Origin of the sequence: Empedobacter sp. UBA7611 (genome assembly GCF_002484365.1) — a bacterium.
Taxonomy (GTDB): Bacteria; Bacteroidota; Bacteroidia; order Flavobacteriales; family Weeksellaceae; genus Empedobacter; species Empedobacter falsenii_B.
In genome coordinates this window covers 1,309-58,979 of record NZ_DLJR01000025.1, presented here as the reverse complement: position 1 = coordinate 58,979, position 57,671 = coordinate 1,309, and the positions used below count along the sequence as shown (strand labels likewise).

54 protein-coding genes and 1 tRNA gene (1 of these 55 running past the window's edge) are annotated in these 57,671 nt (G+C 31.4%); 43 read left to right on the top strand and 12 right to left on the bottom strand.

Annotated features, from left to right (window positions below):
• The 10 genes from eno to B3R94_RS03730 form a co-directional block, all read left to right on the top strand.
• Positions 1–497, top strand: the final stretch of a protein-coding gene (gene eno / locus B3R94_RS03775; RefSeq protein WP_038333789.1) for a phosphopyruvate hydratase. 796 nt of this gene lie to the left of the window's left edge; only the last 497 of its 1,293 coding nucleotides appear in the window; its start codon lies beyond the left edge, outside the window; its stop codon occupies positions 495–497.
• Between the two features lie 80 nt (positions 498–577).
• The gene (locus B3R94_RS03770; protein WP_291098796.1) at positions 578–1,861 is read left to right on the top strand and encodes a citrate synthase; all 1,284 of its coding nucleotides are present in this window, start codon (positions 578–580) and stop codon (positions 1,859–1,861) included.
• Between the two features lie 133 nt (positions 1,862–1,994).
• Positions 1,995–2,663 carry a sterol desaturase family protein gene (locus B3R94_RS03765; RefSeq protein WP_291098793.1) on the top strand — a complete coding sequence of 223 codons (669 nt, stop codon included), beginning with the start codon at positions 1,995–1,997 and terminating at the stop codon, positions 2,661–2,663.
• Position 2,664: 1 nt separating this feature from the next.
• Positions 2,665–3,129, top strand: a complete 465-nt coding sequence (locus B3R94_RS03760) for a hypothetical protein (RefSeq protein WP_280050277.1) — start codon at positions 2,665–2,667, stop codon at positions 3,127–3,129.
• 59 nt (positions 3,130–3,188) lie between these two features.
• A complete protein-coding gene (locus B3R94_RS03755) occupies positions 3,189–4,097 on the top strand; it encodes a M28 family metallopeptidase (RefSeq protein WP_125350645.1) in 909 nt (302 codons plus the stop codon).
• Positions 4,097–4,279, top strand: a complete 183-nt coding sequence (locus B3R94_RS03750) for a hypothetical protein (protein WP_125350646.1) — start codon at positions 4,097–4,099, stop codon at positions 4,277–4,279. The genes B3R94_RS03755 and B3R94_RS03750 overlap by 1 nt, the downstream gene beginning before the upstream one ends.
• 66 nt (positions 4,280–4,345) lie before the next feature.
• Positions 4,346–4,864, top strand: coding sequence for a DUF421 domain-containing protein (locus tag B3R94_RS03745; protein WP_280050280.1), 519 nt, complete (start codon positions 4,346–4,348; stop codon positions 4,862–4,864).
• Between the two features lie 6 nt (positions 4,865–4,870).
• Positions 4,871–5,434: a DUF1572 family protein gene (locus B3R94_RS03740; RefSeq protein ID WP_280037524.1), complete on the top strand. Its 564-nt coding sequence runs from the start codon at positions 4,871–4,873 to the stop codon at positions 5,432–5,434.
• A gap of 62 nt (positions 5,435–5,496) precedes the next feature.
• Positions 5,497–5,829, top strand: a complete 333-nt coding sequence (locus B3R94_RS03735) for a PadR family transcriptional regulator (RefSeq protein WP_125350649.1) — start codon at positions 5,497–5,499, stop codon at positions 5,827–5,829.
• Between the two features lie 83 nt (positions 5,830–5,912).
• Positions 5,913–6,530 (top strand): hypothetical protein, encoded by a 618-nt coding sequence (locus B3R94_RS03730; protein ID WP_291046996.1) that lies wholly within the window; start codon positions 5,913–5,915, stop codon positions 6,528–6,530.
• Positions 6,531–6,555: 25 nt separating this feature from the next.
• Here the strand turns inward: B3R94_RS03730 and aqpZ are convergent, their stop codons facing one another.
• The gene (gene aqpZ / locus B3R94_RS03725; protein WP_125350651.1) at positions 6,556–7,266 is read right to left on the bottom strand and encodes an aquaporin Z; all 711 of its coding nucleotides are present in this window, start codon (positions 7,264–7,266) and stop codon (positions 6,556–6,558) included.
• A gap of 152 nt (positions 7,267–7,418) precedes the next feature.
• Positions 7,419–10,274 carry an aminomethyl-transferring glycine dehydrogenase gene (gene gcvP / locus B3R94_RS03720; RefSeq protein ID WP_291098786.1) on the bottom strand — a complete coding sequence of 952 codons (2,856 nt, stop codon included), beginning with the start codon at positions 10,272–10,274 and terminating at the stop codon, positions 7,419–7,421.
• Between the two features lie 230 nt (positions 10,275–10,504).
• Here gcvP and hisE point away from each other — a divergent pair, with 230 nt between their 5' ends.
• The 4 genes from hisE to B3R94_RS03700 are packed head-to-tail and all read left to right on the top strand — an operon-like array spanning position 10,505 to position 12,626.
• Positions 10,505–10,849, top strand: a complete 345-nt coding sequence (hisE, locus tag B3R94_RS03715; protein ID WP_291098783.1) for a phosphoribosyl-ATP diphosphatase — start codon at positions 10,505–10,507, stop codon at positions 10,847–10,849.
• Positions 10,850–10,864: 15 nt separating this feature from the next.
• Positions 10,865–11,641: a M48 family metalloprotease gene (locus B3R94_RS03710; RefSeq protein ID WP_291098780.1), complete on the top strand. Its 777-nt coding sequence runs from the start codon at positions 10,865–10,867 to the stop codon at positions 11,639–11,641.
• Between the two features lie 16 nt (positions 11,642–11,657).
• Positions 11,658–12,329 carry a TPM domain-containing protein gene (locus tag B3R94_RS03705; protein ID WP_038333832.1) on the top strand — a complete coding sequence of 224 codons (672 nt, stop codon included), beginning with the start codon at positions 11,658–11,660 and terminating at the stop codon, positions 12,327–12,329.
• 24 nt (positions 12,330–12,353) lie between these two features.
• A complete protein-coding gene (locus tag B3R94_RS03700) occupies positions 12,354–12,626 on the top strand; it encodes a hypothetical protein (protein WP_038333836.1) in 273 nt (90 codons plus the stop codon).
• A gap of 146 nt (positions 12,627–12,772) precedes the next feature.
• On the opposite strand, the gene B3R94_RS03695 is transcribed toward B3R94_RS03700, so the two are convergent.
• On the bottom strand, positions 12,773–13,174 hold the full coding sequence (locus tag B3R94_RS03695) for a thiol-disulfide oxidoreductase DCC family protein (protein WP_114999244.1): 402 nt from the start codon (positions 13,172–13,174) through the stop codon (positions 12,773–12,775).
• 72 nt (positions 13,175–13,246) lie between these two features.
• Here B3R94_RS03695 and B3R94_RS03690 point away from each other — a divergent pair, with 72 nt between their 5' ends.
• Together B3R94_RS03690 and B3R94_RS03685 are read left to right on the top strand one after the other, a co-directional pair.
• Positions 13,247–14,635 carry an HTTM domain-containing protein gene (locus B3R94_RS03690; protein ID WP_291098778.1) on the top strand — a complete coding sequence of 463 codons (1,389 nt, stop codon included), beginning with the start codon at positions 13,247–13,249 and terminating at the stop codon, positions 14,633–14,635.
• A 42-nt stretch (positions 14,636–14,677) separates the two neighbouring features.
• Positions 14,678–15,181 carry a DUF2314 domain-containing protein gene (locus B3R94_RS03685; protein ID WP_291059334.1) on the top strand — a complete coding sequence of 168 codons (504 nt, stop codon included), beginning with the start codon at positions 14,678–14,680 and terminating at the stop codon, positions 15,179–15,181.
• A 75-nt stretch (positions 15,182–15,256) separates the two neighbouring features.
• On the opposite strand, the gene B3R94_RS03680 is transcribed toward B3R94_RS03685, so the two are convergent.
• Complete coding sequence (locus B3R94_RS03680; protein ID WP_291098776.1) at positions 15,257–17,389, bottom strand: Tex family protein; 2,133 nt, start codon at positions 17,387–17,389, stop codon at positions 15,257–15,259.
• 364 nt (positions 17,390–17,753) lie between these two features.
• Between B3R94_RS03680 and B3R94_RS03675 the strand changes: the two genes are divergently transcribed.
• Both B3R94_RS03675 and B3R94_RS03670 read left to right on the top strand, forming a co-directional pair.
• Positions 17,754–18,176 (top strand): acyl-CoA thioesterase, encoded by a 423-nt coding sequence (locus B3R94_RS03675; RefSeq protein WP_038333857.1) that lies wholly within the window; start codon positions 17,754–17,756, stop codon positions 18,174–18,176.
• Positions 18,177–18,230: 54 nt separating this feature from the next.
• The gene (locus B3R94_RS03670) at positions 18,231–19,436 is read left to right on the top strand and encodes an RsmB/NOP family class I SAM-dependent RNA methyltransferase (RefSeq protein WP_038333863.1); all 1,206 of its coding nucleotides are present in this window, start codon (positions 18,231–18,233) and stop codon (positions 19,434–19,436) included.
• A 63-nt stretch (positions 19,437–19,499) separates the two neighbouring features.
• Here the strand turns inward: B3R94_RS03670 and B3R94_RS03665 are convergent, their stop codons facing one another.
• Complete coding sequence (locus B3R94_RS03665; RefSeq protein ID WP_291098771.1) at positions 19,500–21,653, bottom strand: OmpA family protein; 2,154 nt, start codon at positions 21,651–21,653, stop codon at positions 19,500–19,502.
• Between the two features lie 289 nt (positions 21,654–21,942).
• Here B3R94_RS03665 and B3R94_RS03660 point away from each other — a divergent pair, with 289 nt between their 5' ends.
• The 3 genes from B3R94_RS03660 to mnmA all read left to right on the top strand — a co-directional run bounded on the left by B3R94_RS03660 (position 21,943) and on the right by mnmA (position 25,549).
• The gene (locus B3R94_RS03660) at positions 21,943–22,809 is read left to right on the top strand and encodes a cupin-like domain-containing protein (protein WP_125350158.1); all 867 of its coding nucleotides are present in this window, start codon (positions 21,943–21,945) and stop codon (positions 22,807–22,809) included.
• 165 nt (positions 22,810–22,974) lie between these two features.
• Complete coding sequence (locus B3R94_RS03655; protein ID WP_125350159.1) at positions 22,975–24,291, top strand: Na+/H+ antiporter NhaC family protein; 1,317 nt, start codon at positions 22,975–22,977, stop codon at positions 24,289–24,291.
• A 64-nt stretch (positions 24,292–24,355) separates the two neighbouring features.
• A complete protein-coding gene (gene mnmA, locus B3R94_RS03650; protein WP_038333879.1) occupies positions 24,356–25,549 on the top strand; it encodes a tRNA 2-thiouridine(34) synthase MnmA in 1,194 nt (397 codons plus the stop codon).
• A gap of 152 nt (positions 25,550–25,701) precedes the next feature.
• On the opposite strand, the gene B3R94_RS03645 is transcribed toward mnmA, so the two are convergent.
• Entirely contained in the window at positions 25,702–25,932 is a 231-nt protein-coding gene (locus tag B3R94_RS03645) for a CDGSH iron-sulfur domain-containing protein (protein WP_280037543.1), read from the bottom strand.
• A 161-nt stretch (positions 25,933–26,093) separates the two neighbouring features.
• Between B3R94_RS03645 and B3R94_RS03640 the strand changes: the two genes are divergently transcribed.
• Positions 26,094–26,573 carry a GNAT family N-acetyltransferase gene (locus B3R94_RS03640; protein ID WP_219034554.1) on the top strand — a complete coding sequence of 160 codons (480 nt, stop codon included), beginning with the start codon at positions 26,094–26,096 and terminating at the stop codon, positions 26,571–26,573.
• A 55-nt stretch (positions 26,574–26,628) separates the two neighbouring features.
• Here the strand turns inward: B3R94_RS03640 and B3R94_RS03635 are convergent, their stop codons facing one another.
• Entirely contained in the window at positions 26,629–26,841 is a 213-nt protein-coding gene (locus B3R94_RS03635; RefSeq protein WP_260392011.1) for a DUF2071 domain-containing protein, read from the bottom strand.
• A gap of 223 nt (positions 26,842–27,064) precedes the next feature.
• On the opposite strand from B3R94_RS03635, the gene B3R94_RS03630 reads away from it, so the two are divergent.
• Entirely contained in the window at positions 27,065–28,099 is a 1,035-nt protein-coding gene (locus B3R94_RS03630; RefSeq protein WP_291098769.1) for an alpha/beta hydrolase, read from the top strand.
• Positions 28,100–28,170: 71 nt separating this feature from the next.
• Here the strand turns inward: B3R94_RS03630 and B3R94_RS03625 are convergent, their stop codons facing one another.
• Entirely contained in the window at positions 28,171–28,662 is a 492-nt protein-coding gene (locus B3R94_RS03625) for a metallophosphoesterase family protein (RefSeq protein ID WP_291059349.1), read from the bottom strand.
• A gap of 34 nt (positions 28,663–28,696) precedes the next feature.
• Here B3R94_RS03625 and truA point away from each other — a divergent pair, with 34 nt between their 5' ends.
• From truA to B3R94_RS03605, 4 genes are all read left to right on the top strand, one after another.
• Positions 28,697–29,452: a tRNA pseudouridine(38-40) synthase TruA gene (gene truA, locus B3R94_RS03620; RefSeq protein WP_219034551.1), complete on the top strand. Its 756-nt coding sequence runs from the start codon at positions 28,697–28,699 to the stop codon at positions 29,450–29,452.
• Complete coding sequence (locus B3R94_RS03615; RefSeq protein ID WP_291098766.1) at positions 29,439–31,199, top strand: ABC transporter ATP-binding protein; 1,761 nt, start codon at positions 29,439–29,441, stop codon at positions 31,197–31,199. The genes truA and B3R94_RS03615 overlap by 14 nt, the downstream gene beginning before the upstream one ends.
• A 77-nt stretch (positions 31,200–31,276) precedes the next feature.
• A complete protein-coding gene (locus tag B3R94_RS03610; RefSeq protein WP_280062513.1) occupies positions 31,277–31,693 on the top strand; it encodes a hypothetical protein in 417 nt (138 codons plus the stop codon).
• A 134-nt stretch (positions 31,694–31,827) separates the two neighbouring features.
• Complete coding sequence (locus B3R94_RS03605) at positions 31,828–32,778, top strand: LysR substrate-binding domain-containing protein (RefSeq protein WP_291069400.1); 951 nt, start codon at positions 31,828–31,830, stop codon at positions 32,776–32,778.
• A gap of 60 nt (positions 32,779–32,838) precedes the next feature.
• Here B3R94_RS03605 and B3R94_RS03600 read toward each other — a convergent pair whose 3' ends face one another.
• Complete coding sequence (locus tag B3R94_RS03600; protein ID WP_291098763.1) at positions 32,839–33,957, bottom strand: calcium:proton antiporter; 1,119 nt, start codon at positions 33,955–33,957, stop codon at positions 32,839–32,841.
• 196 nt (positions 33,958–34,153) lie between these two features.
• Between B3R94_RS03600 and B3R94_RS03595 the strand changes: the two genes are divergently transcribed.
• From B3R94_RS03595 to B3R94_RS03545, 12 genes are all read left to right on the top strand, one after another.
• Positions 34,154–34,465 (top strand): DUF3817 domain-containing protein, encoded by a 312-nt coding sequence (locus B3R94_RS03595; protein ID WP_286479686.1) that lies wholly within the window; start codon positions 34,154–34,156, stop codon positions 34,463–34,465.
• Between the two features lie 617 nt (positions 34,466–35,082).
• Entirely contained in the window at positions 35,083–36,285 is a 1,203-nt protein-coding gene (gene fabV / locus B3R94_RS03590) for an enoyl-ACP reductase FabV (RefSeq protein WP_291073259.1), read from the top strand.
• Positions 36,286–36,597: 312 nt separating this feature from the next.
• The gene (locus B3R94_RS03585) at positions 36,598–38,007 is read left to right on the top strand and encodes an amino acid permease (protein WP_221856732.1); all 1,410 of its coding nucleotides are present in this window, start codon (positions 36,598–36,600) and stop codon (positions 38,005–38,007) included.
• 206 nt (positions 38,008–38,213) lie between these two features.
• The gene (locus B3R94_RS03580) at positions 38,214–39,548 is read left to right on the top strand and encodes a sigma-54-dependent transcriptional regulator (RefSeq protein ID WP_114999272.1); all 1,335 of its coding nucleotides are present in this window, start codon (positions 38,214–38,216) and stop codon (positions 39,546–39,548) included.
• Positions 39,549–39,715: 167 nt separating this feature from the next.
• The gene (locus tag B3R94_RS03575) at positions 39,716–40,006 is read left to right on the top strand and encodes a DUF7674 family protein (protein WP_114999274.1); all 291 of its coding nucleotides are present in this window, start codon (positions 39,716–39,718) and stop codon (positions 40,004–40,006) included.
• Between the two features lie 90 nt (positions 40,007–40,096).
• On the top strand, positions 40,097–40,174 hold the full coding sequence (kdpF, locus tag B3R94_RS14250; protein WP_369012327.1) for a K(+)-transporting ATPase subunit F: 78 nt from the start codon (positions 40,097–40,099) through the stop codon (positions 40,172–40,174).
• 18 nt (positions 40,175–40,192) lie between these two features.
• Positions 40,193–41,887: a potassium-transporting ATPase subunit KdpA gene (gene kdpA / locus B3R94_RS03570; protein ID WP_114999277.1), complete on the top strand. Its 1,695-nt coding sequence runs from the start codon at positions 40,193–40,195 to the stop codon at positions 41,885–41,887.
• Between the two features lie 3 nt (positions 41,888–41,890).
• Positions 41,891–43,906: a potassium-transporting ATPase subunit KdpB gene (gene kdpB / locus B3R94_RS03565; protein ID WP_291098759.1), complete on the top strand. Its 2,016-nt coding sequence runs from the start codon at positions 41,891–41,893 to the stop codon at positions 43,904–43,906.
• 79 nt (positions 43,907–43,985) lie between these two features.
• Positions 43,986–44,552 carry a potassium-transporting ATPase subunit C gene (locus B3R94_RS03560; RefSeq protein WP_280035958.1) on the top strand — a complete coding sequence of 189 codons (567 nt, stop codon included), beginning with the start codon at positions 43,986–43,988 and terminating at the stop codon, positions 44,550–44,552.
• The gene (locus tag B3R94_RS03555) at positions 44,552–45,625 is read left to right on the top strand and encodes a porin (protein WP_291098756.1); all 1,074 of its coding nucleotides are present in this window, start codon (positions 44,552–44,554) and stop codon (positions 45,623–45,625) included. Before B3R94_RS03560 ends, B3R94_RS03555 begins: the two co-directional genes overlap by 1 nt.
• Positions 45,626–46,756 (top strand): sensor protein KdpD, encoded by a 1,131-nt coding sequence (locus tag B3R94_RS03550; RefSeq protein WP_291098753.1) that lies wholly within the window; start codon positions 45,626–45,628, stop codon positions 46,754–46,756.
• Positions 46,753–48,477 (top strand): HAMP domain-containing sensor histidine kinase, encoded by a 1,725-nt coding sequence (locus tag B3R94_RS03545; protein ID WP_291098749.1) that lies wholly within the window; start codon positions 46,753–46,755, stop codon positions 48,475–48,477. Before B3R94_RS03550 ends, B3R94_RS03545 begins: the two co-directional genes overlap by 4 nt.
• Positions 48,478–48,535: 58 nt before the next feature.
• Here the strand turns inward: B3R94_RS03545 and B3R94_RS03540 are convergent.
• Positions 48,536–48,620 (bottom strand) — tRNA-Ser (locus tag B3R94_RS03540).
• Positions 48,621–48,959: 339 nt separating this feature from the next.
• Here B3R94_RS03540 and B3R94_RS03535 point away from each other — a divergent pair.
• From B3R94_RS03535 to B3R94_RS03525, 3 genes are all read left to right on the top strand, one after another.
• Complete coding sequence (locus B3R94_RS03535; protein WP_286502266.1) at positions 48,960–50,399, top strand: glyceraldehyde-3-phosphate dehydrogenase; 1,440 nt, start codon at positions 48,960–48,962, stop codon at positions 50,397–50,399.
• A 181-nt stretch (positions 50,400–50,580) separates the two neighbouring features.
• Positions 50,581–52,815 carry a hypothetical protein gene (locus tag B3R94_RS03530; RefSeq protein WP_291098746.1) on the top strand — a complete coding sequence of 745 codons (2,235 nt, stop codon included), beginning with the start codon at positions 50,581–50,583 and terminating at the stop codon, positions 52,813–52,815.
• A gap of 7 nt (positions 52,816–52,822) precedes the next feature.
• Entirely contained in the window at positions 52,823–53,077 is a 255-nt protein-coding gene (locus tag B3R94_RS03525; RefSeq protein ID WP_291098743.1) for a hypothetical protein, read from the top strand.
• 51 nt (positions 53,078–53,128) lie between these two features.
• On the opposite strand, the gene B3R94_RS03520 is transcribed toward B3R94_RS03525, so the two are convergent.
• Positions 53,129–54,166, bottom strand: a complete 1,038-nt coding sequence (locus tag B3R94_RS03520) for a hypothetical protein (protein WP_291098741.1) — start codon at positions 54,164–54,166, stop codon at positions 53,129–53,131.
• Positions 54,167–54,270: 104 nt separating this feature from the next.
• On the opposite strand from B3R94_RS03520, the gene B3R94_RS03515 reads away from it, so the two are divergent.
• The gene (locus tag B3R94_RS03515; protein WP_291098738.1) at positions 54,271–55,782 is read left to right on the top strand and encodes a carbon-nitrogen hydrolase family protein; all 1,512 of its coding nucleotides are present in this window, start codon (positions 54,271–54,273) and stop codon (positions 55,780–55,782) included.
• 151 nt (positions 55,783–55,933) lie between these two features.
• On the opposite strand, the gene B3R94_RS03510 is transcribed toward B3R94_RS03515, so the two are convergent.
• Positions 55,934–57,211, bottom strand: coding sequence for a DUF3748 domain-containing protein (locus B3R94_RS03510; protein WP_291098735.1), 1,278 nt, complete (start codon positions 57,209–57,211; stop codon positions 55,934–55,936).
• Positions 57,212–57,671: the final 460 nt, after the last annotated feature.

Sequence of the window (57,671 nt, the reverse complement as noted above, 5' to 3'; positions counted from 1 at the left end):
GTACTTCTGCAGAGCAAGCAGCTTATTTAGCAGAATTGACAGAGAAATATCCAATTATTTCTATTGAAGATGGTATGGATGAAAACGATTGGGAAGGTTGGAAAATCTTAACAGATAAAATCGGTAAACGTGTTCAAATTGTTGGAGACGATTTATTGGTAACGAATGTAACTAAATTAGAAAAAGCAATTGATGCTGAAACAGCAAATTCTATCTTAGTAAAATTCAATCAAATTGGTACGTTAACAGAAACGATCAAAGCAGTACAAATGGCGCAAAATGCACGTTATACAGCAGTTATGTCTCATCGTTCTGGAGAAACAGAAGATGCTACAATTGCAGATTTAGCTGTTGCTTTGAACACAGGACAAATCAAAACTGGTTCTGCTTCTCGCTCTGATCGTATGGCGAAATACAACCAATTATTACGTATTGAAGAGATTCTAGGAGAAACTGCAATTTTTCCAGGGCTTAAGGCTTTTAAAGTTAAGCGATAAAATAATTTGAGACTGATATTTATCAGTCTCAAATTAATAAAAAAAGTGTAAATTACGCAATAAATAATATAAACTATAAAATGTCAGATAAGGTAATATTAAATTACAACGGAAATGAGTTGGAGCTACCTGTTACAACTGGTACAATGGATGAAAAATCTATTGATATTTCCAAGTTAAGAAGTGCTACTGGATTAATCACAATGGATCCAGGTTACAAAAATACAGGGGCATGCGAATCTAAAATTACATTTTTAGATGGTGAAGAAGGTAAGTTGATGTACCGTGGATATCCTATTGAACAATTAGCAGAGAAATCTTCTTTCGTAGAAGTAATGTATTTGTTAATCAAAGGAGAATTACCTACACAAGCTGAATTAGATAAATTTATTGCTGATATTAATGAGTATAACTATGTGTCAGAAGATTTAATCAAAATCTTAGATGCATTCCCAAGTTCTGCTCACCCAATGGGAGTATTAACATCTTTAACAGCTGCTTTATCAGCATTCAACCCAAAAGTTGTTGATGTTACTTCTCCAGATGATATGTACAAAGCGGCAGTTACTTTATTAGGTAAATTCCCAGTATTAGCGTCTTGGACACAAAGAAAAATTAAAGGATTACCAGTTAACTACTCTAACGATAAATTATCTTATGTAGAAAACTTTTATCAATTATTATTCAAAAAACCAGGTCAAGAATTAGACTTAGATCCAGTTATTATTGATGCAATTGACAAATTATTAATCTTACACGCAGATCACGAGCAAAACTGTTCTACATCAAGTGTACGTTTAGTAGGTTCTTCTCACGCAGGTTTATTTGCTTCTATCTCTGGTGGTATCTCTGCATTATGGGGACCATTACATGGAGGTGCTAACCAAGCAGTATTAGAAATGTTAGAAGCGATCAAAAATGATGGTGGAGATGTTGATAAATACTTAGCAAAAGCAAAAGATAAAAACGATCCATTCCGTTTAATGGGATTCGGACACCGTGTTTATAAAAACTTTGACCCTCGTGCGAAAATCATCAAAGTTGCAGCGGATAACGTTTTAGAGAAATTAGGAATCAATGATCCTATTTTAGATATTGCGAAAAAATTAGAGCAAGCTGCTTTAGAAGACGAGTATTTCAAATCAAGAAACTTATATCCAAACGTAGATTTCTATTCAGGAATTATTTACAAAGCGTTAGATATCCCAACTGAAATGTTTACAGTTATGTTTGCTGTTGGACGTTTACCAGGATGGATTGCACAATGGATGGAAATGCGCGAAACAAATCAACCAATTGGTCGCCCTCGTCAATTATACACAGGAGCACCATTACGTGATTACGTTGAAATTGAAAACAGATAAGAATTTTCTTATTTATCATATAATCCGAAAATCAAACTTTGATTTTCGGATTTTTTTTAACAATTAATTTTTAGAGATTGTTTGTTTAAAATATGTTAAAACCTTATTTTTAAGTAAATTAAATTTTGTAACCATGAAATTTGAGAAAATACATAATAAAGGTCAAGCGCAAATCTTCGAAAACAAATACCTCGAAATGTTGACAAAAGGTCATCCCGCAGTTATTTGGGGAATGTACATTCCTCTACTTTCCTATTGTATTTATTATGGAATTTCTAGCTACGATTTATCTACAATAACAGTTATTTCAATTTTTTTTGGAGCGATGTTATTTTGGACCTTGTTCGAATATTTTGCGCATCGTTATCTTTTTCATTGGACAGCCGAACAACCAAGTCTAAAACGAATTGTTTACATTTTTCATGGAAATCATCATCATTATCCACGCGATAAACAACGTTTGTTTATGCCTCCAGTTCCAAGTATTCTTTTGGCGTCAATCATTTTCTTGATTCAATATTTAATTTTAGGGAAATATGCTTTTGCTTTCTTTCCTGGTTTTATGATTGGCTATTTATTGTATGCGTCTATGCATTATTTGATTCACGCTGTTGCGCCGCCTTTCAAGTTTATGAAACCACTTTGGCGCAATCATCATTTGCATCATTATAAAGACGAAGAATTAGGTTTTGGCGTTTCCAATACGTTTTGGGATCGTATTTTCGGAACAATGTTCGACTTAAAGAATGAAAAAGAAGACAAAGAAAAAGTAAAAGAATTGATGTTTGAGAAGAAAAGTTAATATGAATAGTATCAAAACTATAATACTTTTATTGTTATTTTCTAATTTGCTTTTTGCTCAAGAAATAAAAGAAAATTTTTCTGCTGAATTAGTGGTTTTAAATGATGAAAATTTAAAAGAAATAATTACGAATATAAATCTTAATGATTATTGTATTAATAAAGGCTATGTTTGGTATTTAAATTATAAAAAAGATTATTTACAATTATCAAGTATTTCTAGATACAAACTTTATGGAATAAAGACTAATTATTATGCAACTATGATTAATAATAACCTTATTTTCATAAGATTAAATAAAGAAAATGATTCGATTTTTAAGAAGTTAGGATTCAGGATTAATTTAAATGATTTCAAATCAAATATAATCTCAACTGGACCTCATACTACTTCTTGGTATTTTAAAAAGGTAAATGAAAAAACAGAATTGGTAAAAGAAAATATCTTTCCATGTGTTTATAATTAGATGTTTGAGAAGAAAAGTTAATTTTTCGTATCTTCCGTCAAATTAAGTTTACACAAAAAATGAAAAAATATACTTTACTTGCGATTGGACTGCTTGCATTCAATCAAGCAAACGCGCAATATTCTAAAGAAAATCAAAAGAAATATGTCGAAGAATTAGCTTCTGATGCTATGCAAGGTCGAAAATTTGGAACACCCGAAAATCGATTGGCTGCTGAATTGATTGCTGAAAAATTCAAACAAAATAAATTAAAACCTTGTGTTGGTGATTCATATTTAATCGAATTTGAATATAAAGGGAAAACGGGACAAAATGTTTGTGGAATCAAAGAAGGGAAATCGTCTGATATTTATGCTGTTGGTGCGCATTTTGATCATGTTGGAACAGATGACAAAGGTGAGGATAAAATTTATAATGGAGCGGATGATAATGCGAGTGGAACTTCGGCTGTAATGGCTTTGTCTGATTATTTCAAAAATAAAAAAGTTAAGCAAACCATGATGTTTATGGCTTTTGATGCTGAAGAAATTGGATTAATTGGTTCTAAAATGTTGGTAGAAAATACAGATTTTCAATCATATTTACCAAATATGAAAGTGATGTTGAATCTTGAAATGATTGGAACTGTTTCTGCTTTTGGTGAAGGAAAAGTGTATATGACAGGTAGCGATCGTTCGGATTTGATGAATTTGATGAATAATAATTCTACTAAAACATTCAAAGTTGAAAACGACCCTTATTTGCAGCAACAATTATTTTATCGTTCGGATAATGTAAATTTTGTGAATCATAAAGTGGTATCGCATGCGCTTTCTTCTGTAAACATGGAGAATCAACATCATTATCATCAAAAAAACGATGAAGTTTCGGTGATTAATTTCGAAAATCTGTCAGAGATTACACAAGGAATTGGACATTCTTTATACGAAATGATGAAGAAAAATATTCAACCAAAATATAACAACTAATGGATAAAGCAATTAATATTGTTAGTATTGCGGTTATTGTAATTTTATTGTTAGCGTTTTTATCAGAAAAATTTTTCCCAATAAGAGGTCTTGAATTGTTTTATGAGAAAAAGTTTTATCTCGCAATTATCTATTTAATTTTAAGAGTTTCCAGAATTTATATTCTTAGAAAATCAAAATAAATTTTTAAATCCGTTCCAATTTCAGAACGGATTTTTTAGTACCTTTTATTTACTTAAAATAAATGTATGGAAGGTTATTTAGAAATTGTTTTGCGCTGTATTTCGGTGTATTTTTTTATGTTAATTGCACTTAGAATTTTTGGTAAACAGCAATTATCCCAATTAAATACGGCCGATGTAATCTTAATTTTATTAATTAGTAACGCTGTACAAAATGCAATGGTTGGTTCAGATTCGAGTTTGCAAGGAGGATTGATAGCAGCTTTTGTATTGTTTCTTTTAAATTTTATTGTCAAAAGAATAATGTTGAAAAATAAATTTTTAGGAAACTTAATTGAACAAAAATCTGAAATTTTAATTCGTAATGGAAAAGCTGATTTTACGATGTTGAGCAAATTGGGAATTAATTCGGAAGAATTGAACGAAGCAATGCGCGAACATGGTGTGGAGCATATCAAAGATGTAAAATTGGCAATGATGGAGATTGACGGAAATATTTCAATCGTCACAACAGATAAAAATCAGTTTAAGGAAACACATTATAAACGCAAACATAATCACAAAAATTTGCAAGGAACTAATTAACAGAATATGGAAAATAATTTAGTAAACGGGATTATCAAACAATTCCAGTATTATAAACATTTGGGTGAAAAAACATTTTCACAATTAACGGATGAAGAATTGTTTTGGCAATACAATGAAAACTCAAATAGCATTGCGATTATCGTGAATCATCTTTCAGGAAATATGTTGTCGCGTTGGACTGATTTTTTGACAACAGATGGTGAAAAAGAGTGGCGAAATCGTGATGAAGAATTTGAAGATACAATCAAAACTAAAGAACAACTTTTAGATAAATGGGAGAAAGGTTGGAAGTATTTGTTTGATGCTTTAGCACAAATCAAAACCGACGAAGATTTACAGCAAATTATTTATATCCGAAATGAAGGACATACAATAATAGAAGCGATTAATCGTCAATTGGCGCATTATCCGTATCATGTTGGTCAAATTGTTTTTATAGGAAAATTAATAAAGGACAATGAATGGAATTCACTTTCGATTCCGAAGAATAAATCAGCAGATTATAATCAAACGAAATTCTCTTCCGATAAAAAAACTCAACATTTTACAGATGAGTTTTTGAAATAAATTTTAGTTAAAGTGTTTTTAATTGAATTATTTATCTTAACTTACATAAGAAACTTAGGTATATGAAAGATGTTCAATTTTATAAAGGAACTCTGCAACCGATTATTTTAAAACTATTACAAGATCATAAAAGAATGTATGGTTATGAAATCATTCAAAAAATTAGAATTTTAACGCAAGATGAATTTGAGTTAAAAGAGGGTGCATTGTATCCTATTTTACATAAGCTGGAAGCTGAGAATATAATTGAAGTGGAAGCTGAGCGAGTAGAAGGTCGAATAAGAAAATATTATAAGTTGACTGAGTTTGGAACTAAAGAATCTGTAAAAAGAATTCAATTGTTAACAGAAACAATGCTACAAATCCAAAAATTATTGAACCCTAAATTGATTTAATCATGAGAAAAATTTCTGCTTTTGAAGTTCAAAAATTAATCGATTTTACGCGTCAGCATTATGTTGAGTATTATGATTTGCAATTGGAATTAGCCGATCATTTGGCTTGTGGAATTGAAGAACAATGGGAAACAAATGAAACTATAACTTTTGAAGATGCTTTACAAAATGAATTTAAGAAGTTTGGAATATTTGGTTTTTCTGAAATTGTAGATAAAAGAAGGTTTGCGCTTCAAAAAAAATACAATAATTTAATTTGGAAAGTGATGAAAAGTCATTTACTTACTTTTCAGTATTTTATTTTTGTTATGAGTGGAATATTATTGTTTAATTTGATAGCTTTTAAATATAGTAAAATTGCTATTTTAAGTACGATTGTTTTATTTTTTGGATTATTTATTTATCGATATATAAGGTTACAAAAAAAATATCGTCAAAAATTAAGTGTGAAAAATAGAAAACTGATTTTACAAGAGCTTATTTTTAAAAATCTTTATATCATCTCGTTTGCATTTTCTTTGTTTAATCTAAGTTTGCAGGTTTTGATTCATCTTGATAATAACCAAATTATTTTAAATATTGTATTTTCGATTATATTTAGTTTTATCTTTTTACTTTTTTATGTAACCTGTTATTTTTTACCGAATAAAGAAGAAGAAATACTTAATGAATTTTATCCTGAATATCAGTTAATAAAATAAAAAAGCTCCATTCGGAGCTTTTAGTTTATGCTTGACTTTCGTCTTTTTGTAATAATAATTTATAAATTAATCCACCTACAATTGCTCCAGCGATTGGTGCTACCCAGAATAACCATAATTGCGTTAAAGGTTCGCCGCCTACAAAAATAGCTTGTGATGTAGAACGGGCAGGATTTACAGATGTGTTAGTGATTGGAATAGAAATTAAATGAATTAATGTTAAAGCCAAACCAATTGCAATTCCAGCAAATTTTCCGTTTGCAAATTTATCTGTAGCACCTAAAATAACAATTAAGAAGAAGGCTGTTAAGACAAATTCAATTAGAAAAGCAGATAACATGCTATAACCATGTGGAGAAAAGGCTCCATATCCATTGGAAGCGAATGCACCAGCTTTGGTATTGTCAATTGCAAAATCTGAGTTTCCAGATGAGATTAAGTATAATACACCAGCTGCAGCAATTGCTCCGAGTACTTGTGAAATAATATAAGGAATAAGTTGTTTTCCATCAAATCGTCCTCCAGCAAATAATCCGAAAGAGACAGCAGGGTTGAAATGTCCTCCAGAAATATGACCAACTGCATAAGCCATTGTTAATACAGTAAGACCAAATGCTAATGCAACACCAGCGTAACCAATTCCTAATTCGGGAATACCAGCTGCAAAGATTGCACTACCACAACCTCCGAAAACTAACCAAAAAGTACCGAAAAACTCGGCAGCATAATTTTTCATAAATGTTTTAATATTAAAAGTTTAGTTAGAATGAATTTAAAAAAAAAATTAAGAAATACAAACATTTTAAACATTTAAATTATTTCAATAAAAAAAATCGCTCCGATTTCTCAGAGCGATTTGTATTTAAAAATATATTCTTTCTAGAATAATTAATCCATATAGGCTTCGATAGGAGCACACGTACAGATTAAGTTACGATCTCCGAAAGCATCATCTATACGAGATACTGTTGCAAAGAATTTACGTTCGCGAACCCATTCTAATGGGAAAGCAGCTTTTGAACGTGTATAAGGATATTCCCACTCATCAGCAGTTAATAAGTGCTGTGGGTGAGGTGCATTGTGTAAAACATTGTTGTCAGCTGGATAATCTCCGTTTGCAACTTCATCAATTTCTTGACGGATAGCAATTAAAGCATCACAAAAACGATCTAATTCTGCTTTATATTCAGATTCTGTTGGCTCAACCATTAAAGTTCCAGCAACTGGGAAAGATACTGTTGGTGCGTGGAATCCGTAATCAATTAAACGTTTTGCGATATCTGTAACTTCAACACCAACTTTCTTGAATGGACGACAATCTAAAATAAATTCGTGTGCAACTACATTGTTAGCATTCGTGTAAAGAATATCGTAATGACCTTCTAAACGAGTTTTCATGTAGTTTGCATTTAAGATTGCTCCTTGTGTCGCTTTTACTAAACCTTCAGCTCCTAACATTAAGATGTAAGAGTAAGAAATTGGTAAAATAAATGCAGAACCGTAAGGTGCAGCAGCAAATGTATTTTGAGCTTCTTTTCCACCAGTCTCGATGATTGGAGAAGATCCTAAATAAGGTGCTAAGTGTGCTTTAACACAGATAGGTCCTACTCCAGGTCCACCACCACCGTGAGGAATAGCGAAAGTTTTGTGTAAGTTTAAGTGACAAACGTCTGCTCCAATATTACCAGGAGAAGTTAAACCAACTTGTGCATTCATGTTAGCACCGTCCATATAAACTTGTCCTCCGTATTCGTGAATCATTGTAGTTACTTCTTCAATGTTGCTATCAAAAGCTCCGTAAGTAGAAGGGTAAGTAATCATTAAAGCAGCTAAGTTATCTTTGTGTAACTCACATTTTGCTTTTAAATCTTCTAAATCTGTTTCTCCAGATTCTAAGTTTTTAACAACGACTACTTTCATACCAGCCATTGCAGCAGAAGCAGGGTTGGTACCGTGAGCAGATTGTGGAATTAAAGCAACATTTCTGTGACCTTCTCCACGAGCTTCGAAGTACGAACGGATAACCATTAATCCTGCATATTCTCCTTGTGCACCAGAGTTTGGTTGTAAAGAAGTTGCATCAAAACCAGTAATTACAGATAAGTAATCTTCTAAGTTTTTGATTAATGTTTGGTATCCTACAACTTGTTCTTTAGGTGTAAAAGGGTGTACATTACCCATTCTTTCCCAAGACATATGTAATAACTCAGTCGCAGCATTTAATTTCATTGTACAAGAACCTAATGCAATCATCGATTGATTTAATGCTAAATCTTTACGCTCTAAACGTTTGATGTAACGCATTAATTCAGTTTCTGTGTGGTATGAATTAAAGTTTGGATGAGTTAAGAAGTCAGACGTTCTGATTAATTCAGCTGGTAAGTACGATTCTTCCACTTCAAATTCAAAACCTTCTTCAGTATTTTTAATTGTAGCAAAAACGCTTAAGATTTCGAAAATATCTTCTTCAGTTGTCATTTCGTCAACAGTGATAGAGATTTTTCCTTTCTCGAAACCGTTTACGTTAATGTCTTCTTCAGCAAAAATTTTAACAATTTCATCTGAATTTTCAACTTCAATTTGTACAGTATCAAAGAAGTTTGTGTTCGTTACATTGTATCCTAAATGAACTAATCCACCTTGTAAAATTCCTGCTTTGGCGTGAATTTCATTCGCGATGAATTTTAATCCGTCTTTTCCGTGGTAAACCGCGTAGAAAGATGCCATAACAGCTAATAAAACCTGAGCAGTACAAATGTTAGAAGTTGCCTTCTCACGTTTGATGTGTTGCTCACGAGTTTGTAAAGCCATACGTAAAGCATAGTTTCCTAAACGATCCTGAGAAGCTCCAATGATACGACCTGGAATTACACGTTTGTAATCTTCTGTACATGACATGAAAGCTGCGTGTGGTCCACCGTATCCCATTGGAACACCAAAACGTTGTGATGTACCTACAACAATTTCAGCTCCCCATTCACCTGGAGGTGTTAATAAAGTTAGCGCTAATAAATCAGTTGCAACAGCCACTTTAACATTTACTTCATTTGCTTTCTCTACGAAAGTTTTGTAGTTGTTGATTTGACCACCTTTTCCGATGTATTGAACGATAGCTCCAAAATATTCTTCAGTAATTTCAGTTGTTTCGAAATTTCCAACAACTAATTCAATTCCTAAACCGTGTGCTTTCGTTTCCAAAACCGCTACAGATTGAGGGAATAAATTATCTGCTACAAAAAATTTGTTGACATTGTTTTTCTTTTGATCACGAGAACGAGATTCAAATAACATGTGCATTGCTTCACCACATGCAGTACCTTCGTCTAATAAAGATGCATTTGCGATAGGTAAACCTGTTAAATCAGAAATAACAGTTTGGAAATTTAATAAAGCTTCTAAACGTCCTTGCGCAATTTCCGCTTGGTATGGTGTATAAGCTGTGTACCAACCAGCATTTTCTAATACATTACGTTGAATTGGCGCTGGTAAAATTGTACCATAATATCCATATCCAAGATAATTTTTTACTTTTTTATTTTTTGAAGCGATTTCAGCTAAATGATTAATTGTTTCAAACTCAGATAAAGCTTCTGGTAAATCTAAATCATTTTTTAACTTGATGTTGTGAGGTAATGTAGAATCAATTAAAGAATCAATAGAATCTTTCCCAATTACAGAAAGCATTTCAGCTGCTTGCTGCGCATTGTTTCCAATATGTCTAATGGAAAAATCGTTTGTGTTCATTGTGTTTGCGCTATGTTTATTTTCGCGTAAAAATACGTTTTTTTATCTTAAAATAAAAGTGAATAACAATCTTAAAAATTAATTGAATGAATAGATTAGAATTTTATTTTTTTAGAAATAAATGTGAATAAAAACTTTCTTTTTTTTCAAAAAATAGTAATATTGGCAATAGAATTGAGATAAATAATTCGGTAGAATTTCTTAAATTTATTCTACGTTTAAAAAAATCTATGAAAACAAACGATTTTATGGAACTTAATGAAAATACTTCTGAAGTCAAAAAAGAAAAAAAATTTCCATTCTTAAAGAAATTGGAAATAATGATGGAAGAGGCGAAATTAGAGGATGCGAAAAAATCTAAAATGAAACGTGTTCATAAAAAAGGCAATTCGCAAATCGCTAAAAAAATGGGAGAAGAAGCTGTAGAAATGGTTATTGCTTCGGAACAAGACAATGATGATAACTTTTTGGAAGAATCGGCAGATGTTTTCTTTTATTACCTTATGGCTTTACATGCACGTGGTTTTGAATTGAAAGATGTTTTGGAGATTTTAAAGAAAAGGCACAAAAAATAATTAACACACACTAATATGCAAAAGGGCGGAACGTCGATGAAATTAATAATTGCTGCTGCAATTGTTATTTTTTCTCTTATAAAATATTTTTCTTCTTCAGAAGTCAATGAAATTACAGGCGAAAAGCAATATATTTCATTAACCAAAGATGACGAAATTGCGATGGGAATTAATTCGGCTCCGCAAATGGCACAAGAGTTTGGTGGACTATCTCGAAATGCTCAATTCCAGGAGCTTGTAAAACGAGTAGGCGCGAAAGTGGTTAATAATAGTGATGCGCGCAAAACCAATTATCCATTTCAGTTTTATGTGTTAGCAGATAATCGAACTGTAAATGCTTTTGCATTGCCTGGTGGACCAATTTTTATTACCGAAGCCTTGTTGACTCGTTTGCAAAACGAAGATCAATTGGCTGGAGTTTTGGGACACGAAGTTGGTCACGTTATTGCGCGCCATAGTGCAGAACAAATGTCGAAACAAGAGCTTTCGCAAGGAATTGCAGGTGCGGCTGGCGTTGCCGCTGGAGATGCAAATTCGGCTTATTATGCACAAGTTGTGGCAAATATGGTGAATATGAAATATGGTCGTGATGATGAATTGGAGTCTGATGATTTGGGCGTTCGATTTATGATTCAGGCAGGATATAATCCAGAAGCATTGATTGGTGTAATGGATATTTTGGAAGAAGCTTCGGGAGGAAGCCAAGTTCCAGAATTCCAAAGTACACATCCATCACCATCAAATCGTCGCGAAAAAATAAAAGCTGCCATTGAGAAATATAAAAATCAGTAGATTTTAATTCGTTGTAATGATAAGAAATATACTTCTATTAGTTCTTTTATTCACAAATATTACATTTTCTCATGCTCAAGATTATGATCAAATCAGCAAAGAAATTTGTAAATCATTTAAAAAGAAAAAACCAGCTAAAAATTTATTTGATTTTAATAAATACCTCAATTCTGAAGCAGAAGACTTTTTAATATCAGATGTAAACATCTTTCAGTTCAATCTACAAAAGAGTTTGATTAAAAATTGTACTGAATTTCCTTTTATTGAAAATTATTCTTTGGTTCCTTTTTCAAATGTTGTTGATTTAGAAAAAGTCTTTAATAGAGAAGAGTTAGCAAAACTTGAAAAACAATTAAAGAAAATTCAAAAGACCAATCGTTTTCAGCTATTTATAATTTCTACAGATGATTATTTTCCAAATGAAAATATAACAGATTATTCATTTTCAATCCTTAATAACAATAGTTCTGATCGATTTCAAAAGGGAAATATGATAATTGTGTTTAATTTAAAATCAAGAGAAGTTAGAATTTCGACGAATGATATTGCTCGAAATATAATTTCTGACGATTTTTCTCAAAAGCTAATTGATGAGGTAGTTGTTCCAAACTTTAGTGAGGAAAAGTATTTTAAAGGAATCAATGAAGCTATTGTAAAAATTAATGAAAAAATAGTTGTAGAAGATTAAATAATTTAAACAGAGGTTAATAAAATGAAAGTACATTTTTCATTCCTTGAAGTTTTATATCTTGCTCAAGTCATTTGTTGTTTTTTATTTATTAAATACACAGATGGATTAGGCTATATGCAAGGAAATGATTTTTATTATACTTCCCAATTACAATCTTCTGGAGGTGAAGATGAAGTTTCAATTTATAGTTTAGGATTGATAACAATACTATTTTTATTCATTAGCATTCTTTCAAAAAGGAAATATAGAGTATTATCATTTTATTTGTTGTTTGCTTATTTTTCGCTTTTTTAATTCAAATGGGAGAAATAGATTCAACAATATTAAATGGAAACTTTGTTCTCTTGATAATTGTAGTAATAAACCTTTTATTGACTTTTTATTTTTGGGTAATTCTTTTTAAGAAGATTAAAAACTATTTGAATCAAGAAGTTTAAAACTTAATCTAAAAACTTCGCTTTTAATTCAGGAGTAGGTAACCAACAACTTTCTTGTTTTCCAAACCAACGATAACGATTTTTCGCAATAAAACTATAAACCACATCGCGCAAAGGCTTTGGAACAATCATAAAAATAGTCAACCACGAAGTTATTCCGTCCAAATATTTAGCAATTTTTAGCGCAGCAGATGATTTGGTATAAAATTTATCATCTTCAATAAAAACGATAGAATCAAATTGAGCGGCATCCAAATTATTTTCTTTCAAAAAATTTTGTCCAAAATCAGATTGTAATGAAGCAAACTGAAATTGATTTTTATTGTCATGTTCAATCACAAACTGAACAGATTGATTGCATAAATTGCAAATTCCATCAAACAAAATAATTTTCCTCGTTTTCATACAATAAATATACGCTAAAAGTAGCTAAACTCTAAAGGTTATTTTTAAATTAGCCAAAATTAACAATCAATCATGTTTAGCGAATATTTATTCCGAAAAGTTGATAATTCTCCACTTGTAATTTTCCGAATAATCTTTGGTTTATTAATTGTTGCAGAATGTTGGGGAGCCATTTTTACAGGTTGGGTACAAACAAATTTTGTTGAACCGCACATTACATTTTCGTTCATCGGATTCGAGTGGACAAATGTTTTCTTGGGACAAAATATGATTTATTTGTACGTGCTCATGGGAATTTTAGGCTGGTTTATCGTGTTTGGATTTGCTTATCGATTTTCAATTATCGTATTTTCTATTTTATGGTCGTTGACGTATTTCATGCAAAAAACAAGCTACAACAACCATTATTATCTGTTTATGCTAGTTTCGTGGATGATGACGATAATTCCTGCGCATCATTTCTTTTCGATTGATAGTTTGATTTTTCCGAAAATAAAACGTCTAACCATGAGAAATTGGGTACCAACTTTATTCATTATTCAGTTATTGATTGTGTACACTTTTGCCGCTTTTGCGAAGATTTATCCAGATTGGTTTAACGGAGTTTTTTTACAAATGAAATTCCACGAATATGGCGATTTATTGACGACAAAATATAATCTTGTTGGTTTAGGAAAAGTTGTAAGTAGTTTAGAGTTTGCGCAAGTGTTTGCTTGGGGTGGTTTCTTTTTTGATTTATTGATTATTCCTGCAATGTTGATGAATAGAACGCGTGGAATCGCTTTCAAATGTGCTGTAGCCTTTCATATTTTCAATTCTGCAGTTTTCGGGATTGGAATATTTCCTTTCTTTGCTTTGGCAATGTTAATTTTCTTTTATGATCCCGTTAAGATTCAGGAAGTTATTTTTCCTAAAAAATCATTTATGATGGATCGTTCAGATGATGATAATTTATTGACAACTCGTCGTGTCATGTTCTCTTATTTGATGTTTTTCTACGTAGTTTGGCAAATATATTTACCTGTTCGCCATTACTTTATTCCCGGAAATGTTTTTTGGACAGAGGAAGGTCATCGCATGGCTTGGCGAATGATGTTGCGTAATAAAGCGGGTGAAGTTGTGGTATATGTTTCGAAACCAGATCCACAGAAAAAAGGTAAATTCTTGAAACGCGAGAAAGTAGATTTGACTAAATATCTAACCTTTAAACAAATGTCAAAAATGGCGGTTAGCCCAGATATGATGTGGCAATTTGCACGTTATGTAAAATATGATTATGCGAAAAATGGTGTGAAAGATGTCAAAGTTTTTGTGGATGCAAAAGTTTCTGTCAATGGTAGCGATTATTATCAATTTACAAATCCAAATTACAATTTAGCTTACACAACTTGGAGTTATTTTGGACATCAAAAATGGATTCAGCCAACACCAAAAGAGTTGAATTTATCTTATTTTGAATAAATTTATGTAACTTTATAGGACAACAATCAAAGAAATACAATTATGAAATATACATTATTCGCAATAGCTTTTTCGGCTTTATTATTTTCTTGTGGTAATAAGGAAGATAATGGAGTAAGTGCTTACAAAGGTTTGGATAAGCAAAAGCAAGAACAAAAAGATTTGGATAGTATTGGGAAGGAAGCGCAACAAACGTTTGATGATTTCAAATTGGCGTTGTCGATGAAAGATACAACGACAACTAATTTTATTGTCAAACAAATGTATGATATCCCAAATGCGACACAAAAAGAGCATATTTGGATTCGTGATGTATATTCGGATAACGATCAATTAAAAGGAATTGTAGACAACGTTCCGCAATACACAAAATTGGTGAAACACAATGATACAGTTGTGATTGATCCGACTAAATTATCGGATTGGATGTATTATAAAGGTGATAAAATGATTGGAGGATTTACAATAAAATATATGCGTAGTAAAATGACTGATGCGCAGAAAAAAGAGTTTGATAAACAATATAAAGTAAAATTTGAGGATTAATTTCTGCTCAAAAAATAATAAAATCAAAAAGGCAATCTTTCGTTAGATTGCCTTTTAATTTTGAAATTATTTTCCTTAATCAATCAAAGACAATTGAATTTTACGTTTTTCTGTATCAATTCCAATTACGGTTACTTCAATTTGTTGACTCAAATGCACTTTTGAATTTACATCTGAAATAAATTCATTCGAAATTTTAGAAATATGAATCAAACCATTTTCTTTGATTCCTATATCTACAAAACAGCCAAAATTGGTAATATTATTAATAATTCCAGGAACTTTCATGCCCAATTGCAAATCTTCGAATTTCTTTAATCGTTGATCAAAACTAAAAACTTTTGCAGTAGAACGCGGATCTAAACCAGGTTTTTCAAGTTCTTTTTTAATATCTTCTAAAGTTGGTAAACCTACTTTTTCGGTAATATATTTGGTTAAATCAAGTTGATTAATCAATTCTTTATTTTGAATCAAATCTTTCAAATCAACTTTCAAATCTTTCGCCATTTTCTCTACAAGTGTATACGATTCTGGGTGAACAGCAGAATTATCTAACGGATTTTTTGCATTCGGAATTCGTAAAAAAGCAGAAGCTTGTAAGAATGCTTTTTCACCCAAACGAGGAACTTTTAGTAACTCTTTTCTCGAATTAAATGCACCATTTTCGCTTCGATATTCTACAATATTTTCAGCCATTTTTTCACCAATTCCTGCAACATAATTTAGTAAATGTTTGCTTGCTGTGTTCAGATTTACACCAACTTTGTTTACACAGAAAGAAACAACATCATCCAACTCATTTTTCAATAAAGTTTGATCGACATCATGTTGATACTGACCAACTCCAATCGATTTTGGCTCTATTTTTACTAATTCTGCCAAAGGATCTTGTAAACGGCGGCCTATAGAAACAGCACCGCGAACGGTAACATCTTTATCCGGAAATTCGTCGCGCGCAATTTTAGAAGCCGAATAAACCGAAGCACCAGCTTCATTTACAACAAAAACTTTTAGTGGACGATCAAATGCAATATTCTGAACCAAATTTTCAGTCTCGCGAGAAGCTGTTCCATTTCCTATCGAAATTGCATCGATATTATAAGCATTGATAAGCGATTTTAGTTTTTTGATGGCTTGTGTTTTTTCATTTTGAGGCGCATGCGGATAGATGTTTTCGTTGTGCAACAAATCACCTTGCTCATATAATACAACCACTTTACAACCCGATTTGTAACCAGGATCTATCGCTAAAATTCGTTTTTCTCCCAGAGGTGGCGCCAAAAGCAATTGATTTAAGTTTTTCGAAAAAACATTTATTGATGTTTCATCTGCTTTTTGTTTTGCTTCTTTCAACACTTCATTCGAGATTGAAGGAGCCAAAAGTCGTTTGTATGCATCTTTTATAGCTTCTTCAATAACCCAAGAAACTTCTGGTTGAATAGATTTGATCAACGTGTATTCAAGAAATTTGAAGGCTTCTTTTTTATCAATTGATACATTTACTTTCAAGAAGCCTTCATTTTCGCCGCGTAAAATAGCCAATAATCGGTGAGAAGCAATTTTTTTCAATAGTTCTTCGTATTCAAAATAGTTCGAGTATTTAGCCGAATCTTCATCATCTATTTTAGATTTTATTAGTTTACTTTCAATCAAAGCAGATTTTCTGAAAATATCTCGCAATCGATGACGCACATACTCATTTTCATTGATCCATTCTGCAATAATATCTTGCACACCTGCAAAAGCATCTTCGATACTTATCACATCTTCATTTAGATATTTTTTTGCTAAATCATCCAAATCAGGAATATTATTTTGCTTCATGATGATTTTTGCCAAAGGCTCTAAACCTTTTTCTTTTGCAATGGTTGCACGTGTTTTTTTCTTCTTTTTATAAGGAAGATATAAATCTTCTAATTGAACCAAATCAAAACTTTTCTGAATACGTTGTTGTAATTCGTTACTCAATTGATTCTGCTCTTCCAATGTTTTTAAAATAAATTCTTTTCGAGAAACAATTTCATTGTATTGATTTTGCAGTTTTTTTATAGCAGAAATTTGAACTTCATCAAGATTTCCTGTGACCTCTTTTCTATATCTTGCAATAAAGGGTATGGTATTATCTTCATTCAAACAATTTACTGTATTGTTGATTGATTTTTCTGAAATAGAATTAAGATGTTGATGAATGTATTGAATCAAATTCATGTTAAAAGTTTGGCCTTGCAAATTACTATTTTTCACAAATATAAAAAATAGCATGTTTTATTTATATAGGTCGTATTTAATAGAGTATTTTTTTATATAATAATCTAAATATTTAGAGTTTTTTATATCAGTCTTATTTTAAATAAAAAAGAATAATAAAAAATTTCTAAAAAGTTTTGGTATTTATTAAATTATTTCTAAATTTGACCATAGGTAGTAGAGAGTAAGATTGATTTTTTTTAATGTTAAATTTATACTTACTAGTGTAAGTTTTTTTTAAAATCAATTGGGTTTAAGCTGAGGAGCTTAAACCCGTTTTTTTTTTTATACAACTTTCTTATCTTTGAGCAAAGATATCTACAAAATGGCTCGTATAAAATTAGATTTTTTAGACAAATTTTTATTTTCAACAATAATACCAGTACGCATAACTGATCTCAATTATGGAAATCATTTGGCAAACGATAAAGTATTGTCCATTATACATGAATCGCGAATTCAGTTTTTTCAACATTATGGCTATTCGGAATTAGATTTTGGAGGTGTAAGCGTGATTATGGGTGATGTTGCGATTGAGTATAAAAATCAAGCTTTTTATGGCGATGAATTGTTGATTGAGATTGGTGTGCAAGATTTTTCGCGTGTTAGTTTTGATGTAATCTATAAAATTTCTACAAAAGATAAATTAATTGCAAAAGCGAAAACAGGAATTGTGACCTTCGATTATCAGCAAAATAAAGTGGTTGAGGTTCCTCAAAAGATAAAAGATCTTTTTGAAGTTGTATAATCTTATAAATTAATTACGCTAATCATTTAAGTCTTTGTAAATTTGCACCGAGTTATGAAGATTTTACCATATAAAAATTTATTTGTCGGAATTACCGACACATTGCAACAAATTTTCTTCGAAGGAAAATATGCAGATAAAGAAGTTGAGCGAACATTGAAATCGAATAAGCAATGGGGAGCGCGCGATCGTGCTTTTATTGCCGAAACGGTTTACGATTTAGTTCGTTGGAAACGTTTGGTTGAAGGGGCAATGAGCCGTCCGCTTTCTCCTGATACAATTTGGGAGTTTGTTGGAACTTGGTTTGCTTTAGATCCAGAGCAAACGTTACCAAAATGGGAAGAATTTCAAAAAATCTATCCAAAAGAAGTCTTGAAAAGACATCACAATTCGTCTAAAAATATTGCGGTTGCAGAATCGTATCCAGATTGGATGTTCGAGTTAGGAGAGAAGTCGTTGGGAAATCGTTGGTTAGATGAAGTGCATGCAATGAACTCGCAAGCACCAACAGTTTTACGTGTGAATTCCTTGAAAACAGACCGTAAAACATTACAAAAAGCGTTGAAGGAGCGTAGAATAAAAACGAAAGTTTTATCGAAATATCAAGATGCTTTAGAGCTAGAAGAGAAAACAAATATTTTCCGTACAGATGAATTTCAGAATGGTTGGTTCGAAGTTCAAGATGCAGGATCGCAATTGATTGCGCCGTATTTACGTGTTCAACCAGGAATGCGTGTGGTAGATGCTTGTGCTGGTGCCGGAGGAAAAACATTGCATTTAGCTGCTTTGATGGAAAACAAAGGGCAAATTATTGCAATGGATTTGTACGATTGGAAATTGAAAGAATTGAAACGCCGTGCAAAACGTAACAATGTTCAGAATGTACAAACAAAGGTGATTGAAGCAAAAACAATCAAGCGTATGGAGAATTCTGCTGATCGCTTATTGATTGATGCACCTTGTTCTGGAATGGGAGTTTTGAAACGTAATCCTGATGCAAAATGGAAATTAAGACCAGAATTTATTGACGAAATATTAGCAACACAAGAAAAAATATTAGCTGATTATTCTAAAATCATTAAAGTTGGAGGAATGATGGTTTATGCAACTTGTTCTATTTTACCACAAGAAAATGAGCAGCAAGTAGAAAAATTCTTGAAGAATAATCCAAATTATAAAATGGTTTCAGATAAAATGCATTATCCATCTCAAACTAATTATGATGGATTCTACATGGCTTTGATTGAAAGAATTTCTTAAGCTGTTAATTATTATAAGATACAAAAGACTAAGTGAAAGCTTGGTCTTTTTTTGTTACAATAATTATTTTATCTTAAATCTAACTCGTCTATTTTCAAAATTTTTCCAATCAATACAATTTGCAGCAGGATTGCATTCTTTGTGTTTCAAGTCTGAAAAACCTTTAGCGGAAATTGAAAATCGATTTTTATTTAAGCCTTTTTCTATCAAATAATTCAACACAGCGTTTGCTCTTCGTTGTGATAAATCTATATTGTAAGATTCTGTTCCAACCGCATCTGTATGACCTTCGATAACAAAATGATGTGATGGATTTCGTTTCATAATTGCAACAACTTCATTCAATTTTGGATAATCAATAGCTCTGATTTCAGCTTTATCAAAATCAAATTCGACGGTTTCCATTAAATAATTTGAATAATCTTGAACATAATTTCCAATCTTTTTATCACTCAAATTGCTTTCTGGACAACCATTTCCAAAACGATTTCCTTTTATATACGGACATTCATCTTCGATATCCATCACGCCATCGCCATCTGTATCATAATCATTGTTGTAATTTTCTATATTTCCTTTCTGGATCAATAAATTATAAGGTGTTGAAATGTTAAATTCAGTTCCAATTTTCTCAATTTCTTTTCGATATCGTCCATCTTTTTTGCACATTTCACCGCAACGTTCCTCATCTTTTAAGAGATAATCAATTTTTTGTTTTGCCCAATAAAACTTAATTGCTTCGGTAAATTCACTTGGATTTGGTTGTTTGATTTCAAAATTTTGAGTGAAATTTTGGTTCGATTGATTACCAATAATTTCTATTTTTTTTGGATAACGACGATTACAATCGCGTGAAACAAAATTGACAGAATTTTGAGCTAAATACGTATTGAAATTCTTCGGAAACGTTTCGTTGAGGTTGATTTGGGATGATTGAACTTTAAGATGATAAATAGAAGAATTCAAAACAGCTTGCTGAAATTGTGTTATTTTCTGATTCAATTCTCTTGGTTCATTGACCGTAATCGGAAGCGTTCCTGTTGCCAAACTAATAAAATTCATCGCATGATAATCCAATTCTTTTCCAATTCCTAATGTTATAAATTGTGTGTCTTTTGCATAATTTCGGAGTGAATTGTAAACCGTTTCATTCAAATTTATCGCTCCATCAGAAATAATTGCAATGATTCGTTTATAATTTTTATCAAAAGGATTTTTCTGAATTTGCTCTATTGCTTCATCCAATAATTTTTCGCCAGTTCCACTCAAAGAATTAATTTTTTCTAAAGCTAAATTGATGTTTTCTTTCGTTGGAAATTGAGAAGAATTAAAAATTAATTCATTTTTCGTAGAATAAACCAACACATTAAATTTATCTGTTTCGTTTAGATTTGGAAGAAGTTGATTCATCAATTTTTTGGAAGTTTCAATTGGTTGATTCATCATAGAACCAGAAGCATCCAAAACGAACAAAAATTCTCGTGGAGCATTATATTTAGAAGGATTATTTGCAGGTTCAATTGTTCCTAAAAAATAATCGCAACCATTTTCAGTAAACGTTTCAATTCCGGTTTGTAGTTCATTTTTTGTATAAGCATATTGAAGAGTTGGAATCTTTTTATCGGAATTTTTTGAAACATAATTTCGATCATCTTCCTTTGAAAATTTTAAATCAGAAACAATTTTTGAAATCGGAAAATTTCCCGAAAGATGAATATTTGAATTTATGTTTTTCGGAAAACCATTCAATTGATTGTTCCAACGATGAATTTGGGTAAAAGATTCTGTTCGTTTCACGATAAATTCTAAAAACGAAACTTGATAATTCAAATTATTTTCTTCAACAATTTTCGAAACTTTTAGCTTAATTTTTAGTGTAGCATGTGCAGGAATTTTTCCTAAATCTAATTGTAAAACTTGATTGTTTTGTTGATTTTTAAAAATAGTTGAAGCATCAATATTTTTTAACTCTTTTCGAATATCTACAATCGATTTGGATTGAATTTCGAAAACTTTATCATTTACAAAAGCTTTTAATTCGTACACATTTTGAGAAGCTTGATAAGGATAAATAAATTTAGCCGAAATATCTTCCGAAGAATTGTTCTGAAAAGTAAAATTATGACTCAAATTACCCAATAAATGATGAAAATTATAGTCATTTTCGAGAGAAATTGCTTCTATTTTTTCAAAATCTTCTTCATTTTGAAGTTCCAAATACGGAAAAATTTGCTGTGCACAACAAAATGTATTCAGTAGAATAAAAAAAATGGAAAAAAATAGATTTTTTGTGTTCAACGAATCGATTTTAAAAATTCAATGTAAAGATAATGAAAGAATTGATGTGTTTTCTATCATCAGTTATAGTAAAGTTCAATGTATATTAAATAAATCATCAAATCAGAAATAATTATTAAATCATATTTAAAAAAGATTGGTTTAATAATTGCTTCTTTCAGATTTAACAAAAAAGTTAAGTAAATTTGCACTTTATTTTACATAAAAGATGAATTTTAATTTCACAGAAGTTGAAAGAGTAGAAAGTATTTCTGCAAAAGATTTTCAGAAATATTACGTTAAACCTCAAAAACCAGTTGTAGTAGAGCGAATTACAGAGGATTGGCCTGCGTACGAAAAGTGGAATTTTGAGTATATAAAACAAGTTGCAGGCAACAAGGTTGTCCCTTTATACAATAATGATCCGGTTGATTATACGAAGAAAGTAAATGAACCAGTAGCAAAGATGAAAATGTCTGAATATGTAGATTTGTTGCAAAGTGAGCCGACAGATTTGCGTATATTTTTGTACAATTTGATGAGTCAAGTTCCGCAATTGCAACAAGATTATAAAATGCCAGATTTGGGTTTGAATCTTTTCAAATCGATGCCAATGTTATTTTTTGGAGGTGAAGGATCGAATGTTTTTATGCATTATGATATCGATTTAGCGAATATTTTGCATTTCCATTTTGCAGGAAAAAAACGTTGTATTATTGTTCCGCCAAAGGATTCGAAATACATGTACAAAATTCCACATTCGGTAATTTGTAGAGAAGATATTGATTTTGATAATCCTGATTTTGATAAATGGCCAGCGTTGAAAAATATAAATCCGATGGTAGCAGACTTAAAACACGGAGAAATGCTTTATATGCCAGAAGGTTGGTGGCATTATATGAAATATTTGACGCCAGGTTTTTCGATGAGTTTGCGTTCGTTGGCACATAAACCAAAAAATTTGTCCGAAGCGATTTATAACATATTTTTGATGCGTACATACGATAATGTGATGCGAAAAATAAAAGGTAAAACTTGGATTGAAGAAAAAAATGAGCGCGCAATTACACAAACAAATAAATTAATTGCGAAATAAAAATACAGTTTTTAGAAAATTTTTCTAAATGAAGGAATATCTTTCGAAAGATGTTCCTTTTTTTATTCTACTGTCCTAAAAACTTATAAATCAATAAATATTTGATTTTCATGTTTTAAAATTTCGATAGATATTTGCAGAATATTTTTCTGAATTTTTAGTAATATGATCATAAAAAAAGGAAATTTTTGGGCTTTATTGCCTTTAATCATTTTCATACTTGTCTATTTTTCGGCATCTATTTATCTGAACGATTTTTATTCTGTTCCAGCATTGGTTGTTTTCATGTTAGCATTAGTAATTGCATTTGTTCAATTCCCTAAGGTTTCATTTCATACGAAAGCCGAGGCTTTTTGTAAGAATGCGGGTGAAGAAACAATTATGTTGATGATTTTAATTTTTCTTCTCGCTGGAGCGTTTGGAAGTTTAGGATCTACAATTGGTGCTGTAGAATCAACAGTGAATTTATTTTTGAATTATCTTCCTTCTTCCTTTATTGTAGCAGGTTTCTTTTTGTTGTCTTGTTTTATTGCGACGGCTTTGGGAACATCGGTTGGAACAATTGTAACTGTTGCTCCGATTGCAGTGCAAATGGATAAAATGATCCCAGGTTCTATGCCAATTTTGTTAGGTGCAGTGGTTGGTGGAGCGATGTTTGGCGATAATTTATCATTTATTTCTGATACAACAATTGCTGCAACACGTACGCAAGAAGTGAGCATGAAATCTAAATTTAAAACTAATTTTCGAATAGTAGTTCCAGCAGCTATTGTTTCGACGATTATATATTTTTCACTTTCTCAACATTTTGACACAACCAATTTCCAAGGAAAACAGTTAGATTTTGACTTGATTTTAATCTTACCTTATCTATTAGTTTTTGGACTAGCAATCTCTGGAATTAATGTGATTTGGGCTTTAATTGTAGGAATTCTTTCGTTTCTTGGAATTGGTTTGTTCTATTCTGGTGTTCCTTTACTAGACTTAGTTTCTTCTATTAATGAAGGTTTTAAAGGAATGTTTGAGTTGAGTATTATTTGTTTAATTATTGGTGGAATTGTTGGAATTATTCGTTTGAATGGTGGATTAGATTTTATCATTTATCATCTAACCAAAAATATTAAAACAAAACGTCAGGCTGAGATGAGTATTGCGTCGCTTACAGCTTTGGCGAATGCTTGTTTGGCAAATAACACGATTACAATTTTGATTTGTGGTAAAATTGCAAAAGATATTTCTGATCATCATGATTTAGAGGGAAAACGTGTGGCAAGTATTTTGGATACGGTTTCGTGTTTTGTACAAGGAATCTTACCTTATGGTGCGCAAGTTTTGGCAGCGGTTGCAGCTGCAAATACAATTTCAAGTGCAACAAAGGTTTCTTCGGTTGATGTGTTATCTAACTTATATTATCCATTTTTAACTGGAATTTGTACGCTTATTTTTATCTTATTTTTTCAGCCAAAATCATTCAAAAAATAGATTGATGTATGATATTCATTCGTCGAATATTATTTTATAACTTTGTAGACTGAAATTTTTTAAGATGAAAAGAGTTGTCGTAGGACTTTCTGGAGGAGTAGATTCAAGTGTTACAGCCTATTTGCTAAAAGAGCAAGGCTATGATGTGATCGGATTATTTATGCGTAATTGGAACGATGCATCGGTAACGTTGGAAGATGAATGCCCATGGATAGAAGATAGTGCAGACGCTTTGTTGGTAGCTAAAAAATTAGATATTCCTTTTCAGGTAATTGATATGTCTGATTCGTACAAAGAACGTATTGTAGATTATATGTTCAATGAATACGAGCAAGGAAGAACACCAAATCCTGATGTGTTATGTAACCGAGAAATTAAGTTCGATTTGTTTTTGAAAACAGCTTTAGAACTTGGTGCAGATTATGTAGCAACAGGGCATTATGCACGAAAAACTTCTACAATTGATGAAAATGGAAAAGAGATTTTTCAATTGTTAAAAGGTAACGATAACAATAAAGATCAATCGTATTTCTTGTGTCAATTGTCGCAAGATCAATTAAGCAAAGCATTATTCCCAATTGGAGATATAGAAAAACCAGAAGTAAGAAGAATTGCGCAAGAGCAAGGCTTGGTTACAGCGAATAAGAAAGATTCGCAAGGTTTATGTTTTATTGGAAAAGTTAGTTTACCTGAATTTTTGCAACAACAATTAAAACCAAAAGAAGGTGTAATTGTAGAAATAGCCAAATATTGGAACGGATATAAAAGAGAAATTCCAACTTTTGAAAATAAATATGAAGCATTAGATTTCGAAGCAAAAGGTTTCTCATACAAACAAGAAGACGGAGATATTGTAGGTAAACATCAAGGCGCACATTATTTCACTCGCGGTCAACGAAAAGGATTGGGAGTTGGAGGAAAAGTAGAACCTTTGTTTATTATTGATACAGATGTAGAGACTAATGTTATTTACACAGGTCAAGGCGCTGATCATTCAGGTTTATTGAAGAAAGCATTGTTTATAAAAGAAGAGGAAGTACATTGGGTTCGCGAAGATTTAACTTTGAAAACCGACGAAACAATGGAAGTGATGGCGCGTATTCGTTACCGCCAACCTTTGCAAAGAGCAATTTTACACAAAGCTGAAAACGGAATGTATGTTGAATTTGAAAACCCTCAATCTGCAATTACAGAAGGTCAATTCTGTGCTTGGTATGTTGAAGACGAACTTTTAGGCTCTGGTGTAATTAATAATTAAAAAATATAAACATCATTATTATATTGAACGCTCAAGATTTTCTTGAGCGTTTTATGTTAATATCATTTATTAAAAAAAAATCCTTTTACTTTTTGTTGCTTTGGTAAACCATCTTGAAATCTCATCTAAGCATGTGTTCCATCACAAAAAGACTAATTAAAAGATTGTCCACAACGGCAAAGATAAGTTGTATCTTTTGCTTCAAATTTTTCTCCTTCTTGGTAATTGACAGAAATTCCTTGCTGATTTGGAATGATAAACTGCTGAACAATTTTAGGCTTTCCGTGCAAGATATAAGGTCCATTTTCTGTGATTTCTATATAGATACCATCTGTATTTTGACTTGTTCCTATTTGAATATTTAACTTGTTTTGATCATCCATAATTGTAGATTTAGACTGATATTTACTACAATTTAAAAACTATTTTGGTTAGAATGAGTTTAAATTTTGTGCAGTAATTGATTATAATTTAATAGATAAACGTTGTTGTTTTTACATAGGATTTAGAATGTTTTGATTACTTTTATTTGAAAATAATGATTATGCCAACAATTCAACTCAAACATACAGAAATTAAACATCACAATGCTTTGTTATATCATTTACCAGAAGATCAAATTTCTTTTACAGCCTTACCTAGCGAGACTTTTGAGCGTTTGAAATTACGCACAGATGGACATGCAAAACCAATTACAATTTTGTTAGATGATGAACCAATTGGTTTTTTTGTGTTAGACTATGGTGACGATAAATTGGAGATGACGAATAATACGAATTCGTTGTTGTTGCGTTCTTTATCAATAAACCCTGAGTTTCAAGGAAAAGGTTACGGAAAAATTTCGATGAGTTTGATGGATGATTTTGTAAAAGATAATTTTCCTACAATTGATGAATTGGTTTTAGCGGTTAATTTCAAAAATAAATCAGCATATGATTTGTATCTAAAAGTTGGTTATATAGATGATGGTTCTCAACGAGAATGGTTCAATGGAATGCAACATTTATTGAGAAAGAAAATTTAATTGTTAAACTTTATCCTTTTCCAAGCGACAACTTGCACACCTTCTGAATAATGCATTAAATCTGGTCTCGAATCGATGAAAAATAAATACCAGATTTTCCATTTTTTGTGAGATATGTTCTCAAATTAATTTCGTCAAAATCAGAAGTAGGAGAGAGTGCAGGCAAAAAACGAGGTCGAATTTTTTCCATTGTAAATGCGATAATTGAGACCCAATCAGAATCATTTATTTCATCAATTTCTAAATCTTTTGGAACTAATTCTCTCAAAATTTCTTTGTCAATTCTGTAATGAAAAAATAACGCTCTGTTCCATTCTTGATAATATTTCCATCGTTTTGTTGGGTCATTTCAACCACGATGATTTTTTTTCGGTTAGAATTTGTTTGATCGTATATTTCACTTAAAACCTTGTTAAACTTATGGTTGAAGGTGCAAAATCTATTGCGAAATAAAGAAAATTGTAGTTACTTCGCATACCAATTTTTATCATATGAAAAACTTGTTTTATATCTTCGTGATTAGTTTTTTAACGTCATGTGCAGCAATACATAATGTGCCAACTTCTCAGAATCCAAATAATTTTATTCAACCGAACACAACAAGTTCTTTTGTGGATCAAAACGGAAATTTTTACCCAGATAATTGGTTGAAATCGTATGGTAAACCTCCTAAAAATGCAAGTCGTAGAGATTATTCGTTGATGAAAATTGCGACTGAAAGCAAATTCCAAAATCAATTGACTTCTTACGAAGATTTACGTTTAAAAAATATCGAAAAAAGAGTTAAAAATAAGAAACGTGTCATCATTTTTGTGCATGGAATTGACAATGATTATTTGTTTAGCTTGAAAAATTACAACAAAGCCAAAACTTATATGAATATTAATTCTTCGAATGATGAGGTAATTAATTTTTATTGGGATGGATTGGTAAACGAAAGTCTTTTTGGAGCGGCAAAAGTTTGGGTAAGTGCAACGACAAATAGCCAAATGGCGGGCGTTTTTGGACTTCGTAGAATTTTGAATGTCATTCATAACAAAGATGTTTATTTGATTTCGCATAGTCGTGGGGCATCAGTTGTTTTGAGTTCATTGGTAAATCCTTCGTTGCGTGAAAGTGAAATAAAACGTGCTGAAAATGCGCATCATGTCGATTTTGCGAATGCAGAAACGTTGTTAGAAAATAACAATAAAATTTACAGTATTATGTTGGCGCCTGCAATTGGAAAAATTGATTTTACGTTGGATAATGATCAATTAAAAACCTTTACACCTCAGTTAAAACGCATGCATATCACGATAAATGATACGGATTATGTATTAGGGAAAGGAAAGATTGGGTTTTTATCTCGAAGTTTGATTGCGACAGATTTTGGCTACAAAAAAGATTTGTTTGATGAACTTTCTAAAAATTATACTTTCTTAGAAGAAACTGATTTTTCAGGACAAAATTCACACGAATTTAGAGAATATATCACTAATCCGAAGTTTATTACTATTCTGAAAGAATTCAAGTTGGCGAAATAAAGCGAGGTTAGAAGTGCGAAATACGAATCTCGAATCTCGAATCTCGAAACTCGAGCTTCGAACCTCGAAAATCATTTCTTAAATTCAATCACTTCTAAATTCTCAATTTTTCCTTTATTCAACTCAAATCGTAACATCGTACGAACTTTCTGAAAACCGTGTTTACCAACAGCGCCTGGATTCATATGAATTAAACCCAATTGTTTATCAGGCATCACTTTTAGTATATGTGAATGTCCACAAATAAATAATTTCGGAGGATTTTCTGTGATTTCTTTTCGAATTGCAGGATTATATTTTCCTGGATAACCACCAATATGCGTAATCCAAACATCAACACCTTCCAACGTAAATCTGTTGTTGAGCGGGAATTCTGCGCGCGCTTTATTATCATCAATATTTCCATAAACAGCACGCAAAGGTTTTATTTTAGCCAATTTATCGGTTACAGAAATATCGCCAATATCTCCAGCATGCCAAATTTCGTCTGCTTGTTGTGCATATTCCAAAATTCTATCGTCGATATAAGAATGCGTGTCCGAAAGTAAAAGAATTTTCTTCAAAAGGTTGTATTTTTGTTGCTCAAATTTACAACAATTGCGATATTTTTTAGAATTAGCATACAACGGAAAAAATTATTTTGGTTATCAAATTCAACCCAATCAAATTTCGGTTCAAGAAGTTATTGAAGATAGATTGTCTAAAATCTTAAGAAAAGAAATTTCGATTGTCGGTGCAGGGCGTACAGACTCTGGTGTTCATGCGAAAAAGATGTTTATTCATTTTGATTATGAAGATGAATTATCGGTTGATTTAATCAAAAAATTAAATTCTTTTTTACCAAAAGACATCGCTGCTTATCGTTTATTTTTGATGGATGATGAAGCGCATGCGCGTTTTGATGCGACTTCGCGTTCGTACAATTATTTTATTTCGCCTTTCAAAGATCCTTTTGCGTTTGATAGTGCTTGGATTTTTAACCGAGAATTGGATATTGAAAAAATGAATGAAGCAGCAAAATTGTTAATTAAGCAAGGAGATTTCGGAAGTTTTGCTAAATTACATACCGATGTGAAAACAAATATTTGCGATGTAAGGGAGGCATTTTGGCGCAAAAATGAAAACGGACAATTGGTTTTTCAAATCACTGCTGATCGTTTTTTGCGAAATATGGTGCGCGCAATTGTTGGAACATTAGTTGAGGTTGGGTTAGGAAGAATTTCTATCCACGATTTTGAAGAAATTATTGAACAAAAACAACGTTCTTCGGCAGGAGCTTCGGCGCCAGCGCAGGGTTTGTATTTGGTAGATGTTCAATATCCAAAAGAATTATTTAAAAATGAGTTCAAATAACGAAAATACATCGTTTGATTTTAATGGATTAAAACGTGTTTTACAAATCGGGGCGCAAAGCAAAGTGATGTTTTGGTCGGTGGTTTTTGTAGCGGTTTTTAGTGCGTGTTTTTCTGTTTATCGTCCCTATTTAACGGGAAATATCATCGATGATTATATTCAGACAAAAGATTTACCAGGGCTTCAAATGCAAATCGTGAAACTATCTTTGGTGTTAGTTTTCGAAGGAATTTTGTCTTTTTTTATGGTTTATTTAGCGAATGTTGTTGCACAACGAGTTATCCGTTTGTTACGCGTTCGTTTGTATAATCATTTGATCAAATTCAAGCTTGGTTACTTCGATAAAACGCCAAATGGAGTTTTGGTAACACGTTCAGTTTCTGATATTGAAACGATTGCTGAGGTTTTCAATGACGGAATTTTAGTGATGTTAGGCGATGTACTAAAAATCATTTTCATCGTTGTTGTGATGTATTGGATGAACTGGGTTTTAGCAACGGTTGTGATTGTGATTCTTCCATTGATGATGATTATTACACGATTATTTCAAAAAGCATTGAAAAATGTTTACCAAGAAGAACGTACAATTGTAGCGAAGCTGAATACGTTTGTGCAAGAACGATTAACAGGAATGAATATTATTCAGGTTTTTAATCGTCAGCAAGCAGAATACAATAAATTCGTTTCGATTAATAATGATTTAAAGAAAAATTATCTAAAAACAGTTTTCTATTTTTCATTAATGTTTCCTGTTGTCGATATTATTTCGGCTTTAGCAACAGGAAGTTTGATTTGGTTTGGAGGATTGAGAACTGCTGTTTATGGAGATGTTTCAGTTGGTGATTTAATTGCATTTACACAATATGTTACGTTGTTAACGGCACCGATGCGCGCAATTGCAGAGCGTTTCAATACCATTCAGCGTGGTTTGGTAGGAGCAGATCGTGTGTTCAAAATTATTGATGATGATCAAACGTTGCCAGATAATGGAACAATAAAGTTGGATCATGTAAAAGGTAAAATCGATTTTGAAAATGTGAAGTTTTCTTATGTTCCGAATAATTTAGTATTGAAAGGAATTTCTTTTTCGACAAAACCAGGAGAAAAAATTGCAATTGTAGGTGCGACAGGAGCAGGAAAATCCACAATTATTAATTTATTGAGTCGTTTTTATGACATCGATTCTGGAACAATTAAAATAGATGATGTGAATATTCATGATATGGAATTGAAGAATTTACGTCAACACGTTGCGGTTGTTTTGCAGGATGTTTTCTTGTTTAATACAACGATTTACGACAATATTGTTTTAGGAAATAAAGATATTTCGTTGGAAGAAGTACAAAATGCTGCGAAAATTATTGGAATTGATAATTTTATCATGTCACTACCAAAAGGCTATTACAGTGAGGTAAGCGAGCGTGGTTCGACACTTTCTGTAGGTCAACGTCAATTGATTTCGTTTTTGAGAGCATATATTTATAATCCAGAGATTTTGGTGTTGGACGAGGCAACGTCTTCTATTGATACAGAGTCGGAAGAATTGATACAAAAAGCTACTGATAAGCTAACGCAAGGCAGAACTTCTATCATCATTGCGCATCGTTTAGCGACGATTCAAAATGCAGATAAAATTATTGTGATGGATAATGGAATGATTGTTGAGCAAGGTACACATAACGAATTGTTAGCTCAGAAAGGTTATTATGCCAATTTATATGAAGTCCAATTCTCGAAAGAAAATTAAAAATTTAACAGAAATAAATCGTTAGATTTGTTTAACTTGAACAATCAATAATATTAACTTTAAAACTCTAATTAAAAATGAAAAAATTATTTTTAGCTGCTGCAGTATTAGGTGTAGTTTCTTTATCTTCTTGTAAATCTGAAAAAGAAAAAGTAGATGCAAAAGTAGAAAATACGCAAGAAAATGTAGCAAATACAGTAGAAGAGCAAGTAGAAGCTGGAAAAGAGACAATGGATAAAGTTGCTGATGTAGCAAAAGATTTACCAACTTTCTCTGATCCAAAAATTACTGAATTTGTTGGGAAATACAACAAATGGGCTGCTGATATGAAATTAGCTGCAACTGCTGGTGATGCAAATAAATTAGCTGAATTGACAAAACAATCAGTAGATTTTCAAAAAGAATTACAAGGTTTTACTCAAACTTTGAAACCAGAAGATGCTAAAAAATTACAAGATTGGACAGCTGAAATTCAGAAACAATTAAACAAATAATTAAATTTATATTTAATATGAGCTCGAATTTATTCGAGCTTTTTTTATGGATTAAATTATGATTTATGATATAGATTGATAATATAATAATGTATATCTTTATCACAAAAATTTATAGATATCAATTTTTATATATGACATTAGTACAATTACAATATGTGCTGGCAGTGGCTGAGCATAAGAACTTTACAATTGCTGCTGATAAATCCTTTGTAACTCAACCAACATTGAGTATGCAGATTCAGAAATTGGAAAAAGAATTGAATATTGATATTTTCGATAGAACATCGCATCCAATCAAAATCACTCAAATTGGAGAGAAAATTGTTGCGCAAGCAAAAACAATTTTAATGGAAGCTAACCGAATGAAACACTTGGTAAACGAAGAAAAAGGTTTGTTAGAAGGTGATTTCATTATTGGTGTTATTCCTACTGTTTTACCTTCTTTGGTACCATTATTTTATAAAACATTTCAGAAAAATAATCCGAAATCGAATCTTATTATCAAAGAATTGCAAACGGATAAAATTATAAAAGGAATAAAAGATGGTTGGTTGGATTTTGGTATTGTGGTTTCGCCACTTTTCGAGGATCAAATTATCGAAAAACCTCTTTATTATGAACCATTGGTGGCTTATGTGCCAAACGGGCATCGCTTATCTGACAAAGATAAAATCAATGAAGATGATCTAAACACTTCTGATTTATTAATCTTGCAAGAAGGACATTGTTTCAGAAATAATGTGTTGGCTTTATGTGATACTTCAAATCTAAAAAATCGTCCGATTAAGTTAGATTCAGGAAGTTTTGAAGCTTTAGTTAAATTAGCAAACGATGGATACGGAATGACTTTGTTGCCTGCTTTGGTTGCAGATGATTTGCCACAAGAATATAAGAAATTTGTCAAAAACTTTGAGTCGCCAGTTCCAACGCGAGAAGTTTCGTTGATTTTTCATCAATCTCAATTAAGAGATTCTTTCGAAAAAGAGTTAATCAATACAATTCAAAGTATTTTGAGAGGAAAAATATTCTTAGAAAAAGATCAAAAATTAGATTCGAATATGGTTTCTTTACCAAAAAAATAAAAACAAAAAACGACTCAAAATTTAATTTTGAGTCGTTTTTTTTATGTCTTTTAATTTCCTTTATGGAACTATTGTAGTAAATAAATACGTGGCAAAAAGTGTTAATAAAACAATTCCTTGCTGAATATTTGTTCGACCAGAATTTAATGATAAATAAACGGTGAACAAGGATAACACTAATAAGATAGATGACTTTGCATCTATTCCTAATGTGACTTCCAATCCTGTGAAATAACAAACGATTGCTACGGCTGGAATCGTTAAACCAATTGATGCTAAGGCCGAACCTAAAGCCAAGTTAAGACTTGTTTGTAAACGGTCTTGTTTTGCGGCTTTATATGCGGCTAAACCTTCTGGTAATAAGATAACTCCGGCAATTATAATTCCCACCAATGATTTTGGAGCGCCTAAATCCATCACAATTGTTTCGATGGTTGGCGATAATTTTTTTGATAACAAAACAACTGCACACAAAGCAACTAATAATAAAACCAAACTCGAAATTGTTGTAAGTAAATTTGGTTTTTCGACATGCAATTCTGATGTTACATTATCTTTGCTACTTTGTGGTAAGAAATAATCACGGTGACGAATGGTTTGGACAGAAATAAATCCGCCATATAAAATCAACGAAATAATTGCGACAAAAATTAATTGACTTGTCGAAAATTCTCCTCCTTTTTCTGAAGTTAAAAAATTAGGTAAAACTAAGGTTAATATAGATATTGCAACTAAAGTAATTAAAGCAGTTGAAACACCTTGTTTGATGAAATTTTGTTCTCTATAACGAACTCCTCCAGCCAATAAACAGATTCCGATAATTCCGGTAAGAATGATCATTACAGCAGCAAAAACGGTATCTCTTGCCAAAACAGAAGGGAAGCCCGTAGGTTCGGACATCATTAATGAAACAATTAGCGAAACTTCTATAACTGTAATAGCTAAAGCCAATATAATGGTTCCGAAAGGTTCTCCAACTTTATGTGCTACAACTTCTGCGTGATGTACAGCTGATAAAACGGCTGAAATTAAAATGATTCCTAAGACTCCAGAAAACCACATCTGATCTTTAAATCCTTCGGCTATTGTTAATGAAAAAATGGCAAGAATGGGACAGATAATTGTCCAGTAGGGTAAAGCTAAATTGAATTTTTTTGAAATAAAATTATCTACATGCATTAATTATAAGGTTTTGGATTTTTACAAATTTAATAAATAATATTGATAATTATTATGTGTAATTATCATGAATAGTAATAATTATAACGTTTAATAATCATAAATATTAATAGTTATTTCAATAATTGAGTAAAAATAAACTTTTTAACTAATGATTATCATACCTCTACTATCAATAAACGATTAAATTTGCAAAATGTTAAACGTATCTGACGAAAAGTTAAAAAAATGGTTTAGCACATCATGTGTGTGGGAAACGATAAGTTGTACGCTTTTATTTTTGGTTGCAATGCCAATAAAATATCAATTCGGTTATGTTTTGCCAATGCCATTTGCTGGTTGTTTTCACGGTTTTTGGTTTACAGCTTACTTGATTTTACTTTTTAGAGTCAGAAGAATATATAAATGGGACGACGAAGACTTTATCATTTATGTGATGTATGCATTTATTCCGTTTGCAACTTTAGCGGTACATAAAGTAATAAAAGAGGATAAAAATAATAGATAAATTAAAAAACGGTTTCTTTTTGAAACCGTTTTTTTATACTCATATATTTTACGCCATTTAGCTACAGTGTTTCGACTGATTTTAAACTTATCAGCAATATATGATGTATTGGTATAATTATTTTTTTGTTGAAGTTTTAAAATTTCTAAAACAGAATTCAAATCATAAGATTTAATTTTGTGGTAGGAATTTTTTATTCAATTATGAATAGTGTTTTTAAGGATATTGTATTCATTCGAAATTTCTTGAATTTTCTTTTTTTTCTTCAGTGTATAAATTCTAAAAAAAAATCATATTTCAACAACTTAGACCATTTAATAAATCGTCTATTTGTATGTCTTTACTTAACTATTGAGTATTAATATATTTTTCAGAATAAGTTTTGAAGAAACCTTTGATACGGGATATATCAATTCCAAGTTCGTCGACTTTTTTTTGATTAAATAGCCCATGTGAATATCTTTCATAGGTAAGTAGGTTTTGAGTAGTTGTAAATGTAGTAAATCGAAATCTGTATTTCTATTAATTTTCTCAAAAATAGAATGATTTTATGTACAAAAAGATCGTTTCGTTATATAGAATTTATTTTATAAATTTATGCGACTAAATTAAGTATAATGATTATTCAACCAAGAACAAGAGGTTTTATTTGCATTACGACTCACCCTGAGGGAACTGCAAAAAATGTTCACAATCAAATTGAGTACGTAAAATCAAAAAATATTTCAGCCGAAGGACCAAAAAAAGTATTGGTAATTGGAGCTTCGACAGGTTTTGGTCTGTCATCTCGTATTACAGCTGCTTTCGGATATAATGCTGCAACAATAGGTGTTTTCTTTGAAAAACCTGCTGCGCCAAGAAAACCGGGGACTGCGGGTTGGTACAACACAGCTGCTTTTGAAAAAGAAGCACACGAAGCTGGTTTGTATGCAAAAAGTATTAATGGAGATGCTTTTTCTGATGAGATTAAACAACAAACGATTGATTTAATCAAACAAGATTTAGGTCAAGTAGATTTAGTAGTTTACAGTTTAGCTTCGCCTCGTCGTACACACCCAAAAACAGGTGTTGCGTATTCATCAGTTCTTAAACCAATTGGAGAGCCATTTACAAATAAAACAGTAGATTTTCATACAGCAGAAGTTACAGATATTACAATTGATCCGATTGAATCTCAAGAAGAAATTGATAATACAATTGCTGTAATGGGAGGTGAAGATTGGAAATTTTGGATGGAAGATTTGAAAGCTGCTGGTGTTTTAGCTGAAGGTGTAAAAACTGTTGCTTATTCTTACATCGGGCCAGAATTGACTCATAGAATCTACAAAGATGGATCGATTGGTATGGCTAAAAATGATTTAGAAAAAACGGTTCCAGTTATCAACGAATTATTGTCAGATTTGAATGGTGTTTCTTACGTTTCTGTAAACAAAGCTTTGGTAACACAATCGAGTTCTGCGATTCCAGTTGTACCATTATATATTTCGTTATTGTACAAAGTAATGAAAGCAAAAGGAATTCATGAAGGTACAATAGAGCAAATGCAACGTTTGTTTGCAGAGCGTTTGTATACTGCAAACGGAGAAGTTCCTTTGGACGAAAATGGACGTATTCGTATCGATGATTTGGAAATGCGCGAAGATGTACAAAAAGAAGTAGATGATTTGTGGAAAATTGTAACTTCTGAGAACATCAAAGAAATTTCTGATATCAAAGGTTATCATGATGAATTCTTACAGTTGTTTGGATTTAGTTTTGATGAAATCGATTATGATGCTGATACAAACGAATTGGTCTCAGTTCCAAGTATTGCAGAATAAGAAGATCATTTCAATTAAATAATACAAAACCTCGAAAATAATTTTCGAGGTTTTTTTTGTGTCAATAAAATAACTCAAAAATAATTTTATTCGTATTTGTTTAGATTATAAGATTTTGTTTCGTTAAAAATATGGAGTGATTATTATTAATAATTTAAAAAAATATTTTAATATTAGTTTTAAATTATATTATTCTTAAATTTTAAGTTTTCTTTTAGAGATATATCCAAAAAATATGAAATTTATTTTTCGAATCTTAAAAATATATCCGAAACACTTTACATTTCATTAAGTTTTAACACATGTATTTTTATGTCAATTTGGAAAATTAAACCATTAGCGAAGTTAATAGAAGATTCGCAAGAAACAGAAGGTGGTTTAAAAAGATCTTTATCTTCGGGAGCTTTAGTAGCTTTGGGTATTGGCGCTATCATCGGTGCCGGATTATTTAGTTTAACAGGAATAGCAGCGGCAGATCATGCTGGTCCAGCAGTTACTTTATCGTTTGTTTTAGCCGCGGTTGGTTGTGCTTTTGCAGGTCTTTGTTATGCCGAATTTGCCTCGATGATTCCTGTTGCAGGAAGCGCTTACACGTATTCTTATGCAACAATGGGTGAGTTTATAGCTTGGATTATTGGTTGGGATTTGGTGTTAGAATATGCTTTGGCAGCGGCAACCGTAAGTGTGAGTTGGTCGGCATACGTCGATAAATTTTTACAAGGAATTAATATTCATTTACCTCAAGAATTATTGCATGCTCCAGCCGATGGAGGAATGGTTAATTTACCAGCAATATTTATTGTGTGTTTATTGTCTTTAGTACTTATTAGAGGGACGAAAGAGTCTGCTATTATCAATAATATTCTTGTTATTTTAAAAGTTACAGTTGTAATTGTTTTTATTGTTTTAGGATGGAGTCATATTAATCCTGAAAATCATATACCATTTATTCCTAAAAATATTCCAGGAACTCAATTTGGAGGAATGCCAGGGATTGCAGCAGGAGCAGCAGTCGTTTTCTTTGCTTTTGTTGGTTTTGATGCGGTTTCTACTGCAGCACAAGAAGCTAAGAATCCACAAAAAGGAATGCCAATAGGAATCTTGGGGTCATTGGTTATTTGTACCATATTGTATGTGTTATTTTCATGGGTAATGACAGGTTTGGTACCATACGAAATCTTTAAGAGAGATGCTTCTCCAGCAGCGACAGCTTTTGCGGTAACAGGTTATACATTTTTACAAAGTGTGTTGATTTTGGCAATTATTGCAGGCTATACGTCGGTTATATTAGTGATGTTATTAGGACAAAGTCGTGTGTTTTATAGCATGAGTAATGACGGATTGTTACCTTCTTTCTTTTCAGATGTTCACAAAAAATTTCGCACGCCTTGGAAAACTAATTTATTCTTTTTGGTATTTGTAAGCATTTTTGCAGGTTTTGTTCCAATCAAAGATTTAGGGCATATGGTAAGTATCGGAACTTTATTCGCTTTTACATTGGTGTGTATTGGAATAATTGTAATGCGCAAAAAAATGCCAAATGCTGAGCGTAAGTTTAAAGTTCCATTGGTTCCTCTAGTTCCAATTTTAGGAATTATTGTATGTGTTTATTTAATGACATCATTAACGATGGAAAGTTGGTGGCGACTTTTAATTTGGTTAGTGATCGGAATTTGTATTTACTTTTTCTACGGAAAACAACATAGTAAGGTTGATGGTTAGAAAATTATCATTTTGAGTTTTTTTTAGAAATCCTTTGTCTTTTTAGACGAAGGATTTTTTTACAATTGATAAATATAAAAACTCTAGAGATGGTTTGAAATTTTATTACATACTAGAAAAACATGCTTATTATTAAAATTAACTAAATAATTATTTCAAATCTATATGCATAAAAACAATACCTTCGTTGTTCACAAGTAATAAGAATGCATTCAATTTTAATCATAGACGATGAAACAAAAATCAGAACTCTCCTAGCTCGAATTCTCGAATTAGAAGGTTTTGAAATACATCAAGCTGAAGATTTAAAATCAGGCCTTAAGAAAATTAAAACACTTTCTCCTGAGGTTGTTTTATGTGATGTAAAATTACCTGATGGTAATGGTGTTGAGTTTGCAAAAGAAGTCAAAGAAAAATTTCCTTTGATAGAAATTATTCTGCTTACAGCTTACGGAAATATTCCTGACGGCGTTCAAGCCATTAAAAACGGAGCATTTGATTATATTACAAAAGGGGATGATAACAATCGTATTTTACCTTTGTTGTATAGAGCTTTGGATCGTGTGAAATATAATAAAGAGAATGAAATTTCTCAAGAAACAACATCAACAAAATTAGACAGTAATTTATTATTGGGTAAATCTCCAATTTTTGAACAAGCTTTACAATTAGCTCAAAAAGTTGCACCAACGAATGCTACCGTTCTTTTAACTGGAGAAACAGGAACTGGAAAAGAAGTTTTTGCAACAGCTATACATCAATCAAGTTTGAGAAAAAACCAAAATTTTGTTGCAATTAATTGTTCGGCTTTTAGTAAAGACTTATTAGAAAGTGAATTATTTGGTCATAAAGCAGGTGCATTTACAGGCGCAATGAAAGATCAGAAAGGTTTGTTTGAAGAAGCACATTTAGGAACTATTTTTTTAGATGAAATTGGCGAAATGGCCTTGGATTTACAAGCAAAATTGTTGCGAGTTTTAGAATCAGGTGAGTTTATTAAAATCGGCGAAACAAAACCTACAAAAGTTGATGTACGAATTATTGCAGCCACTAACCGAAATTTGGAAAAGGAAATTGCAAACGGAACATTTCGAGAAGATTTATTTTATCGAATTTCTGTGTTTCATATCGAGTTACCTTCTTTACGTGAACGCGTTTCGGATATCGAACTAATCGTGAATCAGTTTATAAAACACTTCAATCAATATTATCAAAAAAATATAAAATCTATTAATCAAGAAGCTTTACTTTTTCTTAAAAAATATTCGTGGCCGGGAAATATTCGTGAATTAAAAAATACGATCGAACGTGCTATTATTTTGTCGGAAAATGAAGAACTTTCTACAAATGATTTTCCTTCATTTATTCAAACAAGCGAAATTGATCAGAACGAAAATTCATTAGAATTAGCTTTAATGGAAAAAAAACATATTCAGAAAGTTTTAAAATTTACAAAAGGTAACAAAACAAAAACGGCAGAATTATTAGGTATTGGCCTAACAACGCTTTATCGAAAAATAGCCGAATATGAACTGAATTAAAATAAAATACTTTATCATAATGAAAATAAACCCTTCCATTTTGGAAGGGTTTTTTATTTGAGTAAAAATCTATAAAAACATAACGTATTGATTTTGTTTTGTCTAATTAATTCTAATTGCTTTGGCATTTTGATTGGCTTATGTAGAGAAATTTAAAAATCTACAAAATGAAAATGAAACAAACGATTTCATTAGATGAAGTCAAAGAACTTAAAAGTAAAGTACTGCAAAACATTTTAGATAATAATCCAGCACGTGTAAAACAGCTATGTTATAGTGTAGGAAAATTGTTTTCAAAAACAAATGATTTGGGTAAAACATACATCAATAATCTGTTTATACTACCCGTTACTTTGATGATTGAAGCGGATTTCAAAAACCGAAAACAATTTTTGAATTTGTTTCCAATGAATTTGAAATCAGAATATGTTAAACAAATTTATCATTCAGGAATATGATAACAATTGTATTACTATTAGCTGGGATTTTATGTTTTGGAGTATTCTTCAAATCCATTGACTTTTTTGATAATATCTAATCCATTCATTATGATTTTCTTATTAATCATCGCCATTGCCTTGTTTGTATACTTGGTATATGTGCTATTAAAACCCGAAAAATTTTAAACTTAATTATTCGTAAAAATGAATTCAGAAATATTTGGCGTTATCGTACAATTTTTAGTTGCGATCGCTCTTTCCATTCCGTTAGGAAATTATATTGCACGTGTTTATCTCAATAAACCAACTTTTTTAGACCGATTAATTTCCCCAATAGAAAAGTTGTTATTCAAAATATCAGGTATCAATTCGGAGGAACAGATGAATTGGAAACAACATTTAAGTGCATTATTAACGATTAACTTGATTTGGTTTATCATTGGATTTATCCTATTAATGACACAAGGTCTGTTGCCTTTTAATCCAGATAAAAATCCAAGTATGAGTCCTGATTTGGCTTTCAATACGATTATTTCGTTTGTAGTGAATTGTAATTTACAACACTATTCAGGAGAAACAGGCGTAAGTTATTTAGCGCAATTATGGCTGATGTTTTTACAATTTGTGAGTGCAGCAACCGGTATGGCAGCAGCAGTTACATTATTTGAAGCCTTTCGACAAAAAACAACGACAACTTTAGGTAATTTTTATACTTATTTCATCAAATCGATTACGCGTATTTTATTGCCATTATGTGTAATTGTATCATCAATCTTAATTTTTCAAGGAACTCCAATGACATTTGAAGGAAAAGATGAAATGATGACTTTAGAAGGAAATAAAGTGGAAGTTTCTCGAGGACCTGCAGCAGCTTTTATAGCCATAAAACATTTAGGAACAAATGGCGGAGGATTCTTTGGTACCAACTCTGCACACCCATTCGAAAATCCAACATATATAAGTAATATGACGGAAATGATTGCACAAATGCTGATTCCGTTGGCGATGTTATTTGCATTTGGCGTTTATACTAATCGCAGAAAATTTGCTTGGATGATGTTTGGTGTCATGACTGTTGGCTTTCTATGTTTAACGATTCCGAATGTTTACATGGAATCGCAAGGAAATCCAATGATTGAAAGACTCGGTATTGATAATTCATTAGGTGCAATGGAAGGTAAAGAAGTTCGAATTGGTTCTGCCGCTTCAGGATTTTGGAGCATCGCAACAACCGTTATTTCTACAGGTTCAGTCAATTCTATGCACGATAGTACAATGCCATTATCTGGGATGAATGAACTGTTAGCTATGATGATCAACAGTGTTTATGGAGGTGTAGGAGTTGGTATTTTAAACTTCTTTGTATTTGTAATTTTAGCGGTATTTATTAGTGGATTGATGGTTGGTAGAACACCTGAAATTTTTGGAAAAAAAATAGAAGCCAAAGAAATGAAAATCGCCATGATGATTACCCTTTTACATCCATTCTTGATTTTAGTAGGAACAGCTTTGGCTGCTGGAATACCAAGTGAAACACTATCAACCTTAAACAACTCCTCGTATCATGGATTTAGTGAAATGTTATATGAATTTACTTCATCTGCTGCAAACAACGGTTCTGGTTTTGAAGGATTAGGAGACAACACTCCATTTTGGAATATTGCAACTGGTTTTGTATTAATTTTAGGACGATTCTTACCTATAATTGGTCCTGTTGCAATTGCTGGATTATTAGCAAAAAAACATTTTGTTCCAGAAGGTTCAGGAACTTTAGCAACCGATACAGCAACTTTTGGAAGTATTGTTTTTGCCATCATCTTAATTGTTGCAGCCTTAGCATTTTTTCCAGCTTTAACCTTAGGTCCCATTGCTGATTATTTTTCAACTCCAAAATTTTAGAAAATGACACGAGAAAATAAAACCAATTTATTTGAAAAAACATTGGTACAAACAGCCTTCAAAGAAGCTTTCATCAAACTAAATCCAGCAACTTTATATAAAAACCCTGTCATGTTTGCTGTAGAAATTGGTACTGCAATTATGTTAGGAGTTTGCTTTTGGATTCTTTTAGGTGAAACATCTCAAGGTAGTTTTGGGTATAATTTTTCAATTTTCATCTTACTTCTTTTTACATTATTATTTGCCAATTTTGCTGAAGCAATTGCTGAAGCAAGAGGAAAAGCTCAAGCTGATAGTTTACGTAAAACGCGAGAAGAAACGCCTGCTAAATTAGAAAATGGTGAAATCATTTCGTCTTCTGCTCTAATCAAAGATATGATTTTTATCTGTGAAGCTGGAGATATAATTCCAACCGATGGTGAAATTATAGAAGGTTTAGCAACGATCGACGAAAGTGCTATTACAGGAGAAAGTGCACCTGTAATTCGTGAAGCTGGAGGCGATAAAAGTTCGGTTACTGGAGGAACAAAAGTTCTTTCGGATCGAATTAAAGTCAAAGTTACGACACAACCAGGAGAAAGTTTTTTAGATAAAATGATTGCATTAGTTGAAGGTGCAAATCGTCAGAAATCTCCAAATGAAATTGCTTTAACCATTTTATTAGCTGCTTTTACATTAGTATTTGTCATTGTTATGGTTACCCTAAAACCTTTCGCTGATTATGCAAATGTTCCCATTACCATTGGCGCTTTAATCTCATTATTTGTATGTTTAATTCCAACCACTATTGGAGGTTTATTATCCGCAATCGGAATTGCTGGAATGGACAGAGCTTTGCGCGCAAATGTCATTACAAAAAGTGGAAAAGCAGTAGAAACAGCAGGCGATATAGATGTTTTATTATTGGATAAAACAGGAACCATTACAATCGGAAATCGTAAAGCAACAGCTTTATATCCTGCAATTGGAATAGAAATGGAAGCTTTAGAAAAAGCAGCAGTGCTTAGTTCGATGAGTGATGAAACTCCTGAAGGAAAATCAATTGTAGAATTAGTTCAGATAGATCCATTAAAATACGCAATTCAACATCCTATTTTCATCAATTTTAGCGCAGAAACACGTTGTTCAGGAATTGATTTTGATCAAATCCGTATTCGAAAAGGAGCTCTAGATGCTATCAAAAATTTGGTTGAAAATGCTGGAAATGCTTTTCCAAACGAAATTCAAATGAGAGCCAATGAAATTGCTCAAAATGGAGGAACACCTTTAGTTGTTTCTCAAAATGAACAAGTTTTAGGAGTTATCGAATTACAAGACATTATCAAACCTGGAATTCAAGAACGCTTTGCTCGGTTAAGTAAAATGGGAATCAAAACGGTTATGGTAACAGGTGATAATCCTATGACTGCAAAATTTATAGCAGAAAAAGCAGGTGTAGATGATTTTATTGCGGAAGCAAAGCCGGAAGATAAAATGAATTACATCAAAAAAGAACAAACCGAAGGTCGTTTGGTTGCTATGATGGGCGATGGTACAAATGACGCTCCTGCTCTAGCGCAAGCTAATGTTGGTGTAGCCATGAATAGCGGTACGCAAGCAGCAAAAGAAGCCGGAAATATGGTAGATTTAGATAATGATCCAACCAAATTAATTGAAGTTGTTGAAATTGGAAAACAATTATTAATGACACGCGGAACTTTAACAACCTTTAGTATTGCAAATGATGTCGCAAAATATTTTGCCATCATACCTGCTTTGTTCATTACCGCAATTCCAGCCTTACAAGGATTGAATATCATGAATTTACATAGTCCCGAAACCGCTATTTTATCGGCTGTTATTTTCAATGCCATTATTATTCCTTTCTTGATTCCTTTAGCTTTAAAAGGTGTTCCATACAAACCAATTGGAGCAAGTGCACTTTTGAGAAGAAATTTACTGATTTATGGAATTGGAGGAATCATCGTTCCATTTATCGGGATAAAACTAATCGACATCTTTATTTCCATATTTTTTTAATTAATGTAATGAGCTGTTTTGAAGGAGTTCAATATTCTATTAATAAATTCAAAACAGCAATTTTTAAAACTAATACAAAATGAAACAAAATAGTATAAAAGCAATTTTACTAACATTTAGCTTAATGCTCCTTTTAATGGTATTATATCCGTTAGCTATGTGGGGAATTGCCCAACTTTCTCCAAATCAAGGAAAAAGTTTTTTAGTTGCCGATAAAAACAATCAGCACTATTACGAAAATATTGGACAATCGTTTTCAAAAGATCATTATTTCTGGGGGCGACCATCTGCTGTAGATTACAATGCAGCAGGTTCTGGCGCAAGTAACAAAGGATCAAATAATGAAGAATATTTGCAAGAAGTTGAAAAACGCTTAAATGATTTTCTTCAAAAAAATCCAACGGCAAAAAAAGAAGACGTTCCTGTAGATTTAATTACGGCTAGTGGAAGTGGTTTAGATCCTAATATTTCAGTTCAAGGAGCAATTGTGCAAGTTGATCGAATTACAAAAGCACGAGGTTTAGATCCCGAAAAAGTAAAAGAATTGATTGATAACCAAATTGAAAAACCTTTATTAGGAAGTTTAGGTCCTGATAAAATCAATGTCTTAAAACTGAATATCGAATTGGATAAATTATCGAAATAATGAAAAAAATACTTGCTTTTGGTTCTTTTATTTTGGGTTTAAATATTCAAGCTCAAAACGATTCTATTCAGAAATTAAAACTTTCTGGTTATGCAGAAGTTTATTATACCTACGATTTTAATCAACCAAAAAACAATCAGCTTCCTAATTATTTGTATTCGTTTAATCGACACAATGAGGTGAATTTAAACTTCGGAACAATTCAATTGCAATACACTGATGAACGAATTCGAGGAAATCTTGCTTTAATGGCAGGAACTTATACGCAATCAAACCTTGCTTCAGAACCTGATGGTTTAAGAAATATTTACGAAGCAAATATTGGTGTCAAACTTTCAAAGAATAAAAACTTGTGGCTAGATGCAGGTATTATGCCTTCTCACATTGGATTTGAAAGCGCAATTGGTGCTAATGTAGCAACACTTACACGAAGTATTCAAGCAGAGAATTCACCGTATTTTTCAACTGGTGTTAAGCTGAGTTATATTTCGCCTAATAACAAATGGGCAATGAGTTTGCATTATTTAAATGGTTGGCAACGTATCAAGCGTCTTGATGGTAATTCAACACCAGCTTTTGGACATCAAATTACTTACACACCAAATGAAAAATTTTCGATCAACAGCAGTTCGTTTATTGGTAGCGATACTCCTGATTCTTTGCGTCAAATGCGTTATTTCCATAATCTTTATGCTGTTTTTAAACCTATTAAAAAGCTTTCAATAACCGCAGGTTTTGATATTGGTGCACAACAAAAATCGAAAGGATCAGACAGTTATAATATTTGGTACAGTCCTATTTTAGTTGGGCAATATACATTCAATGAAAAATGGTCTGCAACTGCACGTGCCGAATATTATGCTGATGAGAAAGGTGTAATAATCTCAACTGATTCACAGAATGGTTTCAAAACAGTTGGCTTTTCTTTGAATTTAGATCATTATTTTACAAATAATTTGATGTGGAGAACAGAAATTAGAAGTTTTTCGAGTAAAGATGATATCTATTTTCGAAATGATAAAAATGTATCAAATGAAACATTTTTCACAACTTCCTTAGCATTAAAATTATAAATGGAGAAAGAAACACAACATACAGCAGAAGACTTTCTTGCCTTGATTCGGAAATCGAAACGAGGCAAGTTTAAGGTATATATTGGAATGTGCGCTGGCGTTGGAAAATCGTATCGTATGTTGCAAGAAGCACACGAATTGCAAAAAAATAAGATCGATGTAAAAATTGGATATATCGAAACCCATAAACGTGTCGAAACAGAAAATCTTGTTATAGGATTAACGATAATTCCACGAAAAATAATTTACTACAAAGGTAAATCTGTCGAAGAAATGGATTTGGAAGAAATTTTAAGACAAAGACCCGAAATTGTTATTGTGGATGAATTGGCACATTCTAATGTTTTTGGAAGCAAACATGCAAAACGTTGGCAAGATGTGATGGAAATTTTAGATGCTGGTATCAATGTTATTTCTGCTGTAAATATTCAACATTTAGAAAGTTTGAATAATAGTATTTCCGAAATTACAACAATTGACGTTTCGGAAAGAATTCCTGATATAATTTTGGAACAAGCAGATGAGATTGTAAATATAGATTTAACAGCTGATGATTTAATTGAACGATTAAAAACAGGAAAAATTTATCCGAAAGATAAAATTCAAACGGCTTTAAACAACTTTTTTATTCCTTCAAATATTTTACAATTACGTGAATTGGCTTTAAAAGAAGTTGCTTCTCATGTAGAAAAAAAGGTTGAAACCGAATATGTATCATCTGTTTATGCAAAACCGTCGCGTTTTTTGGCATGCATTAGTAGCAATGATAAAAATGCCAAAACTGTTATTCGAAAAACCGCTCGTTTGGCTGGATATTATAATTCACGTTGGTTTGTATTGTACGTAGAAACGCCAAAAGAACATCCTAATAAAATTGCCTTGGACAAACAACGACATCTCATCAATAATTTAAAATTAGCTACAGAATTAGGTGCTGAAATTGTTAAGGTAAAGAATCAACGGGTTTCTACAGCTATCATTCAACAAATTGAATTGCGAAATATTACCACTGTTTGTTTGGGAAAACCAAAGTTAAATTTAATCCAGATTATTTTGGCTACGAATGTATTTAATCAATTACTAAAAAAACTATCTTCGTTACATGTTGATGTGATTATTTTATCAAAATGAGAATTAAAACTAAACTTCGCTTAGGATTAGGCTTGCTGTTTTTATTGATTGTATTATTGGCAGCTGTAGCAACTACGTCTATTTATTCATTGAAAAATGATACACAAAATATTTTGCATGATAATTACAACTCGTTGATTTATGCAAAAAGTATGATGCGAAATTTAAATGATGCGGAAAACTTTAATTCCAAATCGTTTGAAAAGCAATTAGCAAATCAAGAATTAAACGCAACAGAACAAGGTGAAAAAGAATTGAATCAACAGATTCGAGATAAATTTGATGCTTATAAAGAAGGAAATCATTCTCCAGAACTATTAAAAGATGTTAGAATTTCGCTTTTAGAAATGATGGAAATGAATATGCAAGCCATAGAAATTAAAAGTGAATTTGCTGAAAAGACCGCTAATCAAGCCATTTTATTAATCATTTTCACAGGTATCGCATGTATTTTTATAGCCTTTAATTCTTTAATGAAGATTCCGTCTAATATTGCAAATCCTATTCAAAAATTGACGAATAGTATCAAGGAAATTGCTTCGAATAATTACAAAGAACGCGTGTATTTAGACAAAAAAGATGAATTTGGCGATTTAGCACAATCTTTTAACACCATGGCTTCTAAATTAGAAGAATACAACGAAAGTCATTTAGCAACTATTCTTAAACAAAAAACAAGAATGGAAACGCTGATTAATAATATGCACGATGTTGTAATTGGTTTGGATGAACAAATGCAAGTAATTTTCGCGAATAATGAAGCTGTAAAAGTAACAGGATTATCTGCTAAACAAATGGTAAATAAGGCAGGTAAAGATTTGGCTTTGCACAATGATTTGATTCGATTGTTATTGCAAAATATCGAAACAGAAATTATAAAAGACGAAAAACCTTTGCAAATTGTAGTGGATGAAAAAGAACAATTTTTTACCAAAGAAATTTTTCATATCGAAATAATTCCAACAGGAGAAACGATAAAACAAGTTGTTGGGCATGTGATCATTCTTAGAAACATTACCGAATTTAAAGAACTAGATGCAGCCAAAACACGATTTATTGCTACAGTTTCGCATGAATTTAAAACGCCTATTTCATCTATGGAAATGAGTTTGCAATTGCTTCGAAATAAGCAAATAGGAACATTAAACGAAGAACAAAATGATTTGGTGACTAGTATTGACGATGATGTACATCGTTTATTGCGAATAACAAAAGAACTTCTTAACTTAACACAGATAGAAAGTGGTACAATTCAAATGAATAAAACAGAAGTTTTCCCAATCGAAATTGTAGAAAATGCAGTTAAAGCCAACCAAACTTTAGCTGAACAAAAGCATTTAATCATAGAAACGAATATTCCAAATCATTTAGAATCTATAAAAGTTGATCTTGAAAAAACAGCTTGGGTTTTATCAAATCTAATCTCAAATGCAATACATTATTCTCACGAAAATGCTCGAATTTGGATTACTATTGAACAAACAACAACCGAAACATCTTTCAAAGTTAAAGACGAAGGAATTGGGATTCCAACCGAATTTTTACCCAAAGTTTTCGACCGTTATTTTCGTGTACCAGGCACTCACAAAGAAGGTACAGGTTTGGGCTTGGCTATTAGCAAAGAATTTATCGAAGCTCAAAAAGGAACGTTGGATGTATTTAGCGAATATGGCGTTGGAAGCGAATTCGTGATGAGGTTATCACAAAAAGAATATTCATAAAATCTATTCTTTGAGTTATAAAAACAAAAAAAGCTTGAACAAATGTTCAAGCTTTTAGCGGAGAGTGAGGGATTCGAACCCCCGGAGGTGTGACCCTCAACAGTTTTCAAGACTGCCGCATTCGACCACTCTGCCAACTCTCCAACACAGCGTTTATTGCCGTATTGCGAGTGCAAATATAGAACGCTTTTTCGAATTTGCAAATAAAAATTTTTAACAATTATTTTACGAAAACGTTTTCGTAAAATTCAATTCAATTTAAATTAAACAATAAAATAATGGTTAATAGCTACTTATTAGTATTCATAAAATTTAAAATTTCCTATTAAAAATTTATTTTTTTTCTATATTTTAGTATTTTCGTAGGAATAGTTGTGTTTTTATGACAATAATTAGTTTTTGTAAAAAAAATGTACGAAATCGTTATAATTGATTACTTTTGCCAAGAATTAAGTAAATAAACACAAATAAATATTTATTAAATGAACCACTCTTCTTATGATCAACAACTTGCATCTTTCAATGAAATGAGCAAAAAGGTTGTAGAATTCATTAAAATTGTTTCAGATTTATGGTATGATCAATCTGTTGAATTGGTAATTTTCCGTAATCAATTAGTTGATAAAAACGTTAGTGACATCGTAAATCTACATCAATATGCTGAAGAATTTGTAGAAAAAAAGATTGCTATTGACGATACGTTAGCAATTGCTAAAGCTATTTCTGAAGCTAAATTACCAGCTTCTAGACTTGATGTTGGAAAATTAGCTAAAGAATATATTTCTGGAGATTACGCTTCGGCAGAAGCTTTTGTTGAAGAGAAATTAGGCGCAAGCAAAAATGTAAAAAGTGTTGAACCAAAAGATGTTGTTTTATACGGTTTTGGTCGTATCGGACGTTTATTAGCTCGTGAGTTGGCTTCTCAAATGGGAAAAGGTCAACAATTAAGATTACGCGCTGTTGTAACACGTGATAAAAACGATCCTGTTTTATTAGAAAAAAGAGCTTCTTTGTTACGTCATGATTCTGTACATGGTGATTTTGACGGAAACGTTGTAGCTGATCACGAAAATAATGCTTTAATCATCAACGGAGTTTCTGTTTACATGATTTCTGCAGCGCAGCCAGAAGATATTGATTATACTACTTACGGAATTAATAATGCTTTGATTATTGATAACACAGGTGTTTTTAAAGATGAAGAGGCTTTATCTCGTCATTTGAAATCTGTTGGTGCAGACAAAGTTTTATTAACAGCACCAGGAAAAGGTGTTCCGAATATTGTTTATGGTGTTAACCACGAAGAATATAGCCCAGAAAATGTAAATATATTCTCAGCTGCTTCTTGTACAACAAATGCTATTACGCCTATTTTGAAAGTTGTTGAAGATAATTTAGGTGTTGTAAAAGGACATTTAGAAACAATACATGCGTATACAAACGATCAAAATTTGGTTGATAATATGCACAAAAAATACCGTCGTGGACGTGCTGCTGCTTTGAATATGGTAATTACTGAAACTGGTGCTGGTAGTGCAGTAGCAAAAGCTTTACCAAGTTTAGCAGGTAAATTAACTTCGAATGCAATTCGTGTTCCAGTTCCAAATGGATCTTTGGTTGTCTTGAATTTAGAAGTTGGTAAAGATACATCTGTTGAAAATGTGAACAACATCATGAAAGATGCTGCTTTGAACGGAGAATTAGTAGAGCAAATTAAATATTCGTTGAACAATGAATTAGTCTCTTCGGATATCGTTGGAACTACTGCTCCATCTATCTTTGATAGTAATGCAACAATTGTTTCTGCAGATGGTAAAAATGTTGTGATGTACGTTTGGTACGATAACGAATATGGATATAGCCACCAAGTAATGCGTTTGGCGAAACACATTGCGGGTGTTAGAAGATATACATACTATTAATAGTATTTTTTCCCTTTATTTAAAATTAATCCACTAACTGAAAGGTTGGTGGATTTTTTTTGTAACATACTCGTTTAAAAACAGGTATATAAATTATTTATATTAATTTTGTTAATGTTATATTAATGTTAGTTACAAAAATTAACATTATTTTTGAACAACTAAAAAAAACATTTTATTTATGAAGAAATTTTACTTTAGATCATCCTTGCTAACTTTATTGTTATCAGGATTTGCTTTTGGGCAAGTAACTTTACCTTCGGGAGGTAGTTATACAGAAAACTTTGATTTAATTGGAACTGATTTACCTAATGGTTGGACTGTTAAAACAGGTACTTCAAACACTTCTAATGGGGTAAACGTAACATTTAATAAAGCAAAATTTGTTTGGAACAATACAACTGGTGCTTTCAAAAATTTCGCATCAGCGAATGGTTTAACAGCTAGTGCTTCAACAAATGTACAAAATGCAAGTACAGATAGAAGTTTAGGAGTTAGGCAAACAGGGTCATTTGGAACTACAAACGGAACTTCATTTGTTTTTCAGATAGCAAATACTGAAAATAAATCTAATTTTAAATTAAATTTTAAATTACAATCTTTAGATAGTTCATCTGAAAGAATAACGACTTGGAAAGTGGAATATAGTGTTGGAAATACATTAAACTTTGTTGCTTTACAAACTTTACCAGCTACATTAACAACAGGTGATTCAAAATTTACAAATCAATCGGTTGACGTTACATTACCTGCTGATATTGATAACCAATCTGGAAATGTTTGGATAAGAATAACAACTACTGGAGACGCTTCTGGTAAAAATAATAGAGCATCAACAGCTATTGATGATTTCAACTTAACGTGGGATGAAGCTTCTTCTAACTCTACAACATGGGACGGAACTGCATGGTCTAACGGAACGCCGGACCTTACAAAAGAAGTTATTTTACATGCAACTCCAACAGAAAGTTTTTCTGCTAAGAAATTAACAGTTGAGAGAGATATGATTATTCCTGCAGGAATTACAATTACTGTAGAAAATGAAGTTGTTAATCAAAATGATGTAACATTTAGATTCAGACACGGTGCTTATTTGATTCAAAAGAATAATAGCGCAGTAAATGTTGGTCCTGCAATGTTTGATAGATCATCAGCACCTATTTACCGTTTAGAAAATTTAATGTGGTCTTCACCAGTTATTAATCAAAATATTTTCGAAATTTCTCCAAATACTTTAACAAATCGTTTTGCAAGATTTTTAGAATCAACAAATGATTGGACAGAGAATGTAACAGCTGCAGATAATTTTAAAGCAGGAGAATTAATTTCTTTTAGAGCTCCTAATAATTATAATAATTATGGAGAAGGTGAAGCTCAGGTATTTGATAGTTCATTCAGAGGTCAATTATTTAATGGAGAAGTAACGATTCCTGTAACTAAAGCTTCTAAAGGAAATAATGCAGTAGGAAACCCTTATGCATCACCACTTAGTTTAGATGCTTTAATTGCTGCTAATACATCAGTAGGGATAAACTCTGTTTATGTTTGGACGCATTCTAAACCAATTGTAGATGGAGCATATCAAGGTTCTAACTGGGCTATTTATAATGGAACAGGATGGAATGATAATAGCGTAACTTCTCAAAATATTGATATTGCACAAGGATTTATAGTAAAAGTAGCAAACGCTGGTAATTTAGTGCTTAATAATGCGATGCGTACCTCAGCTAATGGTCCAGTTTATTACAAAGAACAAAAAGATAGATATTGGTTAAGTTTATCAAATAATCAAGGTAAAATAAATTCTTCTTTAATAGGGTATGTAAATGGATCGACAAATAAATTTGATCAAAATTTTGATGCTCAACCATTTGACAATAAAGCTGAAGGATTATATTCTGTTTTGAACAATGATTTATTTGTAATTCAAGGACGTGGAGATTTCAATAACGAAGATTCTTTTGATTTAACTTTCAATGTTAAAAAAGCAGGAACTTACCAAATCAATTTAGAAAAGTTTGAAGGTGTTTTCGAAAATCAAAATATCTATTTGGTAGACAAAAAATTAGATAAAGCATTTAATTTAAACGAATTAAAATCTTACTCTTTTGATACAGAAGCAGGTGAAATTAATGATCGTTTCTCTATAAACTATCAAAATAAAACATTATCTACGAATGATTTATCTAAAAAAGGATTAGTAGTTTATGCTCAAAATAAACAAATTACAATTTCATCTAAAGAATCAATTAAATCAATAAAATTAGTTGATATTTCAGGAAGACAGTTACAAAATATTCAAAACATAAATACAAAAAATTATGTAATCAATTTGAATGTAAATCCTCAAGTTGTTGTAGTTGTTGTAGAGAATACAAATGGTACAATTGAATCTAGAAAAGTAATTTTAAAATAATTAACGTATGAAAAATATAAAAAAAATAACTTTATTATTTTGTTTGATGTCTACTGTGACTTTTGCAAATACTGAAGAAGGTGGAATTCGTTTTTTTGAAAGTAATAACACTACTCAAAAAGCTGATGATACAGATGATCCAAATGGTCCACCTGCAGACAATGATCCAGATCCAGCACCAATCGATGATTATTTTCCTTTATTGGTAATTGGAGCAGGTTTAGTTGCTTTACGTTTCAGAAAGCAGTTATTAAAAAACTAATTTCTAAATTATATAAAAAAAGAAAGCTTCTCTATTTTTGAGAAGCTTTTCTTATTTTATCTGTTCCAAACTATTCGCAATTGCTTTATATAGAACTTCACCCATTCTTTCACAATTTTCATAAGATTGATCTTTATAAAACTTTGCAAAACCAGTTCGTAATTGTGCAATATTTTCTGGTTTAGAAATATGATCATTTTTCATGATTTTCATTAAATCACGAAAACGTTTCGAACTATTCGAAATTCTTTTCGAAATCAAGGATTTTACTTCTTTTCTATATTGATCGACAGAATTTGGTTTCAAGCGATTATTCACCAAATCAACCATAATTTTATTTTCTTTGAAATACTGTGGTCGATAAATTTTTAAATTTCCTTCATAACATTGTTGATCGAAATCTATTGGTCGAATTCTATAGATAACTTGATCAAAATCGTGAATTGGAATCACCACATAATTATACGATCGCATATCACCTAAAAGACCAATAAAACAGCGTTCATTGAACTTTACAAACTCTTTCGCAATCTGATTTTTCTCTAAATCATTACATTTATCCAAATAATTTTTGATAAAAACATCTCCTGGAATTCCTAAAATATGCTCTTCAATCAATGTATTTTTGTAGACCAAAAAATTGATTCGATGTGGAGACAAAATATCTTCTAATTCTAAACCATAAATACGCGAAGCATCTGCTTTTTTGATGTAAAAATTGGTATAATTATCATTCAAAATATTACGAACCCGAATACGAAAAGGTTTCGAATTTCCGAACGTACAATAATCAATAGAATCAACAACAAGATAAGGCAAAGACTCCTCATCTCCGTCTGAATGTAAGTAGGTGTAAATTCTGTTTAGACTATCTTGAATTTCCTGATGTTCCGAGTCGGTATAATAAACACCTAACCAATGCGTATCATTTCCTTCCTTATCTTCCAATGCTACACAACCCGAAAAACGCATCAAATCATCATATTCTACACTCGCTTTTGTTTTGCGATGATATTTCTCTAAATAATGATTTAATTCGTCACTCACAGGATAAATAGGCTTTCTAAACTCTATTTTTACATCTTTCATTTCATGCTTATTAGTCTATACGAAGATAGGTCTAAATTTATTTTTTAAAATTGTTTATTGGATTAATATTTGCTAAATTCAAGCATAATCTAAATCTAAATAAAATGAATATTCAGGTCAGAAATTTGACTCTTGAAGATTATAGTGATTTGACTGAATCTACAAAAGAAGCCTATCACAATCAGCTTGGAACTTGGACTGTCGACGAAATTAAAGAATTATTAGCTATTTTTCCGCAAGGTCAACTTTGTGTTGAAGTGGATGGAAAAGTTGTTGCTTCGGCATTAAGTATTGTGGTTAATTCGAAAAAAACGAATATCGAATCGAATTATGATACGATAACATCTAATGGTAAATTTTTAAAACATAATCCAGAAGGTGATGTAATGTATGGAATTGAAGTTTTTGTTCATCCAAATTATCGACAATTGCGCTTAGGAAGACGTTTATATGACGAAAGTAAAGCGCTTTGTGAAGAAATGAATCTAAAATCAATTGTTGCAGGAGGTCGTATTCCAAATTATCATAAATATTCGCAAGAATTATCTCCTAGACAATATATAGAAAAAGTAAAAAGTAAAGAAATTTATGATTCAACTTTAGCTTTTCAGATTTCGAATGATTTTAATGTCAAAAAAATCTTGAAAAATTATCTGAAAGATGATAAAGAATCCTTAGAATATGCCACTTTATTAGAATGGAATAATATTTATTACGAACCTGAATTGAAATCTAATTCACCAACAAAACGTACTATTCGTCTTGGTTTGGTACAATGGCAAATGCGTTTGTTTAATGGTTTGCAAGATTTTTATGATCAAATTGAGTTTTTCGTAAGTGCGGTGAGCGACTATGGTTCTGACTTTATCATGTTTCCAGAGTTTTTCAATTCACCATTGATGAGTCCGTATAATCACTTGAAAGAGATTGAGGCTATGCATCAATTAGCAACAATGACGAACGATATTGTGAAGAAAATTCAAGAATTTGCAATTACATATAATGTCAATATTATATCAGGTTCTATGCCACATCTGAAGGAAGGAAAACTATATAATACCTCATTTTTATGTCATCGTTCTGGGAAATTAGATTCGTATAGTAAAATACACATTACGCCAAACGAATTCAAATATTACGCATTGAATGGTGGTGACGAAATAAAAGTTTTTGATACCGACTGTGGAAAAGTAGGTTTGCTGATTTGTTATGATGTTGAATTCCCTGAATTGAGCCGTATTTTAGCTGATCAAGGAATGGAAATTTTATTTGTTCCGTTTATGACTGATACGCAAAATGGTTATACACGAGTACGTAGTTGTGCACAAGCGCGAGCGATTGAAAATGAGTGTTATGTGGCTATTGCGGGTTCTGTAGGGAATTTACCACGCGTAAATAATATGGATATTCAATATTCGCAATCGGCAGTTTTCACTCCTTCAGACTTTTCTTTTCCAAACAATGGAGTCAAAGCAGAAGCAACTCCGAATACTGAAATGGTACTGATTTCAGACGTTGATCTTTATCTTCTAAAAGAATTGCATGAGTATGGAACTGTAAAAACGATGAAAGATAGACGCAAGGATTTGTATGAAGTAAAACTAATAAAATCATAAAAAAAACCTCCAAATTGGAGGTTTTTTTTAGTTCTTATTCCCATTGGTTAGACTCGAATAAGAGCATAGACCTTAGGTTCGGTTAAGTATCTGTACTAAAATTAGAAATATTTTTTATAAGGGACAAATATTTTTTAGAAAACTTTGAACTTTAACATATTTCAATTTTGTTTAATAACTCTAATTCGAAGATTTGAATAAACTTTTCATTGAAATTATTTGAAACAAATTGATTAAAATAGATTTTTTTTCCATCGTTAGAAAAATGCGGAATTCCCGTTAATTCATTATTGATTTTTTGAACTTGATAGATTTGTTTAGATTTTTTTTCGGTTAAATCATTTAGATATATTTTATCATCAATAAAGTAAATAGCATATTTTCCGTCTGGTGAAAGATTAAATGGAGAGCTAATCGAATTTCCTAAAAAAGAATATTGAATAATTTCATTCGAAACTAAATTTGCACTAAATAATTGCGTTTTATCGAATTCATCTTCCATCAAAAAATAGATGATTTTTCCGTCAGGAGAAGAACGTAACCAATGTCTAAAATTGCTAATTCCTTTTTGAGTAAAAGTGATCCGTTTTTGCGAAATACAACTTGGCACATCTGGCAAAGTCGTTAAAGTTCCTTTTAAATTATCGTTTTCATCAAACCTTATTTCATTTGGAATTTCAGCAATAAAAATTTCCGTTTTCAAATTCCCTTTTTCATCACGCACATGTCCCTGAAATGCGATATTGTTTGTTGAGTTAATCCAACATTCATCAAAAGCTTTTTCGATTTCATCACTTCCATTTTTAGGATTTATCACTACTCTAGAAACGATAATCGAAAACATTTCACCAAAATTATTCTCTAATGTTTTATCAAAATCAACCTCAACTTTTTTGGGAAACATCATTCCAACCACTCGCTGATCTTTTATACTAGAATTGTGTTTGGATTCTTGTTCCAAGACATAATCGTTGTAAGTAAAACTAATCCAATTCTTCTCTTTTTGCCACGAATGCGAATGTGTTCCTCCACGCAAAGCACCATTTGTAAAGGGAAAATTTATATTTCGAGCATCCATAAAAATAGGCTGATTTGGAAATTCTAAATCAATTGCGACACCTGTCCTTCTTGTTGCCGAATACGGGTTTGCTTGATTCGCATTTCGAATACCATGAATAAAAATAACTTTATTCTCAATTTGTGAAAAAGAGGCTGCACCTACTCCAGGACCAAATTCTGTTTGACTATTTGTGGTATAAATAATTTTGGATTCGTAAGTTCTCGTGTGAAGTAAACAGATAGAAGAAGTCTCTCCTATTTTTGTATCATCATTACGTGTATCAAAAACAAGATAATTGCCATCAACCGATTGAATTTGATTATGATGAAGCGTATGTCCAAAATCATCATAAGTTAACTGCTTTACCATATCGTATTGTTTAATAATATTTTATTTACTTAATAAACATTTAACAATCAACTAAAAACGTAATTATTTGATTACTAGAAATATTTTATCATTCTTTATAAAATTTTTTACAAAACTGTATTTTATTTTTTTTTCTAGATTAATTATAATTGAAAATATAATTTTTTCAATGTTTTTATTTTCCTTAGTATAAGTTTTGTTAAACCTTAAACAACAAAGGTAATATTTAATGAAGATTTTGGAAAATCTACAACCAGAATTGATTCGCAATATGTTCCACAATCTGGAAATGATAACAACAATTAAATAGTTTTACCGGTAGTGTTTAAGATGTGTTGGTAACTCGTAAAAAACACAAAAACAATATTTTAACTATTGTGGATACGTCATATCCTCGTAGACTTTAAATATAATTATTTTAGTTTAGATTTTAGTATTCCATAAGGTGTTTTTCCTTTAA

Coding starts and splice junctions, on each gene's coding strand:
- B3R94_RS03770 (WP_291098796.1), top strand. CDS start 578: ATGTCAGATAAGGTAATATTAAATTACAACGGAAATGAGTTGGAGCTA.
- B3R94_RS03765 (WP_291098793.1), top strand. CDS start 1,995: ATGAAATTTGAGAAAATACATAATAAAGGTCAAGCGCAAATCTTCGAA.
- B3R94_RS03760 (WP_280050277.1), top strand. CDS start 2,665: ATGAATAGTATCAAAACTATAATACTTTTATTGTTATTTTCTAATTTG.
- B3R94_RS03755 (WP_125350645.1), top strand. CDS start 3,189: ATGAAAAAATATACTTTACTTGCGATTGGACTGCTTGCATTCAATCAA.
- B3R94_RS03750 (WP_125350646.1), top strand. CDS start 4,097: ATGGATAAAGCAATTAATATTGTTAGTATTGCGGTTATTGTAATTTTA.
- B3R94_RS03745 (WP_280050280.1), top strand. CDS start 4,346: ATGGAAGGTTATTTAGAAATTGTTTTGCGCTGTATTTCGGTGTATTTT.
- B3R94_RS03740 (WP_280037524.1), top strand. CDS start 4,871: ATGGAAAATAATTTAGTAAACGGGATTATCAAACAATTCCAGTATTAT.
- B3R94_RS03735 (WP_125350649.1), top strand. CDS start 5,497: ATGAAAGATGTTCAATTTTATAAAGGAACTCTGCAACCGATTATTTTA.
- aqpZ (WP_125350651.1), bottom strand. CDS start 7,266: ATGAAAAATTATGCTGCCGAGTTTTTCGGTACTTTTTGGTTAGTTTTC.
- gcvP (WP_291098786.1), bottom strand. CDS start 10,274: ATGAACACAAACGATTTTTCCATTAGACATATTGGAAACAATGCGCAG.
- hisE (WP_291098783.1), top strand. CDS start 10,505: ATGAAAACAAACGATTTTATGGAACTTAATGAAAATACTTCTGAAGTC.
- B3R94_RS03710 (WP_291098780.1), top strand. CDS start 10,865: ATGCAAAAGGGCGGAACGTCGATGAAATTAATAATTGCTGCTGCAATT.
- B3R94_RS03705 (WP_038333832.1), top strand. CDS start 11,658: ATGATAAGAAATATACTTCTATTAGTTCTTTTATTCACAAATATTACA.
- B3R94_RS03700 (WP_038333836.1), top strand. CDS start 12,354: ATGAAAGTACATTTTTCATTCCTTGAAGTTTTATATCTTGCTCAAGTC.
- B3R94_RS03695 (WP_114999244.1), bottom strand. CDS start 13,174: ATGAAAACGAGGAAAATTATTTTGTTTGATGGAATTTGCAATTTATGC.
- B3R94_RS03690 (WP_291098778.1), top strand. CDS start 13,247: ATGTTTAGCGAATATTTATTCCGAAAAGTTGATAATTCTCCACTTGTA.
- B3R94_RS03685 (WP_291059334.1), top strand. CDS start 14,678: ATGAAATATACATTATTCGCAATAGCTTTTTCGGCTTTATTATTTTCT.
- B3R94_RS03680 (WP_291098776.1), bottom strand. CDS start 17,389: ATGAATTTGATTCAATACATTCATCAACATCTTAATTCTATTTCAGAA.
- B3R94_RS03675 (WP_038333857.1), top strand. CDS start 17,754: ATGGCTCGTATAAAATTAGATTTTTTAGACAAATTTTTATTTTCAACA.
- B3R94_RS03670 (WP_038333863.1), top strand. CDS start 18,231: ATGAAGATTTTACCATATAAAAATTTATTTGTCGGAATTACCGACACA.
- B3R94_RS03660 (WP_125350158.1), top strand. CDS start 21,943: ATGAATTTTAATTTCACAGAAGTTGAAAGAGTAGAAAGTATTTCTGCA.
- B3R94_RS03655 (WP_125350159.1), top strand. CDS start 22,975: ATGATCATAAAAAAAGGAAATTTTTGGGCTTTATTGCCTTTAATCATT.
- mnmA (WP_038333879.1), top strand. CDS start 24,356: ATGAAAAGAGTTGTCGTAGGACTTTCTGGAGGAGTAGATTCAAGTGTT.
- B3R94_RS03645 (WP_280037543.1), bottom strand. CDS start 25,932: ATGGATGATCAAAACAAGTTAAATATTCAAATAGGAACAAGTCAAAAT.
- B3R94_RS03640 (WP_219034554.1), top strand. CDS start 26,094: ATGCCAACAATTCAACTCAAACATACAGAAATTAAACATCACAATGCT.
- B3R94_RS03630 (WP_291098769.1), top strand. CDS start 27,065: ATGAAAAACTTGTTTTATATCTTCGTGATTAGTTTTTTAACGTCATGT.
- B3R94_RS03615 (WP_291098766.1), top strand. CDS start 29,439: ATGAGTTCAAATAACGAAAATACATCGTTTGATTTTAATGGATTAAAA.
- B3R94_RS03610 (WP_280062513.1), top strand. CDS start 31,277: ATGAAAAAATTATTTTTAGCTGCTGCAGTATTAGGTGTAGTTTCTTTA.
- B3R94_RS03605 (WP_291069400.1), top strand. CDS start 31,828: ATGACATTAGTACAATTACAATATGTGCTGGCAGTGGCTGAGCATAAG.
- B3R94_RS03600 (WP_291098763.1), bottom strand. CDS start 33,957: ATGCATGTAGATAATTTTATTTCAAAAAAATTCAATTTAGCTTTACCC.
- B3R94_RS03595 (WP_286479686.1), top strand. CDS start 34,154: ATGTTAAACGTATCTGACGAAAAGTTAAAAAAATGGTTTAGCACATCA.
- fabV (WP_291073259.1), top strand. CDS start 35,083: ATGATTATTCAACCAAGAACAAGAGGTTTTATTTGCATTACGACTCAC.
- B3R94_RS03585 (WP_221856732.1), top strand. CDS start 36,598: ATGTCAATTTGGAAAATTAAACCATTAGCGAAGTTAATAGAAGATTCG.
- B3R94_RS03580 (WP_114999272.1), top strand. CDS start 38,214: ATGCATTCAATTTTAATCATAGACGATGAAACAAAAATCAGAACTCTC.
- B3R94_RS03575 (WP_114999274.1), top strand. CDS start 39,716: ATGAAAATGAAACAAACGATTTCATTAGATGAAGTCAAAGAACTTAAA.
- kdpF (WP_369012327.1), top strand. CDS start 40,097: ATGATTTTCTTATTAATCATCGCCATTGCCTTGTTTGTATACTTGGTA.
- kdpA (WP_114999277.1), top strand. CDS start 40,193: ATGAATTCAGAAATATTTGGCGTTATCGTACAATTTTTAGTTGCGATC.
- kdpB (WP_291098759.1), top strand. CDS start 41,891: ATGACACGAGAAAATAAAACCAATTTATTTGAAAAAACATTGGTACAA.
- B3R94_RS03560 (WP_280035958.1), top strand. CDS start 43,986: ATGAAACAAAATAGTATAAAAGCAATTTTACTAACATTTAGCTTAATG.
- B3R94_RS03555 (WP_291098756.1), top strand. CDS start 44,552: ATGAAAAAAATACTTGCTTTTGGTTCTTTTATTTTGGGTTTAAATATT.
- B3R94_RS03550 (WP_291098753.1), top strand. CDS start 45,626: ATGGAGAAAGAAACACAACATACAGCAGAAGACTTTCTTGCCTTGATT.
- B3R94_RS03545 (WP_291098749.1), top strand. CDS start 46,753: ATGAGAATTAAAACTAAACTTCGCTTAGGATTAGGCTTGCTGTTTTTA.
- B3R94_RS03535 (WP_286502266.1), top strand. CDS start 48,960: ATGAACCACTCTTCTTATGATCAACAACTTGCATCTTTCAATGAAATG.
- B3R94_RS03530 (WP_291098746.1), top strand. CDS start 50,581: ATGAAGAAATTTTACTTTAGATCATCCTTGCTAACTTTATTGTTATCA.
- B3R94_RS03525 (WP_291098743.1), top strand. CDS start 52,823: ATGAAAAATATAAAAAAAATAACTTTATTATTTTGTTTGATGTCTACT.
- B3R94_RS03520 (WP_291098741.1), bottom strand. CDS start 54,166: ATGAAAGATGTAAAAATAGAGTTTAGAAAGCCTATTTATCCTGTGAGT.
- B3R94_RS03515 (WP_291098738.1), top strand. CDS start 54,271: ATGAATATTCAGGTCAGAAATTTGACTCTTGAAGATTATAGTGATTTG.
- B3R94_RS03510 (WP_291098735.1), bottom strand. CDS start 57,211: ATGGTAAAGCAGTTAACTTATGATGATTTTGGACATACGCTTCATCAT.